This window comes from Isoptericola sp. Y541, assembly GCF_059445465.1.
This window is the reverse complement of record NZ_JCAIUJ010000005.1, coordinates 55,216-110,474: the sequence shown is the minus strand read 5'-3', so window position 1 is coordinate 110,474 and position 55,259 is coordinate 55,216. Positions and strand designations below refer to the sequence as shown.

The following is a 55,259-nucleotide window of genomic DNA, read 5'->3' as shown; positions in this document are numbered from 1 at the left end:
CTGGTCGGCGTACGCGGCGAGCTGGAGCAGCGCCGTCACCTTGGCCCGGCGCGCGAGCTTCGTGTCGAGGACGGCGTAGCGCGGCATCGCCGCCGCGGCGTGCCCGCCCGGGCGTCCCGGCCCGACCTCGGGGTCGCCCAGCGGGTCGCGCAGCAGGAAGTCGGCGCGACCGTGGAAGTCGCCGTCGAAGAACGTCGCCTGCGAGACGACGTCGGCCCCCGCCTCGATCGCCGCGAGCGTGGCGCCGTGCGCGGCCTCGAGCTGGTCGCGCGTCGGGCGCCCGACCGGCGGCACCTCGACGACTCCCCCGCCACCGCCCGGAGCGGCACGCCCGTACCGGGCCACGTAGTCGTCGAGCACCCGGCGCTCGTGCGCGGCGCCGAGCGCCGCCGTCCGGGCGAGCATCGCGTCGTCCTCGTGCTCGCCCCGCGGGACGCGTCCGAGCAGCTCGTCGAGGCGGTGCAGCAGCCGGAACTCGCACTCGGCGGCCACGACGAGGTCGCTCGCGGAGTGCACCACGGTGGGCTCGGCCGTGAGCGTGGAGGTGGGCAGAGCCGCGTCCAGGAGGAACATGCCCCCGGTCTACCAGCGGCGACCGACACCGCCGCGCCACCCGCCTTCCAGCACGCGATCCCTCGCGGCATCGGGATCGGCCTCTCGTCTGCCCGGCTCGAGGTGCAGCGCATCGCTGGGGCGCGCGCGACCTGGCCGGGCCGACGGGCGTACCCCGTCGCGTACGCCGGGTTCCGGGCGCCCCCGGTGGTGGCGGCGGTCACACCGCCGTTCACGACGGCGAAGCTCTTCGGCGTCCTCGTGGTGCTCGGCGTCGTCGCGACCGGCGTCGTCGTGGCGCACTACCGCAGCACCTCCCGGGGGGCCGACACCGGGGTGCAGCCCCCGGCCTGACGAGCCGGCGGGGACCTCTCTCCGTCGTAGGGCGGTGGTCGCGCGACGGCCGACATGGACCGGAGCGCCCGGTTTCCGCCATAGTAGGGGCCGCTCGACGACGGAGGAGTGTCATGGCTGTGCGTTTCAACCCGCCCCCGGGGTGGCGGGTGCCCCCGGGGTTCCGGCCCGACGCCGGGTGGGGCCCCGACCCTGCGTGGCCGCCCGCGCCCCCCGGGTGGGACTACTGGGTCGACGACCAGGCGGCCGCACGCCCGGCCCGCCCCGAGTCGCCGGCCGAGGCGACCACGATCATGGCGCCCATCCGCGCCGCGGCCTCCGCCCCGTCCGCGACGCCGCCGCCCGCCGCGACCGTGACGTACGGCGAGCCGGTCGCGACGCTCGCGCCGCCGCCTCCCCCGCCGCCGCCGGCGGTGCCTTCCGTCGGCCCGCTCGGCGGCTCGCTGGAGGGCGGTCGCGAGTCGGCCTCGCCGGTCTCGGCGGCGCTGCGCACCGTGGGCGACAAGCTCCGCGACGCCGGCGACCGCCGCAGCGCGCAGCGCGCGCAGCGCGCGCAGGACGCCGCCGCGGCAGCCGCGGCCGCTGGCGCGCCACCCCGCGCCGGGGCGACGCGCACCGCCAGGCCCGCGCGCCCGTCGAGCATGCTCATCACCGGCGTGGCCGTGGCCTGCCTCGCCTTCGGCTGCATCCTCGGGGTCACGGTCTCGATGATGCGCAGCTCCGACGCCGCGCAGGCGCTCGTCGACGCCGACCGCAAGGTCGCCGCGGCCGAGGCGAAGGAGGCCGAGGCCACCGAGGCGAACGAGAAGCTGGTCGCCCAGCGGGCCGACGTCGAGAAGCGTGAGCAGGAGCTGAAGGAGCGGGAGAAGGCGGCCGAGGCCCAGGAGACCGAGCTCGCCTCCAAGCAGCAGCAGCTCGCCGACCAGCAGTCGCAGGCCGACCAGCAGCAACAGGAACAACAGCAGCAGGAGGAGCCTCAGGAGGGCGCCGCGTGGTTCTACTGGGACTGCAACGCCGCGCGCGAGGCCGGCGCCGCCCCCATCCAGAACGGCCAGCCCGCCTACCGCGGCGCGCTCGACGCCAACGGCAACGGCATCGCCTGCGAGGAAGGGGAATAGGCCCTCAGCGCGTCCAGGGCAGGCGCAGCTGCCCGGCGACCAGCTCCACCAGGCGCACCGAGTCCGCGTCGGCGGGTTCGAGCCCGATGACGTCGCGCTCGGCGGCCGAGAGGTCGCCCGGGCAGTAGGCGCGTTTGACGTGCACCGCGACGTCGTCCTTCGCCGGGTCCGCGCACGCGAGCTCGATGGGCTCCCCCACCGGTTCCCAGTAGCTCAGTGCGACGTCGGCCTTCTCGCCCTCGCAGGTCGCGGTAGCGGCGGCCTCGTGCGCACTGCCCTCGGCGTAGAACACGTACGTGCCAGGGTCAAGGGGGCCCGGGATCTCCCCGGCCCACTCCGGGACCTGGGTCGCGGCGACCCCGCGCCACGCCGCCTCGAGCCCTTCCAGGAAGTGCGACCACTCCGTGCCGGTGCCCGGGGACGCGAAGTACGCCCCCGTGGTCGGCGGGTTCCTCGCGTCCTCCCGCGCCCGGGCCACGACCCCGTCCGCCATCTCGGAGGTGATCCCCTGCCCGTCGACGGACGGGTCGGCGGCACGAGGGTCGAAGGCGATCGTGCGTTCCGCCGCGAAGGAGACGTCGGGCTCCTCCGGCACGACCACCCGGTCGGCCCACATCACGATCGGCGTGACGGTCTCCCTGCGCCAGGTCACGTCGACGAGCCGCGGGACGCACGCGCTCACGGGCTCGGGCTCGGGCGCGGCCGACGTGATCGCCGTCGCGGGCCCGACGGCGCCGCGGTCGTCGCGCAGCGCCGGAAGCTGCTGCGCCCCCACGCCCACGACCGCGAGCGCGGCCACGCACCCGGCGGTCGCGGCGGCGCGGTGGCGCACCGTCTTGCGGCGGCTCGAGCGCAGGGCGACCTCCAGGTCGAGGGTGGACGGCGGGACGTCGGCGGTGGCACGCCGCAGCCGCGCGACCAGCTCGTCGTCGGACGGCCGGTCGTCGGACGTCGGGTCCGGCATCGGGGAACGGCTCATCGCGTGCCTCCCAGGGCATCGAGGTCGAGGATCGCGCGCAGGTGGGCGAGGGCGCGGGAGGAGGTGGACTTCACGGTGCCGCGGGGGATGCCGAGCTCCCGCGCCACCTCCTCCTCGGACAGGCCGATCAAGTGCCGCAGCACCACGACCCGGCGCTGCCGCAACGGCAGCAGGAGGAGCGCCCGGACCACGGCGTCGCGCTCCTCGACCACCCGCGTCCCGGGCGTGCCGGACGCAGGCAGGCCCGAGCGGTTCGCCGCGTCGGGGAGGAGGTCGGGGCCGGTGAGCACCTCGCGGCGGGTGCGACGCCAGTTGTCGATCCGCAGGTTCGCGAGCACCCGGCGGGCGTAGGCGAGCGGGTCGCCCGCCCGCGCTCGGGACCACGACCGGTAGGTGCGTTCGAACGTCTGCTGCACCAGCTCCTCGGCACGGTGCCGGTCGCCGCACAGCAGGTAGGCGGTGCGGTGCAGCGGGTCTGCCGCCGCGGCCATGAACGCCGTGAACTCCGCGTTGCGGCTCGCGTGCGTCACGCGCACGTCGACGAACGGCACGTCGTGCCGCCGGTCAGGCAGGGTGCCGGCGGCAGCGGCGGCGTCGCTCGTGGTGGTCACGACCGGTACACGCAGCAACCGCCGCGAAGGTTCCACCGGGTTGCGACGACGTCGGGCAGGGTCGCGGCCGACCTCAGCCGATCGTGACCCTCGCCGTCGCGCCGTCGGTGAACGTCACCTCGGCGGTGTCGCCGAGCGACGCCTCGCCCGGCGCCCAGGCCGCCCACCAGCCGTCCTGCACGGTCGCACGGACTCGTTCGCCGGACTCGTCCACGAGCTCGACGGCGACGACGTCGGCGCCGGCCTGTCCGTAAGCGGAGCTGAGCGCGCCGTCGCCCGTGTCGCCCTCGGACCACGAGGCCGTGCCGGACTGCAGGGAGGTCACCTCGCGCGCGCCGGGCTCCGCCGGCGCGGACTCCAGCACCGCGTCGCCCGTCACGACATCGCTCGCACCCGACGCCTGGGTCGTGACCAGGCACTCCCCGACCGCCGTGTCGCCGGTGAGCAGCACGTAGGTGTAGTCGCCACGCTCCTCGGCGAGCACCGGGCTGATCGGTACGTCCGCGACCTGCGGCCCGTCCGCGCCCTCGGAGATCTGGTGCGCACTCGTGTCGCACGCGGAGGCCCGCTCGGTGGCGTCGGCGGCGGACAGCACGGTGGGGGTCGCCGTCCAGCTCGCGTACGCGGCGGGCGCGCCCAGGTCGGTCACGGTCGCCACGACCGCGACCACCACGACGGCCGCCGCAGCGGCCCCCGCGAGGACGGCCGGGCGCGGGGTGCGCCGGATCGGCGTCGCCGACCGCGGCGAGCCGAGGATGGCCAGCAGGGCCTCGTCGTCGGCCCGGCCGGGGGCCTCGATGTCGTGTGCGGGGTCGAGGCCGGCGAGCTCGACCATCATCGGGGACTTCATCGCGCCTCCTGGAGCTTCTGCAGCACGCTGGCCGTGTCGGCCGGCAGGCCGGAGAAGGCCAGCAGCCGCTTGCGGGCCCTGGTCAGACGGACGGAGAAGGTGGAAGGCCGGCACCCGAGGACGCGCGCGCCCTCCACGGTGGTGAGCCCGTCCCACGCGACCAGCGCGATGACCTCTCGGTCGGCGTCGGAGAGCATCCCCCACGCGCGCCGCAGGTCGGCCCGGTCGGCCGCGAGATCGGCGGTGCCTTGCTTGGCCGGCTCGGGCTCGCGCTCGAGCCGGACGCCGAGCGCCCGCCAGCGCCCGTGGGTGCGCAGGTGGGTGGCCAGCACGTTCCGGGCGACGCCGAACAACCACGGCTTCGGGTCGTCGGGAACGTCGGCGAGCCGGCGCCACGCGACCAGGAAAGTCTCGGAGACGACGTCGTCCACGAGGGCGGGATCCACCCGGCGCGCCACGAATCTCGTGACCGCCTCGTGCTGATCCACCCACATCTGCGTCAGCAGCTCGCGGGCACGTGCGTCGTCCACCTCAGACCCTTCCGTCCTACCACTGGAGTTGCCGGCAACCCCCCGAGTGCTACACGGTAGTCATCGCGAGGGGTCGACGACGGTGCCGCCACAGCGCGCCGGAGCCCAACCAAGGAGTGACATGAGCCGAGGCAGAACCGTCCACAGAAACATCGCCGCAGGTCTGGGCGTCACCGTGCTGGCGTTGGGGCTGTCGCTCGGTGCCGCGACAACGTCACAGGCCACAGCCGGTGCGTCCGAGCAGGTGGAGAACCTCCCCGGGGTGCCCGCGCCCGGCAGCGCCGCGAGCGACTGGGAGGCCTGGGCCGCGCAGGAGCGGGCCGACGCCGAGGCCACCGACTGGGAGGCCGACGCTGCCGCCCGCGGGTGCACGCTGAAGGACGTCACGATCTCCGACGAGGTCGACGCCGACTACAACGCCGCGATGGGCGCCCCCGCCGACCTGGCCACGCACCGCGTGGACCTCCTGGAGAGCTGCGACGACACGGCGACGAAGGCCGCCGGGGCAGCCGGCGCCTCGCCCCTCAGCCTCCCCGCGGGCGACCAGTGCGAGACGACGTCGGGCCCCGGCACCATGTGCCTCACCAAGAGCAGCGGGCGCATCTACGCGTCGTGGAAGTACCGCGGGTCCGGCTCGGTGCGCGGCTTCGTGCGCATCTACCGCGTCTCCTCGAGCGCGAACGGCTGCCCCACCGGCACCACCTGGCTCACGGGCGGCAGCGCCACCTGGGACAGCGGCGACACCCGCACCATCTCCAAGACCCGCACGTCGGCCGGCGGCTACTCCGCGCACATCTGGAAGAAGGTCACCATCGGCCACAAGGACTGGGGTGGCGCCTGCGCCACGCTCTGAGGCTGATCGGTGACCAGCGACCAGCTCGGGGTGGCGATCTTCTGCCTGTGGACGGCGGTACTCCTCGCCGTCCCTGCGGCCACGGTCGTCCTCGCCCTGCGTCGGTACGGGCGCCTGACCCCCACTCAGCTGGCCGTGACCGGGGCGGCCACCGCCGTGCTGGCGGTCGGGTGGTGGCTCAGCCTGTCGCCCGTCGTCGTGGACGGGACCACGTGCATGTCGGGGTCGGCCGCTGCCGGGCTCCTGGACGACAGCCTCGACATGACCGACCAGGCGATCCCCGAGGCCGCGCGGCTCGCGTGCCGTGGCCTGGCGCGACAGATCGTCGGCGGGTGGGCCGCCGCCGGGGCAGCCGCCTTCGCCCTGTGGTTCGTCACCCTGGTCCGCAAGCCGCGGCGGACACCCGCGTCCCCGGCCGTGGGGGCCGCCTCCTGACGACGGCCTCAGAGCACGTGTGCGAGGAAGTCCTGCAGCCGCGGCTCGTTGGGGTTGTCCAGCACGTCGGCGGGTGAGCCCTCCTCGACGATCGCGCCGTCGTCCATGAAGACGACGTGGTCGGCGACCTCGCGGGCGAAGCCGATCTCGTGCGTCACGACGATCATCGTCATGCCGGACCGCGCCAGGTCCTGCATGACCGCGAGCACCTCGCCCACCAGCTCCGGGTCGAGCGCGGAGGTGGGCTCGTCGAAGAGCATGAGCTCCGGGTCCATCGCGAGCGCCCGCGCGATGGCGACGCGCTGCTGCTGGCCGCCGGACAGCTGCGCCGGGTAGAACTGCGCCCGGTCGCCGAGGCCCACCCGGTCCAGCAGCTCGAGGGCTCTGCGCCGGGCCTCCGCCCGGGACAGCCCGCGCACCTGCACGGGCGCCTCCATGACGTTCTCCAGCGCCGTCTTGTGCGGGAACAGGTGGAAGCGCTGGAAGACCATCCCGATCCGGGAGCGCTGCTTGGCGATCACCTTGGGGTGCAGGCGGTGCAGCACGCCCTTGGCGTCGCGGCGGTAGCCCATGAGATCGCCGTCCACCTGGACGGAGCCGGCGGTGATCTCCTCGAGCTCGTTGACGCAGCGCAGCAGCGTGGACTTGCCGGAGCCGGACGGCCCGAGGACGACGGTGACGGAGCCGCGCGCGACGTCGAGGTCGATGCCCTTGAGCACGTGGACGGCGTCGTGGCCGCGGCCGAACACCTTGTGCACGTCGCGCACCTCGACCATCGGTTCCTGAGCCTGTCGAAGGGCGACAGGCTCGACCGGCGAAGATCCGGTCACGGGGTCACCTCCAGGAAGGGGTCGTCCTTGGTGGTGCCGGACGCGCCGATGAGAGCCTGCTTGCTGGGCCTGCCCCCGCCGCGCGGGCCGCGACCGCCGCGGCGACGGGTCGCGCCGCCGTCGAACCCGCGGCCGTAGTACCGCTCCAGGTAGTGCTGGCCGATCATGAGGACCGACGTGATGAGCAGGTACCAGAGCGCGGCGACGATGAGCAGCGGGATGGGCTGGAAGATGCGGTTGCCGATCGCGTTGGTGGCGTAGGTGAGCTCCAGCGTGAACGGCACGGCCAGCACCAGCGACGTCGTCTTGAGCATGGAGATCGTCTCGTTGCCGGTGGGCGGCACGATGACGCGCATCGCCTGCGGCAGCACGATACGGCGCAGGATCTTGCCGTCCTTCATGCCCAGCGCCTTGGCGGCCTCCGTCTGGCCCGGGTCCACCGACGAGAGGCCGGCGCGCACGATCTCCGCGAGGTAGGCCGACTCGTTGAGCGCGAGGCCGAGCAGCGCCGCCCAGAACGCCGTGATGACGTCCTGCGTGGTGAACGTGAGGAACTCCGGGCCGAACGGCACGCCCAGGCTCAGGCGCGGGTACAGCACCGACAGCAGGCCCCAGAACACCAGCTGGGTGTAGATCGGGGTGCCGCGGAAGAACCAGATCCAGAACCAGGACACCCCGCGCATCACGGGGTTGTCGCTGCGCCGCATCACGGCGAGCATCACCGCCAGCACGATGGCGAGCACCATCGAGCCGAACGTCAGGACGAGCGTCCAGCCCACGCCGCGCACGACGACGACGTCGCGCAGGTAGAGCCAGACGGTGTCCCAGCGGAATTTTGGGTTGGTGACGAGCGCGTTGACCGCCATCGCCACGAGGACGAGGACGATCGCGGCCGACACCCACCGGCCCGGCCGGGGGACCGGCCGGGCGTGGAGGGGTTCGGGCATCTGGTCGGGCACAGACTCAGCCTGCCGGGTTCAGCTCGGCCGTGTCGAGCACGGCCGCGCCGGAGCCCCAGGTGTCGGCCACCTGGGCGAGCACGCCGTCATCCATGAGCTTCTGCAGCCCGGCCTGCACGGCCCGGGCGAGCTCGGTGTCGCCCTTCGCGACGACGGCGCCGTACGGGGCGGCGTCCGTGACCTCGCCGAGCTCCTCGACGGTGCCGCCCGTCTGCTCGACGGCGTAGGCGATGATCGGCGAGTCGGCGTACATCGCCTGCAGCTTGCCGCCCGTGAGGTTGGTGGTGACATCGGCCTGCGAGTCGTAGGGCAGCACGTCCACGGCGTCCTCGCCCTTGTCGGTGCACTCCTGGCTGATGGCCGCGAGCTCGTCCTGCTGGATGGTGCCGGTCTGCACGCCCACGGTGACGCCGCAGAGCTCGTCGGGCGATACGCCCTCGGGGTTCCCCTTCGCCACTGCGAACTGCGAGCCGGCGGTGAAGTAGCTGACCATGTCGACCGTCTTCAGCCGCTCGGGGGTGACGGTGAAGGCGGAGAAGCCGACCTCGTACTTGGAGCCGATCGCCGGGATGATCGAGTCGAAGCCGGCGTTCTGCACCTCGAGCTCCAGCCCCATCGTCTTCGCGAGCGCCGTCGCGATGTCGATGTCGAGGCCGACCGGCGTCGTGCCGTCGGCGTCGACGAACTCCACCGGCGCGTACTCGAGGTTGGAGCCGACGCTGAGCTTGCCGTCCTCGGCCACGGCCTCGGGGACCAGCGCGGCGATCCCGTCGTCCTTCTCGATGGCGTCGAGGTCGACCGCGGCGGCCGACGCGCTGTCGGAGGCGGCCGGGTCAGATCCGAGGTCCTGCGAGGCCGTGGTGCAGCCGGTGAGGGCGAGGGCGGCGACGGCCGAGGTGACGACGGTCGCCACGAGGGCGGGGCGGGTGCGCATGATGGGCTCCGGGGGTGGTGCGACTGGTCAATGCATGATTATTCCGCCGATTGCATGATTCTCCAAACCGGCTGGTGACGGGTGCGGGTACCGTCGGCGCGATGTCCACCACCTCGCTCGCCCTCGTCCTGGCCGCCGCGGTCCTCCACGCGGTGTGGAACGTGGCCGCCAAGCGCGTGGTCGGGGACTCGCGCGTCTTCGTGTGGCTGTACGGCACTGCGTCGGCGGTGCTGTGGCTGCCCGTCGGGCTGGTCATCCTCGCGCGCGAGGGCTGGCCGGACATGGGGGCACTGGTCGGCGCCGCCGCGGTCTCGGGCGTGCTGCACAACCTCTACGGCGTCGTGCTGAACACCGGCTACAGCCGTGCCGACCTCGGGATCGTCTACCCGACGGCGCGCGGGACGGGGCCCTTGCTCACGATGGCGGTCGCGCTCGTCTTCCTCGGCGAGCACGTCGACACGATCCACGTGGTCGGCGGCCTGGTCGTCATCGCCGGCGTGGCGGTGGTCGCGAGCTCCGGCGCCTCCGGGGTGGACGCGGCCCGCGGCCTCGTCGGCGTGCGCTGGGGGCTCGCCACCGGCACCGCCATCGCCGCCTACACGCTGTGGGACGGCCACGCCGTCACCTCCCTGGGCCTTGATCCCGTGGCCTACTTCGCGTTCAACGCGGTCTGGCAGTCGCTCACGCTCGCCCCGATCCTGCGGGACCGGGGACGGCGGGCCGAGGTGGTCCGCATGAGCCGGCGGCACGTCAAGGAGATCGTCCTCGTCGCCGTCCTGTCGCCACTGGCCTACATCCTGGTGCTCGTCGCGATGCAGACGACCCCCGTCGCCCTCGTCGCCCCGGCCCGCGAGTCGAGCATCGTCATCGGCACGCTGCTGGCGTGGTGGCTCTTCCGCGAGCAGCGCCCGGCGGTCAAGATCGTGGGGTCGCTCGTCGTGCTGGGCGGGATCGTGCTCCTGTCGCTCCCGGCGTGACATCTCACCCTCCGTCCGACATGCCGGGCACCGAGGGCGTCCCTATGCTCCGAGCATGATCAGATTCCTCGCCCGGATGGCGGCCTTCCTGCTCGCGGCCGCGGTGGGCATCCTGCTGACCGCGTGGATCTTCGTGTCGTTCGACCTGGAGACCTTCTCCATCAACTGGTCCGAGCCCCTGGGCTTCGTCCTCGCGGTCGTCATCTTCGCGCTGGCGCAGGCGATCATCGCGCCGTTCCTCGCGAGCGTCGCACGCAACAGCGCGCCCGCGTTCCTCGGCGGCGTCGGCCTGGTCTCGACGTTCGTCGCGCTGATCGTCGCCGTCCTCATCACCGACGGCCTCGAGATCTCCGGCGTCGCCGGCTGGATCATCGGCCCGGTCATCGTGTGGGTGTTGGGCATGATCGCGGCGTTCCTGCTGCCGTTCGTGCTGCTCAAGAAGGGCACGGAGAAGGTCCGCGAGAACCGCGCGGACTGACCGCCTTCGGTGGCCTGCGGCATCTGTCAGGTGTCGCGCTCGGGGATGGCCTCGTCCTCGCGGTGGTCGTCGTCGCCGCCGGGCGGGAAGTCCCCCCGCTCCGGACGTGCGCGCAGGGCGACGATGCTGACGACCAGCCCGCCCCAGATGATCACGAGGGACAGGACCATGAGAGCGATCGCGGGGCCGGTCATCGCGAGGCCTCCTTCGTCGCGGCGGCCACCGGCGGGTACGGCGGCCACGGGGTGAACACGTCCGGGCTGCGCTTCCACCGCGTCGCGGTCAGGACGACGGCGCCGGCCACGATCACCACGATCGTGCCCCACCCCGCGTACAGCAGGTAGCCCTCGTCGTAGTCCTCGTAGGGGTTCTGGACGAGGTCCACGATGCGCGAGACCAGCATGTACGCCAGCACGGCGGGTACGACCGCCCCCACGCACACGTACCACCAGCGGCCCACCTGGAACGTCGAGATCGCGTTCATGTGGTACCTCAGCTCGGGGCCGGTACGCAGCACCCAGACGAGGAAGATGCACATGAGCACGGCGGACGCGACGATGCCGACGTTGTTGGACCAGTTGTCGATGGTGTCCAGCGCGATGAGGCCGGTCGTCGTGGAGAACCCGACGATCGACAGCACGGCCGCCACGATCCCGATGCCGACGACGGCGCCGCGGCGGGTCAGGCCGAACTTCTCCTGGAACGACGCGGAGACCACCTGCAGGATCGAGATCAGCGACGTGAACCCGGCCATCGCCAGCGACCCGAAGAACAGGGCGCCGAACAGGGCGCCGGCCGGCATCTGGGAGACCACGGCGGGGAAGGTGATGAAGGACAGCGTGGGCCCCGAGATGCCCTCGATATCGGCCACGGCCACGCCCTGCTCGTGCGCCAGGAAGCCGAGGGCGGCGAACACGCCGATGCCGGCGAGCATCTCGAACCCGGAGTTGGAGAACGCCACCACGAGCCCCGGGGACGTCAGGTTGGCCCGGCGCTTCCGGTAGGAGGCGTAGGTGATCATGATGCCGAAGGCGACGGAGAGGGAGAAGAAGATCTGCCCGTAGGCGGCGATCCACACGTTCGGGTCGCTCAGCGCGCCCCAGTCCGGCGTGAACAGCGCGTTCAGCCCGTCGGTCGCGCCGTCGAGGAAGACGGCCCGTACGACCAGCACCGCGAATGCGATCACCAGCAGCGGCAGGAACACCACGTTCGCCTTCTCGATGCCCTTGGCCACACCGCCCGCGAGGACGGCGATCGTGGCGACCCAGACCAGCACCAGCGGGATCAGCACGGCCGGGACGAAGTCGAGGGAGAACCAGGCCCCGCCGTTCGCGGTGTCCGACAGCTGGAGGTACTCGCCGGTGAAGAAGCCCGCCGTGTCGTCGCCCCACCGCAGGTCGAACGAGTAGACGAAGAAGCTGAGCGCCCACGCGATGATCGCCGCGTAGTAGATGGAGATGACGAAGCAGATCATCACCTGGAACCAGCCGAGGCCCTCCAGCCACCGCCGCACCCGGCGCAGCGCCGTCGGGGGGCCGCCGCGGAAGCGGTGGCCCAGCGCGTAGTCGAGGAAGAGGATCGGGATGCCCGCGGTCAGCAGCGCGATCACGTATGGCACCAGGAAGGCGCCACCGCCGTTCTCGTACGCGACGCCGGGGAACCGCCAGATGTTGCCCAGGCCCACGGCGGAGCCGATCGCGGACAGGATGAACCCCAGCTGCCCGCTGAACTGCTCACGGGGGGGCTGGGTATCTGTGGATGTTGCGCTCACGGGTGACGAACCTCCATGGTGCTCACCGTCGCGTCAGACGTGTCTCACCGCCGATGGTCCCTCAGAATCGTCGATCGAGCCTGTCGAGACCAGGGTTTCGACAGGCTCAACCAGCGGGGAGTGGTCGACAGGCTCAGGAGGGCGCAGGCTCAGCCGGCGAGCAGCCGCCCCACGAGCCCGCCGCGCAGCCGGCCCTCGGGGTCGAATCGCCCCGCGAGCTCGCGGAAGTCGTCGAACCGCGGGTACAGCGCCGCCATCTCCTGCGGGGCGAGCACGCTGACCTTGCCCCAGTGCGGACGCGCCCCGAGCGGGAGCAGCGCCGCCTCGACGGCGGGCAGCACGGCCCGCACCGCGTCCTCCTGCGGCAGCCAGGTGAAGTGAAAGCCGACGGAGGGTTCGTCGAACGGGCTGAGCCATAGGTCGTCCGCGGCGATCGTGCGGATCTCGCTCGTCTGGAGCAGCGGGGCCACCTGCGATCCGAGCCGGCGCATCGCCTCGATGGCCACGACGGCGTTGCGGCGCGGCAGCAGGTACTCGGACTGCACCTCGTCGCCCGCGGACGGCGTGAACTCCAGACGGAAGTGGCTGAGCCGCTCGTTCCACGAGCCCGGGACGCCGAGCTGCTCCGTGCACGCCGACGGGTCCACGCCCGGCAGCGGGTGCACCGCGACGTCCGACCAGCGCAGGAACTGCGGCGCCAGGCCGCGCACCTCGGGGCGCCGGCCGCCGTCGGCCCCTGCCACGGACTTGAACCACACGTGCCGCACCGCCGGCTCGTCCCAGCTGGTGAACGCGCTCACCGAGTACGCGGCGGAGGCGATGGCGTCGAAGTTCGCGAGGTAGGTGTCCCACGGCACGTCGGCCGCCACGTCCTGCCGCACGGTGAACGCCGGGACGGTGCGCAGCTCCACGCGCGTCACGATCCCCAGCGCGCCCAGCGAGACCACCGTGCCGGCGAAGACGTCCGGGTCGCTCGCGCGCGTGATGCGGCGCAGCTCGCCGCCGGGCGTCATGATCTCGAGGCCCTCGACGGCGCCCGCAAGGCTCGGATTGGCGTCGCCCGAGCCGTGCGTCGCCGTGGCGACGGCGCCGGCCACCGAGATGTGCGGCAGGGAGGCCAGGTTGCCCAGCGCCCGCCCCGTCGCGTGCAGCGCGCGGGACACCTCGCCGTAGCGCAGGCCCGCGTTCACCGACACGACCTCGTTCTCCGGCCCGCCGTCCACCGGCACCGGGTCCACCGCCGGGCGGCCGTCGTCGAGCGCATCCACCTGCACGTGGACGCCGTCGGTGTCCGCCACGTCGTTGAACGAGTGGCGCGACCCGAGGGCGCGCACCTGCCCGGCGCCCTCGAGGACGTCGGCCAGCTCCTCGAGCGACGTCGGTCGGACGACGGAGGATGCGGCGTACATGAAGTTCCCGGCCCAGTTGCGATGCACGGCCCTACCCTGCCATCCCCCCGGCCGCGCCGAGGTACGCCTCGAGGTCGGCGACGGCGGCGTCCAGCGCGGCCCGCTCGGCCACAGTCGGGTCGCGCAGCCACTGCACGTCGACGGCGGCACCGCGGCCCGAGGGCGCCGGCCAGCGCCAGCGCCCGGCGACGACGCCGTCCACTGCCACGCAGTGCACGTACGCGCCGGCGCGGTCCTGGGGCGGCAGGGCCGGGTCGAACACCACGTGCCGGGTCTCGCGGTACGACATGAGCAGCTCGTCATAGGCCTGCAGCAGGTCGACGACGGGCTCGTCGTCGCCGGCGTCCTCGTCCCCCTCGCCGAAGCCAGGGTCGGGCCGCTCCGCGACGGTGCCGGCCGTGCCGACGAGCGTCAGCCCTTCGAGGTCCCCGGCGCCCGGCACCTGCACCACCTCCCCCGCGTCGACCAGGGCGGCGAGGGCGGGCGTGAGGTCACGGACGGTCACGTCGCTCCACAGCCGCAGGTCGTTCACCGTGGCGAAGGCGCGGCCGGGCAGGTAGCGGCGCCACAGCTCGACGGTGGCGGCCTCCGCGTCGAAGCGCTCGCCCAGCGGCCCGTACCCGGCGGGCACCCGGTCGTCGAACGTCGCGTACGACTGGTGCTGATACGGCTTCCCGGCCGGCGGCGGGCCGCTGATCACGAGCTGTTGCAGCTCGGCGTGCATGAGCATCTGGGTGAACGCCAGGCCGGGAGCGTCTGGCGCAAGGACGCCGCGCGCGAGCAGCTCGTCCTTGATCTCCGCGCGGGTCCGCGGGCCGTCCGACACCGAGGCGGCGACGGCGTCGGTGCCCGGACCGAGGTCGCCCAGGTCCCACGACCGCTCCGTGGACGCCATCAGACGCGCAATGCGCGGCGCGGTCAACTCGAGCAGCCAGCGCGCGTCGGCGGGCCGCACCAGGTGCCAGGTGGGGCGCAGCGCGTGCGTACGCAGCACCAGCCCGTCGGTGAGGGCCGCGTTGGCGGCAGCACGGTCGGGGCGCGACGACGGCGCCACCCGACGCGACAGCCCCCACAGGGCCGGCTGGAGCTCCTGGCCCTGCACGGCCAGCTGGGCGCCGACCACGGCGGGAAGGTCGGGCAGGTGCCCGCCCCGCAGCCCCGTCGCACGGAGGCGCGCCGCACGGACGGCCTCCGGGTGGAGCTCCACCCGGGTCAGCCGAGCCGGCCGGCGGACTCGGACTCGGTCAGGGGAATGCGGCCGCCCATGCCCACCATCTCCAGCACCTCGGCCACCGCGTCCGAAGGCTGGAACAGGCTCACGGGTGTCCCCGACTCCTGGCCGAGCATGTACACCTGCAGGATGAACGCGACTCCGGAGGAGTCGATGAACGAGACGTCCCGGGTGTCCAGGACGATGGGGTGGGTCGTACCCCGGGCGGCGAGCGCCGCCATCGCGTCGCTCGCGGCCTCCCGCAGCGCGGCGTCGACCTCGCCCCACAGGGTGAGGACGGTGGCCTCGTCGGTGGTGCGCGACGCGATGCCGGAGTTCGGCCCGGGGTCGTTGCTGGTGTCGATGTCCATGTGCTTGTGCTGCTCCCCGTGGCGTGGTGCCGGTCGGCGCGCGGACGCCGTCTGTGTCCTCTCGGTACAGCGGGCGGCCCGCGTCGAGTGTTCCCCCGTCAGGCGGATTCGTCCAGCATCCGGTCACTCTGACGGGTCGATGTGCTCGTCGGTCCAGGGTCGTCCAGGTCGGTGACGTCCGCGACCCGGGCGTCGAGCACGCGCACCAGCTCGGCGCCGTCGACCGTCGCGGACACCCCGTGCCCGCCGGCCCCGATCGACACCTGGCCGGCCTCCGGGATCCGCGAGTCGGCGACCACCGGCCAGGCGGTGAGCGAGCCGAACGGCGTGATCGTGCCCCGCTCGTAGCCCGTGACGTCGCGCGCCACGTTCCGGTCCGGCATCGACAGCCGGGACACGCCGAGCAGAGCGCGCAGCCGCGGCCACGAGATCGTGCGGTCACCGGGCACGAGGACGAACAGGTAGTCGCCCTCGCCGCGGCGCACCACCAGCGTCTTGATCACCTGGGACGGCGAGATGCCGCGAGCGCTCGCCGCCTCCTGCAGCGAACCCACCGGGCCGTGCCGTGCGATCTCGAACGCGATCCCCGACTGCTCCAACGCCTCGCGCGTGCGCCGCTCGCCCGGCGTCTCCGCCGCGGAAGAGGTGGTCGTCACTCGTCGCCCGGGCCGGTCGACACGACGAGGGTCACGGTGGAACCCGCGTCCACGCTCTCCTCGGTGCCGGGCTCGATCCGCACGACGACGCCCTTCGGCTCCTCGTCGCTGGTCGCCTTGACCACGTTCCATGTGAGCCCGGCGTCCTCCAGGATCTGCTGCGCGGTCTCCAGGTCCTCGCCTACGAGGCTATCCGGCACCTCAACCTGCTCCGGCGGCGGCGGCCCGGTCGAGACGGCGACGGTCACGGTAGAACCGACGTCCACGCTCGTCCCGGCGGCGGGATCCGTCGAGACGACGTCGCCTGCCTCCTGCTCGCTGCTGGCGTCCTCGACCACCGTCACCTCGAGGCCGGCGTCCTTCAGCGCCTGCGTCGCGGACGCCTTCTCCTTGCCGACGACGTCCGGCACGGTGACCTGCTCCGGCTGCGGCGGGCCGGTCGAGACGGTGACCGTCACGGTGGAACCCTGCTTCACCCTCGTCCCGGCGGCGGGATCCGTCGAGACGACGTCGCCTGCTTCCTGCTTGGTGCTGGGCTCCTCGACCACCGTGACATCGAGCCCGGCGTTCTTCAGGTCCTGCGTCGCGGACGTCTCGCCCTTGCCGACGACATTCGGCACCGCGACCTTCTCCGGCACCTGCTCCGGGCCGCTCGAGACGACGAGGGTGACGGTCGTCCCCTTCGACACCTTCGTACCGGCGCCCTGGGTCGTCAGGACCTGGCCCTTGCGCTCGTCACTGGCCACCGTCCTCGTCGTCACCTTGAGCCCAAGCTTCCCGAGCTGCTGCTTCGCCGTGGCAAGGCTCTTGCCGGCGACGTCCGGCACGGTGACCTTCTGCTTCCCGGTCTCCCCCGGCTTGGTGTCGCCGCCCTTGTCCGGCGTCGTGCCGCCCTTGCTCGGATTCGACCCCTTGTCCTTGCCCGAGCCCTTCTGGACCGACGTCGAGTTCCCGACGGCCTTACTCGGCGCCTTGCTGTCCTTGGCCCGGTCCTTCTCCTTGGTGCGCTCGGCGACCGTGTCCGGCGTGTCCCCGCTGCCGCCACCGGCGCCCCAGGAGTCGACGTCGTCCGCGTTCCAGGCACGGTCGGGGATCGGCCCGGCGGCGAAGAACTCGAAGTGCCACGGCTCGGGCTTCGAGCCGGTGAACCGTGCCCAGGACGGGTTGTCCCACCCGTAGTCCGGCGCGTGCACGCGCATCCACGTGTACTCGGCCGACGTGCCGGTCGAGATCGGGGTCGAGAGGTCGACGGCGAGACCCCAGCCGTGGTTCGAGGTACCGGGCGTCGCCGCGAGGTAGCCCTTCGTGGCCTTGAGGCGAACCTGCGAGTCGTAGGTGCGGTACGAGTCCGTCATCGGGATCGGGACGCCGAACTCCTTCTCGTACTCGGCGCTGAGGGCCGTGAGCTGCTCGGCCGCGTCGCAGCGCAGCATGTGGCCCGGGGCGAAGTCGAGGGGGCACAGCGCCGACGTGGGGATCTGCCCGTTGGCGTAGCCCGCCGTGCTGTTCCCGTACTTGTCGACCACCTGGAGCAGGCCCGCCGTCAGCGTCGCCCGAGCCGCGGTCGTCCCGTCCGCGCCGGCCGGCAGGATGCCGGCCTCGAGGGTCGTCATCGCCGGGTCGAGCAGCGTGGCCAGCCGGGTCGCGGCGACCAGGACGTCGTCGAACGTCACGGCCTCCCCGTCGTGCGTCACGAGGTCCCCGGCGTCGACGGCGGCCTCGGCGTCCACCGCGCCCGGCCCCGTGGGGACGTCGCGCGCGACGCTCGTGACCTCGACGTCCTCGGCGACCTCGGCGACCGACGACGGCTCGGCCGGCTCGGCCGGCTCGGGAACCGTCTTCAGGGCGACGGGCGTCGGCACCGTGTGGTCCGCCGCGGCGAAGGGCTGCTCGGCGGTCTTCTCGGCCTCCTGCGCCAGGTAGGTGCTCAGGAGCATGCCGAGCTCGGCGGCCGCCTGCTCCACCTGCGGGGTCACCTTGCGGCCCGCGTCCTTCGCGGCGATCTCCGCCCGCTCGAGGACGCCCAGCACCTCCGCGATCGTCGTCGGGCCGCCCGAGGTGGAGGTGCCGACGACCCCGACCGAGACGCCCTCGCCCACCTGGCTGCCCGCGCCGAACTCCGGCGAGCCCTGGTCCGCGGAGATCGCGTCGTCGCCGATCTCGCTCCCCGGCAGGCCCGCGACCGGGGCGGCGAGGAAGCCGGCGGCGAGCACGCACGAGGCGGTCACCGTGGCGAGCTGCCTCCCGAACCGGCGGCGCCGGGCTCCCGTTTCCGCTGTGTCGGCGCGCGCGCCCAGGCCGGTGCCCATCGAAGACCTCACGACGACGAACCTCCCCCATCGGCACTGCTCAGGCGCTCGGATCTTGTCACACCCTGGTGCCGTCGTGTGACACAGGCGACAGGATCGTCCCTCCACTGTGCGCCGAGCGCCGAGGACATGCCACCCCTGGCGGCAAGAGTTCACATGGCGCTCGTCCACGCATCATCGAGGGAGCCCGCGGCAACCGCCCTGATACCCGGGCACCGCGCCGCCGTACGCGAGGGCAGACTGGCAGACATGACCACCGTCGACCTCAACAGCGACCTCGGCGAGGGCTTCGGCCGGTGGACCCTCGGCGACGACGAGGCGATGCTCGGCATCGTGTCGTCGGCCAACGTGGCCTGCGGCTTCCACGCCGGCGACCCGGCGTCGATCCGCCGCACCGTGCGCCTGGCCGCCGCGCGCGGCGTCGCGGTCGGGGCCCACGTCGGCTACCGCGACCTGGCGGGCTTCGGCCGCCGCGCCATCGACGTCCCGTCCGAGGAGCTGCGCGCGGACGTGATCTACCAGATCGGCGCACTACAGGCCCTCGCCGTCACCGAGGGCACGCGCGTCACGTACGTCAAGCCGCACGGCGCCCTCTACACCGCGTCCGCGGTGGACGCGCGGGTGGCGGCCGACGTCGCCGCGGCGGCCGCGGCCGTCGACCCGTCGCTGGTGCTGCTCGGGCTGCCCGGCACCCGCTCGCTCGAGGCGGCCGAGGCCGCCGGGCTGCGCGTCGCCGCCGAGGCGTTCGCCGACCGCGCGTACACGCCGTCCGGCACGCTCCTCCCCCGGGGCGAGCCGGGCGCAGTCCTGCACGACCCCGACGTCGTGGCCCGCCGCATGCTGCGGCTCGTCGCCGAGGGTGTGGTCGAGGCGGCCGACGGGACGACGGTCACCGTGCGCGCCGAGTCCGTGTGCGTGCACGGCGACTCCCCCGGCGCCGTCGCGATGGCGCGGCGCATCCGCGAGGTCTTCGACGCCGAGGGCGTGCGGCTCGCCCCGTTCGCGCCCGCCGCGCCGCTCGCGGAGGCCTGACGGTGCGCGTGCTGCCCGCGCGCGACGACGCCGTGCTCGTCGAGCTGGACGACCTCGCCCAGGCGCTCGCGCTGCACGCTTCGCTCGCCGCACGGCCGGTGCCCGGCGTCGGGCAGACCGTGCCGGGCGCGCGCACCCTGCTCGTGCCGTTCGACCCGTGGCACCTCCCGGGGCGCGAGCTCGCCGCCGTCCTCCGCGACCGGATCCTGGTCGAGCCCGGCGAGACCCCGCGGCACGGTCCCGACCCGTCGACAGGCTCAGGACGGCGCACGCTCGACCGGCGCGGAACCACCCTCGTCGAGATCCCCACCGTGTACGACGGCGAGGACCTCGCCGACGTCGCCGACCTGCTCGGCTGGGGCACGGAGGAGGTGGTGCGCCGCCACGCCGCCGCGTCGTGGGTGGTGGGGTTCGTCGGCTTCGCGCCGGGGTTCGCCTACCTCACGGGGGACGACGAGGGGCTGGTCGTGCCCCGGCGGGACAGCCCGCGCACCCGGGTGCCCGCCGGCTCCGTGGCGCTCGCCGGGCCCTACTCCGGCGTCTACCCGCGCGCGAGCCCCGGCGGCTGGCAGCTCGTGGGGCGCACGGACGTCGTGACCTGGGACCCCGACCGCGACCCACCCACGCCCTGGGCGCCCGGCGACCGCGTCCGCTTCATCGCCGTGCGGGAGTCTGTCCGCGCGGCCGCCCGCACGGCGGCCGAGCCTGTCGGAACCACCCGACGGGCCGGTGCCGCCCCTTCGACCGACTCAGGCCGGCGCGGGCTCGATCACCGAGGCGGCGGGCTCGAGGTCCTGGCGCCGGGCCTCCAGGCGCTGGTGCAGGACCTCGGCCGCCCGGGCCTCGCCCACCTCGGCGTGTCCGCGTCCGGGGCAGCGGACCCGCGCAGCCTGCGCGCGGCGAACCGCGCCGTGGGGAACCCGGCGGGCGCGGCGGCGATCGAGGCGGCCGGCGGAGGGCTGCGGCTGCGCGCCCGTGGTTCGGTGGTGGTGGCGCTCGCCGGCGCGGACGCGGGCGCGGTCGTGCGCCCCGCCGGCGACGACGCCCGGCCGACGCCCGTCGCGCGGCCGTTCCGCCTGGACGACGGCGCCGAGCTCGAGCTCGGCGCGCCCGCCCGCGGCTGGCGGACCTACGTCGCGGTGCGCGGCGAGATCGACGTCCCGCCCGTGCTCGGGTCCCGCGCCACGGACGTCCTCGCCCACCTCGGCCCGGACCCCCTCTCCCCGGGCACCCTCCTCCGCTGTGGGCCCGGAGATGGCCCACCCTGTGCGGGAGGAAGGGGCCATCTCGATGCTCACAGCGGACCGGTGGGTGCCGTCGCGGTGGGCGACGTCGGTGCCCCCGACGCCGCCGCGCTCCCCGCGCCCGGCGAGGTCACGACGCTCCCGCTCGTGCTCGGCCCGCACGACGACTGGTTCGACGCCGCCGCCGTGGAGCTGCTGCGCCGCCAGGAGTGGGAGGTCACCGCGCGCTCCGACCGGGTGGGGCTGAGGCTTGGTCCGTCGGCAGGATCGGCGGGCGCCCGCCCGCTCGAGCGCGCGGCCTCGGCCCGGGAACGCGAGCTGCCCAGCGAGGGCTGCGTGACCGGCGCGCTGCAGGTGCCGCCCGACGGGTGGCCCGTGCTGTTCGGCGCCGACCACCCGCTCACCGGCGGCTACCCCGTGGTCGGGGCCGTGCCGTCCACGCACCTGTGGCTGCTCGGCCAGCTCCCCGGCGGGGCGCTGGTGCGCTTCGCCTAGGCCCGCTCGTCCGCGAGCGCCCCGACGCCGGCGAGCACGCGCCCGATGCCGAACTGCAGGGCGTCGTCTCGGGTGGTCGCGGACGTCTCCGCGAACGCGGCCACCGTCAGCGGGTAGGTGTCGGCGCGTTCGGCCAGGATCGGCGCGAGCCGCGCGGCCAGGTCCGCCTCCGGCGCCGGCCCGCTCACCTGCTGCCGCACAGTCGACATGACGTGCCCGACGAGCAGGGCGAGCGTGTCGAGCTTCTCCGCTCCGGTGAGCGGCAGGCCGGCGATCGCGGCCAGCCCGGCCTCGTACCAGGAGAGCTCCGCCGGGCCGGGGGCGTGCGGCCGCTGCGCGAGCTCCACGCACCAGGGGTGGGCGAGGGCGCGCGCGTGCACGCTGTCGGCCCAGTCCGTCAGAGCGGCACGCCAGTCCGTGCCGCCGACCTCGGGCGCCTCACCGAGCGCCAGGTCGAGCATCAGCGAGTCCAGCTCAACCCGCCCGGGCACGTAGCGGTAGAGCGCCATCTTGGTGGTGCCGAGGCGCTCGGCGACGCTCTGCATCGTGACGGCGTCGAGGCCGCGGGCGTCGGCGATCTCCACCCCGGCCGCGGCGACGCCCTCCACGGTGAAGCGAGGCTTCGGCCCCCGCCGCACGGGCGCTGAGCGTCGCCACAGGAGCGCGACGACGTCGTCCTCTGTGGTCGTCGGGGAGTTCGGTGCGCTCATCGGTTCCCTCCAAAAAGATTATTGCGTCCATCGTACGCGGTGCCCTACTGTGTCTACAGGACGCGATTAATGGAGGGGCATCATGGCCACCACGAAGATCCTCATCTCGGGCGCGAGCATCGCCGGCCCGGCGCTCGCGCGCTGGCTGGGCCGCAACGGCTTCGACGTCACGGTCGTCGAGAAGGCGCCCGCACCCCGGCCCGGCGGGCAGGCCGTCGACTTCAAGGGCCGCACGCACCACGACGTGCTGACCCGCATGGGGATCCTCGACGACGTCCGTGCGCGCCAGACCGCCAAGACGGACTGGCGCATGGTCGACGCGCACGACCGGGTCCGCGCAGTGATCCCCGGCGAGTTCATCGGCGGCGACGTCGAGATCCTGCGCGGCGACCTCGCCGGCATCCTGCTGGAGCACAGCGCCGCCGACGCGGAGTACGTGTACGGCGACGAGATCGTCGCGATGGGCGAGGCGACGGCCGGGGTGCAGGTCTCCTTCGCGCACCGGCAGAGCGAGCGCTTCGACCTCGTGATCGGGGCGGACGGCATGCACTCCGCCGTGCGGCGGCTCGCGTTCGGCCCCGAGGAGGAGTTCGTGCAGAACCTCGGGTACTACTACGCGGTCGCGGGGGCGAACGCGCCGCTCGACGACCTTGAGACCCGGCTGCCGGACGGCCGCGGCGTCGCCTACGGGTACAACACACCCGGGCGGCTGGCGCTGCTGGGCGGCCAGAAGGCGCCGAGCCTGTTCGTCTTCAGCGCGCCGGGTGCCCGAGGTCAGGGCCCTGCCTATGACCGCCACGACGTCGCCTCCCAGCGCGCGTTCCTCGAGGCTGCCTTCGACGGCGTCGGGTGGCGCGTCCCCGCCGCGCTCGCCGCCGCCCGCGAGGCGCCCGATTTCTACCTCGACGCGCTGGCCCGCACCCGCATGACGTCGTCGACGCGCGGGCGGGTGGCCCTCGTCGGCGACGCCGGGCACGCGAACACGCTCGGCGGCTTCGGCACCGGGCTCTCCCTCGTCGGCGCCTACGTGCTCGCGGGCGAGCTGGTCGCCGCGCATGGCGACCACGCGGTGGCGTTCGCGGCCTACGACCGCCGCATGCGGAAGCCGACCAAGGTCGCGCGGTCGGGAAACGCCGGCCCGTTCCTGGCGCCGCAGTCGCCCGCGCGCCTCCGGATGCGGGACTGGAGCTTCACCACCCGGTGGGCGTACCGCTCGATGCTGTGGATGACCGACACCTTCGCCACCGACGACACGATCCCGGTGTACGGCCTGCGCTGACGCCGCCGTCCCGCCTGCGAGGAGGGTCACGGCGCACCACACTCATGGGGTGGCGCAGCACATCGAGGACTACGGGATCATCGGGGACCTACACACCACAGCCCTCGTCGGCAGGGACGGCTCGATCGGCTGGCTGTGCCTACCCCGCCTGGACTCGCCCGCCTGCTTCGCGGCGCTGCTCGGCGGGCCGGAGCACGGGTTCTGGCGGTTGTCACCGGCGAGCGGCGGGCCGTGCACCACCCGGCGCTACCGCGGGGACACCCTCGTCCTGGAGAGCGAGTGGACCACGCCTGACGGGACGGTCCGCGTCATCGACCTCATGCCGCCCCGCGACGGCGTGCCCGACGTCGTGCGCATCGTCGAGGGCGTGAGCGGGCGCGTGAGCATGGCGACCGAGCTACGGCCGCGGTTCGACTACGGGTCGGTCGCGCCGTGGACCACGATCGACGGCACCGACATCTCGACGGTCGCCGGCCCCGACGCCCTGCAGCTCGACACCCCGGTCGAGGTCGTGCACGAGGAGCGCTCCGTCCGGGCCCGGTTCGAGGTGTCCGCGGGCCAGCGGGTCCCGTTCGTCCTCACGTACCACCCGTCGTACCGGCCCCGTCCGCGCACCGAGAACGCCGACCGTGCCCAGCGCGAGACCGAAGGCTTCTGGACCGAGTGGGTGTCCCGGGCCCGCTACCGCGGACGCTGGGAGGACGCGGTACGGCGCTCGCTCGTGACGCTCAAGGCCCTGACGTACGCACCCAGCGGAGGTATCTTCGCCGCGGCGACGACGTCGCTGCCCGAGCAGCTCGGCGGCACCCGCAACTGGGACTACCGCTTCTGCTGGCTGCGCGACGCCACGTTCACGCTGCAGGCGCTGCTCGGCACCGGCTACGTGGCCGAGGCGCGCGCGTGGCGCGAGTGGCTGCTGCGGGCGATCGCCGGCGACCCGGCCGACCTGCAGATCATGTACGGCATCGACGGCCGGCGTCGTATCCCCGAGCTCACCATCGACTGGCTGCCGGGCTACGAGGGCTCGGCGCCCGTGCGCGTCGGCAACGCGGCGGCCGAGCAGTTCCAGCTCGACGTGTGGGGCGAGGTGCTCGACAGCCTGCACGTCGGCCGCGAGGCGGGGCTCGCGCCCACCGACGACGCGTGGGCGCTGCAGCGCACGCTGCTCGACTTCCTCGAGGGGCACTGGGACGACCTCGACAACGGCCTGTGGGAGGTGCGGGGCCCGCGGCGCGCCTTCGTGCACTCGAGGGTCATGGCCTGGGCCGGCGTCGACCGGGCCGCCCGAGCCGTGGAGGCGTACGGGCTCGACGGGCCGGCGCCCCGCTGGCGCGGCCTCGCCGAGACCATCCACGCCGACGTGTGCCGTCGCGGTTACGACCGGGACCGCAACACCTTCACCCAGTTCTACGGCTCCGACGGGCTCGACGCCGCACTCCTGCTGATCCCGAAGGTCGGGTTCCTGCCGTGGGACGACCCGCGTGTCCTCGGTACGGTCGACGCCGTGCAGCGCGAGCTGACCGAGGACGGGCTGCTCCTGCGCTACCAGACCCACCTCGACGACCGCGTCGACGGCCTCCCGGGGCGCGAGGGCACGTTCGTGGCCTGCAGCTTCTGGCTGGTCGACGCGCTGCACGGCATCGGCCGGGAGGACGAGGCGGTCGCGCTCTTCGAGCGCCTGCTGACGCTGCGCAACGACCTGGGCCTGCTCAGCGAGGAGTACGACCCGCGCACCTCGCGCCAGCTGGGCAACGTGCCGCAGGCGTTCAGCCACGTGGGGCTCGTCAACGCCGCGCGCACGCTGCGCGGCTCCGGAGGGGACTCCACCACACAGGAGGACGACCGATGAGAGCACTGACCGTCGTGCCGGAGCAGGCCGGCTCGCTCGCCGTGACGGACGTACCGGACCCCCGGCCGGAGGCCGGGGAGCTCCTCGTCGACGGGATCGCCGTCGGCGTGTGCGCCACCGACCGCGAGATCGCCGCCGGGGAGTACGGGACGCCACCGCCGGGGCGCGACCGGCTGGTCCTCGGGCACGAGTCCCTCGGCCGAGTGCGCGACGCGCCGGCGGGCAGCGGCTTCTCGCCGGGCGACCTCGTGGTCGGCGTCGTGCGACGCCCCGACCCGGAACCGTGCGGCGCGTGCGCGAGGGGCCAGTTCGACATGTGCCGCAACGGTCGGTACACCGAACGGGGCATCAAGGGCCTCGACGGGTACGCGAGCCAGACCTGGACGGTCGAGGCCGACTACGCCGTCCGCCTCGACCCCGCGCTCGAGGAGGTCGGCATGCTGCTGGAACCCACGACCGTCGTGGTCAAGGCATGGGAACAGGTGTGGGCCGTGGGCGAACGCGCGTGGTTCGAGCCACGGACCGCCCTGGTGACCGGGGCCGGGCCGATCGGCTTGCTGGCCGCGCTGATCGGCGTCCAGCAGGGCCTCGAGGTGCACGTGCTGGACCGCGTCACCACCGGCCCCAAGCCGGACCTGGTGCGCGATCTCGGCGCCGTCTACCACAGCGCGTCCGTCGACGAGATCGCGGACGACGTGCAGCCCGACGTCGTGATCGAGGCGACCGGCGCGAGCTCCGTCGTGCTCGAGGCCCTGTCCGCGACCGGGACCTACGGGGTCACGTGCCTGACGAGCGTCACGCCCACCGGACGTCACCTGCGGTTCGACGCGGGGGCGGCCAACCGGGAGATCGTGCTCGAGAACGACGCCGTCGTCGGGTCGGTCAACGCCAACCTCGGGCACTACCGCGAGGGGGCGGAGGTGCTCGCCCGCACCGACCCGGACTGGCTGCGGCGCCTCGTCACCCGCCGGCTGCCCCTCGAGCGGGCCGCGGAGGCGTTCACCCCGAGCGACGACGTGAAGGTCGTCGTCGACCTCGGGTGAGGGCGGGTGAGGGCGGGTGAGGGGCGGGTGAGAGCCCGGCGGGTTCGACCGCCGGGCCCTCACCGGCGGCGTCAGGCGCGCGTCCCGGCCTCCGCCAGCTCGCGTCCGTCCTGCCCACCGGACTCCCCTGGGCCGGTCGAAGGGTCGTCCTGCGCGGCGTCGGTCGCCTCGGCGCCCTCGGCGTCGTCGTCCTCGAAGAGGTTCTCCGCCGACGCGGCGCGGAACTGCTCGAGGTCGAGGATGCCCTCACGCTTGGCGACGATGGCCGGCACCAGCGTCTGGCCCGCGACGTTCACCGCGGTGCGGCCCATGTCGAGGATCGGGTCGACGGCGAGCAGCAGGCCCACGCCCGCGAGCGGCAGCCCGAGGGTGGACAGCGTCAGGGTCAGCATGACCATGGCGCCGGTGAGGCCCGCCGTCGCGGCGGAGCCCACGACCGACACGAACGCGATGAGCAGGTAGTCGCCGACCGACAGGTCGACGCCGAAGATCTGCGCGACGAAGATCGCGGAGATCGCCGGGTAGATCGAGGCGCAGCCGTCCATCTTGGTGGTGGCACCCAGCGGCACCGCGAACGACGCGTATTCGCTCGGCACGCCGAGGTTGCGCTCCGTGACGCGCTGCGTCACCGGCATCGTGCCCACCGAGGATCGGGAGACGAACCCGAGCTGGATCGCGGGCCACGCGCCCTTGAACCAGGCGATGACGCCGAGGCCGTTGACCTTGAGCAGCACCGGGTAGACGACGAACAGCACGAGCGCGAGGCCCACGTAGATCGCCACCGCGAACGACCCGAGCGAACGCAGCGACTCCCAGCCGTACGCGGCGACCGCGTTGCCGATGAGGCCCATCGTGCCCAGCGGGGCGAGGCGGATGATCCACCACAGCACCTTCTGCACGATGGAGAGCGCCGAGCGGTTGAACGCGAGGAACGGGTCGGCCTTGGCGCCGGACTTCAGCGCGGCGATGCCGATGACGAGCGCGACCACGAGGATCTGCAGCACGTTGAAGCTGATGCCGGTCTCGGCGCTCAGCGCGCCGTCCGCGCCGGCCTCGACCGAGGTCGAGGCGCCCAGGCCCAGCACGTTGGTCGGGATGAGGCCGTTGAGGAAGTCCAGCCAGGTGCCGGTGCTGGACGGCGCGGCGCCGTCAGCGGTGGACAGGGACGTGTTGTGGCCGGGCTGGAAGATCAGGCCCAGGCCGATGCCGATCGCCACGGAGATCGCGGCGGTGATCGCGAACCAGAGCAGCGTCTGGCCGGCCAGGCGGGCGGCGTTGGTGACGGTGCGCAGGTTGGCGATCGACGCGACGATCGCGGTGAAGATCAGCGGCGGCACCACGGCCTTGAGCAGCGTGACGAACGACGAGCCGATGGTGTCGAGCGTCGTGGTGAGCCCGTTCGGCGTCTCACCATCCGCCTGCGGGCCCATGGACAGCGCGAGCCAGCCGAGCAGCACGCCCAGGCCGAGGCCCAGCAAGATCTGGACCGAGAACGACGGGAAGCGCAGACCCTTGCGGGCGCGGGGTTCCGCGCCGGGGATCTTGGCGGTTGCGGAGGACACGAGGAAACCTTTCGCCTGGGCGCCGCCGTACGGCGCCAGTGGGTGGGCGGACGTCGCCCACGAGGGGTGTGGATCGGGGGGCAGGAGGTGCCCGGCGCAGCAGTGCCCGACGGGCCAGCGCAGGCGCGACCGCCGACGACGGCGTCGGCGGGTCAGCGAAGGGTCAGCGACACAGCGCGCTGGCGACGCGACCGAAGTCGACGTCGAGGCGCGCGATGAGGAGGTGCCTCACGGGGACGCTGCAGGCCACGGGTGCTCCCAGAACGATCGAGAATCGGGGTGATCAGGCGACCGGATTGATCGACATGATCGAAGGGACGTATCGAATCCACGAATTCCGCACCCTAGCAGGGACACGACGCGCCGCCCAGAGGGTGTGAGCCGCCTCATGTCCGCCGTACGGTCGCCACGTGACCGACGCCTCCCTGCCCCACGACCCCCTCTGGCCTCGAGCGGGCGGGTGGCCTGCGACGACGCCTGACAAGTCGCCCGCCGACCTCGCCCTGCTCGGCGTCCCCACCTGGCGCACGTCGTTGTCGCCGACGGGCGCGCACGCCACGCCCGCCGCCGTGCGCGACGCCCTGCGCCGCTACAGCCCCGCGCTGATGTCTCGTCGGTCGAGCCTGTCGAGACCACACCCGCCGGTCGAGCAGGAGCACGTCGACCCGGACGAGCTCGCCGTCGTCGACCACGGCGACGTCAGCGAGCCCGACGGCCCGGACGGCGAGGCCCGCGCCCGGGCCGCCGTCGCCGACGCGCTGGCGGGTGCGCGCGCCGTCGTCGCGCTCGGCGGCGACAACGCCCTGACCGTCCCGGTCGCACTCGGTGCGTGGGGCGAGGACCTCTCGACCGCCGGGCTGATCACCCTCGACGCACACTTCGACCTGCGCGACGGCGTGTCCAACGGCTCCCCCGTGCGGCGGCTGATCGAGGCGGGCCTGGACCCGGCGCGGATCGTCCAGATCGGCATCGCAGACTTCGCGAACTCGGCGGCCTACGCGCGCCGGGCGCGGGACCTCGGCATCACCGTCGTGACGCTCGACGACCTGCGACGGCTGCTCCACCGCAACGGCCCGGGCCGGCTCGACGCCGTCGTCCGCAAGGCCCTCACCGTCGCCGGGGCCGCGGGCGGGCCGATCCACCTGGACGTCGACGTCGACGTCTGCGACCGCTCCGTCGCCCCCGGCTGCCCCGCGAGCGTGCCCGGCGGCCTCGCGGCCTGGGAGCTGCGCGCACTCGTCCGCGAGATCGTCAGCGACCCGCGCGTCCGGTCCGTCGACATCGCCGAGGTGGACGCCACCGCCGACGCCCCCGACGGCCGCACCGTCCGCCTCGCCGCCCTCTGCGTCCTGGAGGTCCTCGCCGGCCTCGCCCACCGCCGAGGTAGTCCAGAACTCGGCGAGGTAGTCCAAGACCCGGCGAGGTAGTCCAAGACCCGGCGAGGTAGTTCCGTTCTCCGCGAGGTAGTCCGAAAATCGGCGAGGTAGTTCCGCGGCGGCGAGACGACGACGGTGGGGGCCAAGCTGAACTACCTCGCGGAGCACGGAACTACCTCGACGGGTGCCCGTCCTTCCAGACGGCGTGCACCAGCGGGACGCCGGGGCGGTAGGCGAGGTGGGTGCGCGACGGCGCGTCGAGGACGACGACGTCGGCGCGGGCGCCGGGCGCGAGGTGCCCGACGTCGTCGCGGCGCAGCGCACGGGCCCCGCCGGCGGTCGCGGCCCAGACGGCCTCGGCGACAGTCATGCCCATCTCGCGAACCGCGAGCACCACCATGAGCGGCATCGAGCTCGTGTACGACGAACCGGGGTTGCAGTCGCTGGCCAGCGCGACGACGGCGCCCGCGTCGAGCAGCCGCCGGGCGTCGGGGTACGGCTGCCGGGTGGAGAACTCGACGCCGGGCAGCAGCGTGGCGACAGTCCCCTGCCCGGCCCCGTCCGAGCCTGCCCATGACCCCGCGAGCGCCGCGACGTCGTCGTCGGACAGGTACGTGCAGTGGTCGACGGCGGCCGCGCCGAGGTCGACGGCGAGCCGCACGCCCTCGCCGGGGCCGAGCTGGTTGGCGTGCACCCGCACGCCGAGCCCGGCGGCCGCGCCGGCCTCCAGCACGCGGCGGGCCTGCTCGGGGGTGAAGGCGCCCTTCTCGCAGAAGACGTCGACCCACCGAGCGTGCGGGGCGCACGCGGCGAGCATGTCGCCGCAGACCAGGTCGACGTACGCGTCGGCGCGCCCGTCGAACTCGGCGGGCACCACGTGCGCGCCGAGGAACGTCACCTCCTCGGTGACCTCCCCCGCGATGCGTACCGCGCGCTCCTCGTCGGCCACGGTGAGGCCGTAGCCGCTCTTCACCTCGAGCGTGGTCGTGCCCTGGGCCAGCGCCTCCGCGACGTGCCGCGCCAGGCCGGCCCGCAGCTCGTCGTCGGACGCCGCCCGCGTGGCGGCGACGGTGGTGCGGATGCCACCCGCCGCGTACGGGCGGCCGGCCATGCGGGCCTCGAACTCGGCCGACCGGTCGCCCGCGAAGACGAGGTGGGTGTGGCTGTCCACGAACCCGGGCACGACGGCGCGCCCCTCCACCCCGACGACGCGGTCGGGTGCGCGGCCGAGCGCCTCCTCGACGCCCTCCGCGCACGAGCGCTCCGGGCCGGCCCACGCGACGCGGCCGCCGTCGAGCAGGAGTGCGGCGTCGCGCACGACGCCTGCCGGTTCGCCGTCGACCCCGAGCGACGGGGAGTTGGCGGTCAGCTCGCCGATCCCGAGGATCAGGGTCGCCGGGTGCGATCCTCCCGGGTGCTCCACCTCGCGCACGGTCACGCCTCCCGCTCGGGGTCCACGCCCTCCAGCATGGGCACGCGCAACCCGCCACGCTCGGCGGCGCGGGCGGCGTCGTCGTACCCGGCGTCGACGTGCCGCAGGACGCCGAGCCCCGGGTCGTTGGACAGCACCCGCGCGAGCTTCTGCGCCGCGAGCGGCGTGCCGTCCGCGACGGACACCTGCCCGGCGTGGATCGACCGCCCCATCCCGACACCGCCGCCCTGGTGCAGCGACACCCACGTGGCGCCCGACGACGCGGCGGTGAGCGCGTTGAGCAGCGGCCAGTCGGCGATGGCGTCGGAGCCGTCGGCCATGCCCTCCGTCTCCCGGTACGGCGAAGCGACGGACCCGGAGTCGAGGTGGTCACGACCGATGACGAGCGGCGCGCGCACCTCCCCCGAGGCCACGAGGTCGTTGAACGCCAGGCCGGCGCGGTCGCGCTCGCCGTGCCCGAGCCAGCAGATCCGCGCCGGCAGCCCCTGGAACGCGACGCGCTCCTGGGCGGCGCGGATCCAGCGGTGCAGGTGGTCGTCGTCGAACAGGTCCAGCACCGCGCGGTCCGTGGCGGCGATGTCGCGCGGGTCGCCGGAGAGCGCGGCCCACCGGAACGGCCCCTTGCCCTCCGCGAACAGGGGCCGGATGTACGCGGGGACGAAGCCGGGGAAGTCGAAGGCTCGGTCGAAGCCTCCGCGGCGCGCCTCGTCGCGGATCGAGTTGCCGTAGTCGAACACCTCCGCGCCCGCGTCAAGGAAGCCGACCATGCCCTCCACGTGCCGCGCCATCGACTCGCGCGCCCGGTCGGTGAACTCCTCGGGCTTGGCGGCGGCGTAGTCGGCCCACTCCTCGACGGAGACGCCGAGCGGCAGGTACGAGAGCGGGTCGTGCGCCGACGTCTGGTCGGTGACGACGTCGACCTCGACGCCGCGCTTGAGCAGCTCCGGCACCACGTGCGCGCTGTTGCCGACCACGCCGACGGACAACGCGCGCCTCTGCGTGCGCGCCGCCTCGACCCGGCGGACGGCGTCGTCCAGGTCGTCGGCCACCTCGTCGAGGTAGCGCTCGCGCACGCGGCGCTCCAGGCGCGAGCGGTCGACGTCGACCACCAGGCACACGCCACCGTTGAGCGTGACGGCGAGCGGTTGGGCGCCGCCCATGCCGCCGCAGCCGCCGGTGAGGGTGAGCGTGCCGGCGAGCGTCCCGCCGAACTTCTTCACCGCCACCGCGGCGAGGGTCTCGTACGTGCCCTGGAGGATGCCCTGCGCGCCGATGTAGATCCACGAGCCGGCCGTCATCTGCCCGTACATCGTCAGGCCCTGCGCCTCGAGCCGACGGAACTCGGGCCACGTCGCCCAGTCCCCCACGAGGTTGCTGTTGGCGATCAGCACCCGCGGCGCCCACTCGTGGGTGCGCAGCACGCCGACGGGCTTGCCGGACTGGACGAGCAGCGTCTCGTCGTCGGCGAGCGTCGTGAGGGTGCGGACGATGGCGTGGTAGCTCGGCCAGTCGCGCGCGGCGCGGCCGGTGCCGCCGTAGACGACGAGGTCGTCGGGGCGCTCCGCCACCTCCGGGTCCAGGTTGTTCATGAGCATCCGCAGCGGGGCCTCGGTCTGCCAGCTGCGGGCGGTGAGCGTCGTGCCGCGCGGCGCGCGCACGGGGACGGGGGTCCCCCGGTCGTAGGACATGGCGTGGGACATCGTCGTCTCCTTCAGCGAGGGGTCAGTGGAGCGGGCCGACGGCGGCGCTCGCGGCCCCGACGACCTCGCCGTCGGCGACGAGCCGCGTCACCGCGTCGATCTCGGGGGCGAGGAATCGGTCCGGGCCCGGCCCGGGGACGGCGCGGCGCAGCAGGTCGTGCACGGCCCTCGTTCCTCGCAGCGACCTGTCAGGACCAGGCCCAGGAATACCTACGCGTGGCCCTGACAACTCTGAGGCCTGAGAGTTGTCAGGATCACGCGCGGAAATACCCTCATGTGGCCCTGACAACTGGGCGAGGCGGAGGTCGAGGGCGCGCGCGGCGGTCATGAGCTCGATGGCGAGCACGCGGCCGAGCCCGTCGACCGACCGGCGCAGCTTGCGCGCCGCGGCCCAGCCCATGGAGACGTGGTCCTCCTGCATCGCCGACGACGGGATGGAGTCGACGCTCGCCGGCGCGGCGAGGCGCTTGAGCTCCGAGACGATCCCGGCCGCCGTGTACTGGGCGATCATCAGCCCGGAGTCGACGCCCGGGTCGTCGGCGAGGAAGGCGGGCAGCCCCTCGTTGCGCGCGACGTCGAGGAACCGGTCGGTGCGCCGCTCGCTCATGGACGCGACGTCGGCCGCCGCGATGGCGAGGAAGTCCAGCACGTACGCGACGGGCGCCCCGTGGAAGTTGCCGTTGGACTCGACCCGCCCGTCCACCGTGACGACGGGGTTGTCGATGGCCGATGCCAGCTCGCGGCCGGCGACGGTCGATGCGTGGTCGACGGTGTCCCGCGCCGCGCCGTGCACCTGCGGGGCGCAGCGCAGCGAGTACGCGTCCTGCACCCGCGTGCACTCGGGCCGCCCGTCGGCGTCGAGGGTGCGATGGCTCGCCACGACCGGCGAGCCCGCGAGCAGCGCGCGCAGGTTCGCGGCCGACGCCGCCTGGCCGGGGTGCGGGCGCATGCCGACCAGGTCCGCGGCGAACGGCGCGTCAGAGCCGAGCAGCGCCTCCACGCTGGACGCGGCCGCGACGTCCGCCGTCGCGAGCAGGCGCCGTAGGTCGTCGAGGGCGAGGCACAGCATCCCGAGCATGCCGTCGGTGCCGTTGATGAGGGCGAGGCCTTCCTTCTCGCGCAGCTCCAGCGGCGCGATGCCCGCGGCCGCGAGCGCCTCCCCGCCGTCCCGCAGCTCCCCGTCGGCGTCGCGCGCCCGACCCTCGCCGAGCGCGGCGAGCGCGACGTGCGCCAGCGGCGCCAGGTCTCCCGAGCATCCGAGCGAACCGTACTCGTGCACGACGGGCGTGACCTGCGCGTTCAGCATCGCCGCGTACGTCTCCGCCACGACGGGCCGCGCGCCCGTGCGACCGGTGGCGAGGGTGGCGAGCCGCAGCAGCTGCAGGGCCCGCACCACCTCGCGCTCCACCTCGGGGCCGGCGCCGGCGGCGTGCGAGCGCACCAGGCTCAGCTGTAGCTGAGCCCGCTTCTCGGTGGGGATGTGCCGGCGGGCGAGCGCGCCGAACCCGGTGGACACGCCGTAGTGCGGGCGGTCGTCGTCGGCCAGGGACTCGACGACGGCGCGGCTTGCAGCCATCGCGGCCAGCGCTCGGTCGGTGAGGCGCACGGGCGCGCCGCGGCGAGCGACGTCGACCACGTCCTCGATCGTCAGCGGCCCTTCGCCCACCTCGACCACCCGGAGCGCGCGGTCGGGCGTGGGGGAAGGACCCGCCGTCGGGCCCGGAGCAGGGCGGCCGGGGACGGCCGCGGGGTGTGTCGACGCTGTCATCTCGCCAGCACACACCGCGGCACGGCGCCCCCGACAGGGCGGCGACGGAGGTTCCGTCTGGGATCCCAGACGGGCCCCCCGACGTCACCGGCGCGAACCCACCTCGCTGACGTTCCCAGCCCTGTCGATCGCCCGGTACTGGAGGGTGATGCTGCGACCCGGCAGGTCGAAGACGGGCCGACCGCCCGTGTCGGACCACGGGGTCGTGATGTCCCGCCGACCCGCCTCGATCCGGTAGCGGAACTGGACCCTCGCGACTCCGGAGACCTCGTCGGTCGCCTCGATCCGGACGAGGAACCGCGAGCGCGTGCGCTCGGCGGTGACCTCCGGCGGGGTTTGATCGATCTTGATCCTGATCCTCGTCCGTTCCGAGACGTTGCCGGCCGCGTCGGTCGCACGCGCGACCACCCGGTAGACCCCGTCGTCCTCGAGCACCAGCGGGCCGTCCTGCTCGGCGAAGTCCCCGCCGTTGACCCTGACCTCCACCAGGGGGTCCGGGTCCTGGTCGTCGGTCGCCGAGAACTCCAGGCTCACCGGCGTCGTGTACCAGCCCCGCCTGCCGTCCGGGTCCTCCGGGTCGGCCGTGATCTCGACGCTCGGTGCCGTCGTGTCCGCGGGCACGACCAGCTCGCCGGTCGCCCGGATGTCGGCGGACGAGCTACCGACGAGCAGGGGCACCGTCCCGGTGGGCGTCACCCACTCGCCGGCGTCGACGTCCCAGTACTGCAGGGACCTGCGGTCGATCGGGACCTCCACCTCGGCGCTCTCGCCGGGCTCGAGGCTGACGCGCTCGAAGCCCGCCAGCGCGAGGTCGGGTGTCTCCACGGCGTCGGTGGGCAGATTCCCCACGTAGGCCTGGACGACCTCGGTGGCGGCGGCGGCACCCGTGTTGGTCACGGTCGCCGTCGCGGTGGTCGCGACGGGATCCGTGCCCTGCGGATCCACGGGCGGCGCGGACACGGCGTCCTCGTACCCGAACGAGGTGTACGACAGCCCGTGGCCGAACGGGAACAGGGGCGTGGCCCCGTGCTCGATGTAGGCCTTGTACCCCACGTAGATGCCGTCGGTGTACTCGGTGGTCGGATCCACCTCGTCGATCTGCAGGAACGGATCCTTGATGCCGACCTCCTCGAGCTGGTCCTGGTCGACCGGGAACGTGACGGGCAGCTTCCCGGAGGGTGCGACGTCGCCGAAGAGCACGGCGGCGACGGACTCGCCCTGCGTCTGGCCCGGATACCAGGCCTCGAGCACGGCCTCGACGTCGTCGAGCCATGGCATCGTGACCGGGCCGCTGGTGGCCAGCACGACGATCGTGTTGTCGTTGACCTCGGAGACCGCCTCGATCAGCGCGTCCTGGTCCTCCGGCAGGGTCAGCGTGCCGCGATCGGCAGCCTCGCCGGTGTAGTCGCGAGCGACGACGACCGCCGTGTCGGCCTCCGCCGCGGCCTCGACCGCCTCGTCGATCGTGGGGTTCGCGATCTCACCTTCCGGCGGGGTCCAGCCGAACCGGATCATCGCACCGGGCTGGTCGTTCAGGCCGCCGTTGAACTGGTTGGGAGCGTTCGTCTCGTAGCTCACCTCGACGAAGTACTCCTCGCCCTCCTCGAGGTCGACGGACACCGACTGGGTGCCGTAGGTCGTCCCCGGGTCGTCGAGGAGCTGCTCCCGGTCCACCAGCAGCTTCGCCCTGCCGAGGTGGCTGAGCGACAGCTCGTAGGTGCCCGTCGCCGGGGCGGTCAGGGTGCCGCTCCAGACCACCGAGATCGGCTGCACGGCGAACTGCGTGCCGGGGCTGGGCACCTGGGAGGTGTTGATCGTGTCCTGGGAGATGCCGCTCCGCCAGTCCACCTGCTCGTCGGTGCGGATGAGCTCCGGCTGCCCGGGGAACCCGGTGCCCAGGAAGTAGAAGCCGCTCAGGCCCTGCTCGTCCGCGCCGCTCGAGGGAGTGAGGACCGACGACGGCACCGGCACAGGTCCGGGCAGCGTGCCGGACAACGACACGGGGTCGGTGCCCTGCGCATAGGTGACGTCGGTCTCGGCCCGCTCGGTGATCCCGTCGAGGATCGTGGTCAGCTGCGCGGGGTACTGGATCGCGCCGCTGCCACCGCCGTCGATGTAGTGGTCCGCGTCGGCGCCGATCACGGCGATCGACCCGTCGCTCTCGTCCAGCGGGAGGGCGTCGTCGTTCGCCAGCAGCACCGCCGACTCGTCGCCGACGCTGCGAGCGACCGCGGAGTGCTCGTCGATCGCCTCCTGGTCCAGCGGTGTGGACTCCGGCTGGGGGTACTCGAAGGAACCCGGGGGCGGGTTGTCGATGATGCCGAACGCGAAGAACGTGCGCAGCACGCGCCGCGCGGCGTCGGTCACCCGTTCCTCGGAGACGAGGCCGTCCTGCACCGCCTGCACGAGGTTCTCACCGGAGTACTGCACGTCCGGCCCCGCCACGTCCAGGCCCGCCTCGTAGTCCTCGAACGAGTGCACGGCGTTGAAGTCCGACGACACGTAGCCCTTGAACCCGAGCTGGTCCTTGAGGATCCCGTTGAGCAGCTCGTCGTTGCCGCACGAGTACTCCCCGTTGACCTTGTTGAAGGCGCACATCACGGACCCGGCATCGGCATCCTGCACCACCTTCTCCCAGGGCCTGGTGTACACCTCCTGCAGGGGTCTCTCGTCGATGACCGCGTCGACGTGGCCGCGTCGGGTCTCCTGGTTGTTCAGGTTGTAGTGCTTGACGATGGTGTAGACCTCCTCGCTCTGCGTGCCGCTGGTCTGGGCTGCGGCGATGGACCCACTGACCAGCGGGTCCTCACCGAAGGCCTCCCACATGCGGCCGTTGAGCGGGGTCGTGAGCAGGTCCATCGTCGGCCCTGCCAGCCCGTTGAAGCCGAAGTACCGGGTCTCGTTGCCCGCGACTGCCCCGTAGGCGTCCGCCGCGTCGGTGTTGAACGTGGAGGCGAGCGCGATGCCGACGGGCAGCGCAGTCGACTCCGTGTCGGTCGTCGCGACGCCGCAGCAGCCGTCCTTGCCCCGGATGCCGGGGACTCCGTACTCCGGCAGCCCCGGCCCTCCGGACTGGATGAGGACCGTCGCCTTCTCCTCCAGGGTCAGCTCGGCCACCAGGAGGTCGGCGCGTTCGTCCGGCGACAGGGAGGTGTCCATCCAGGGTTCGTCATCGACGGCGGCGATCGCTGGTGCTGTCAGCCCGAAGCTCATCACCCCCGCCACCGTCAGTGCGGCCATCGTCTTTGAGGTCAGGCTTCGTGTCTTCATGTCCGTCCAGATCGTCTGGAGGCGGCGGCATCGTTGTCGGTGTCGTCAACCCGAGGCGGTGCCCGGCCCGCTCGTTCAGCGGCGTGCCGCGCGTGGGGAGACTTCACCTCGACGATACAAAGGGGGTGCTGGCCTCACAAGCCAACTGAGGGAAGCTCTTGATATCCTCAGGACACCGTTCTCTGCTCGAACCGCACGAGGTCCACGGCGGCGTAGGAGTCGGTCGGTTCGCCGGTGCCGTCGCGGGGCCAGGTCTCGAGATCGACCGGCCCGGACAGGTCGGAGCCCACCGTCATGACGAGGGTGACGAAGAACGGCTGGTCGAAGGGCCAACCGCCCGCCGCCCGTGGGTCGGAGGCCTCGGCCACCTGGTACTCCTGCCCGTCGATCGCCCACGCGATACGCGACGGCTCCCAGTCCAGCGTGTGCTCCGCCCACCGGTCCACGAGCGACGGGACGTTCCCGGTGGCGGAGATGGGGGAGCCGCCCGAGTAGCCGGGGCCGTGGATCGAGGCGAAGGGCGAGTCCGGTCGGGCCAGCGCGACCTCGGTGGCGTCGATCTCGCCGCACGCCGGCCAGCCGACCTCGTCGATGTCCTCGCCGTACAGGGCGACGGCGAACCCGATCCCGGTGCCGGGCCCCAGCAGCTGGCGCGTGGTGAGGCGCCCGTAGGGGCCGACGGTCAGCTTGCCCTTCGACGAGACGCTCCCTGCGACGAAGCCGTAGCCGTCGCGGCCCGACGCCCGAGCGCGCAGGACGAGGTTCCCGTCCTCGACCGACACCAGCGCGGGGTCGTTGTACTGCAGCTCGCCGAGGTCGCGGTTGCCGCCGTAGTCCGCGGGGGTCCACACCGCCGTGTCCAGGCCCTCGGTGAAGTCGTCCTGCCACACGACCGTCCACTCGCCCGCGGAGGCCTCCGCCTGCGACGACGCCGATGCGGAGGGCGACTCGCGCCCGCCGCCCGGTGAGCAGCCCGCAGCGCCGGCCACGAGGCCGAGTGCGCCGAACCTGAGAAAGGCCCGGCGGGACGGCGCGGCGTGCGGTGACGACTCCACGAGCACCCCCAGGGCTGCACGGCCATCAGAGCTGCAAGCACTGTAGCTCCGGCATCGGCGGCCCACCCGAGCGGCTGCGCCGATCTCGCCCCGGGCCCTACCGTGACGTCCATGGCAGAGCCGCTCCGACCCGCCGCTCGACCGCACCCGGCGTGCCCCTCGCGCTCCGACGTGCCGCGATGAGCGACGTGCCCGCCGCGCGCCAGGCCGTGCGCGTGCTCGCCTACCTCGCCGCGCAGGCCGGGCCGTCTCCCGCGGCGGCGGTCGCACAGCACCTGGGTCTGCCGCGCTCCACCGTCTACCACCTGCTGTCGGTGCTGGTCGACGAGGGGTTCGTGACGCACCTGCCGGAGGAGCACCGGTACGGCCTCGGCACGGCGTCGCTGTCCCTCGGCTCGGCGTACGCGCGGCAGGCTCCGCTCGCCCGGCTGGCGCGGCCGGTGGTCGCACGGCTGGTGGAGACGACGGGCGAGAGCGCGCACCTCGCCGTCCTCCACGGGCGCGAGGTGCTGTACCTGGTGGAGCAGCGGGCGCCGCACCGGCCGTCGCTCGTGACCGACGTCGACGTCCGGCTCCCCAGCCATCTCACCGCCAGCGGCCGGGCGGTGCTCGCGTTGCTGCCCGTCGCGCAGGTGCGGGCCCTGTTCCCGACGCCGGCCACGCTCGCGGACCGCACCGGCGTCGGGCCGCGCACGTTGCGCGACCTACGGGAGGTGCTGCGCGACGTGCGCCGGCGCGGCCACGCCACGGAGGACGGCGAGGTCACGACCGGCCTCGCGTCGGTCGCGCACGCCGCGCTCGACCACATGGGCTACCCGGTGGCGGGCGTGGCGCTGACCTTCTGGTCCGACGACGTCGACGACGGGCGCCGCGGCGAGCTCGCGCGGTCCGCAGGCCGGGCGGCTGCCGAGATCAGCCGCCGCCTGGGCGCCCGCTGACCCTGCTTCGCCAACCTCGGCAGGGCATGTCGTGGCCGGGCCTACCGGAACGCGGTCACGTGCTGCCGGGCCCACTCGGCGAACGATCGGGCCGGGCGGCCGAGCACCCGCGCCACGTCCGGGCTCACCTGCTGCTCGTCGGGCGTCGGCTCGCCGAGGATCGCCAGGGTGGTCTCGACGACCGGCGCGGGCATGAACGCGAGCAGCTGCTCCCGGGCTTCCTCGCGGGTCTGCTCGACGAACGCCACGGGCTCCCCGAGCGCCGCACCGATCGCCTCGGCACGCTGCCGCGGCGTCGTCGTCTCCGGGCCGGTCAGCTCGTACTCCCGGCCGGCGTGGCCGGGCTCGCGCAGCGCGGCCGCGGCGACCTCCGCGATGTCCGCCGGGTCGACGGTCGGCAGCCCGACGTCCGCGAACGGGGCGGCGACCGTGCGGGAGCGGCGCACCGGCTCCGCCCAGGCGAAGGCGTTCGAGTCGAAGCCACCGGGCCGCAGGACGGTCCAGTCCATGCCCGAGCCGCGGACCGCGTCCTCGAAGGCCCGGCCGGTGCCGCCGTGGGACGCCGAGCCCGGCCGCGTGCGGACCCCCTGGGACGACAGCAGCACGACCTGGGTCACGCCGCCGGCCTTGGCCGCGTCGAGCACCTGCTGCGGGTCCACCGCGGAGGCGCTGGGCCCGCCGTCCTGCAGGAAGAGCGCGCGGGCGCCGTCGAGCACGGGCCGCAGGCTCTCCGCGACCGTGAGGTCGGCCCGACGGTGCGCGACGCCGAGCGGGACGAGGTTGGGCGAGATCCCGCGCGAGGTCGCGACGACCTCCTCGTCCCCCGGGGCGAGCAGCCGCACGAGCTCCGCGCCGACGTTCCCGGTCGCTCCTGTCACGACGATCATGGTGATCTCCCTGTGCTGGTCGGTCGAAGGCCCGTGATCGGGCGACTCGTGGGACGCTAACAACGTGGAGATAGTAGGTACCTACAGGAAAGTATCGGCGGGCTCGGCGACGGGCGGGCGCGCGGCGCCCGCGGGCACCGACCCCGGGCAGGCATGCCCGATCTCGCCAGTCGTGGACATCGTCTTCAGCCGGTGGACCACGCCGATCCTGTGGTCCCTCCATACCTACGGCCGGCACCGGTTCGTCGAGCTGGAGCGCCGGATCGACCGGATCACGCCCAAGGTCCTCACCCAGCGGCTGCGGCAGCTGGAGCGCGACGGGCTCGTCGTGCGCACCTACTACGCGGAGGTTCCCCCGCGCGTGGAGTACGAGATCAGCGACCTCGGGCGCAGCCTCGCCCCCCTCTTCGCCGGGCTCGCCGACTGGGCGGGGGAAAACCTGCCGACCGTCGATCGTGCACGGACGGAGTATGACGAGGCGGGCCGGCCCTCCCCGTGACCGGCCCGGACACGCGCCGGCGACCCCCACTGTGTGCAAGATCTCCACAGCATCTGTGGAGAACGGCCTGTGGGAGCGTGACCGCGCAGGGCAGAATCGGCCCATGACGTCAGCGACGACATCGACGAAGGGTAAGACGACGACCCGTCTTGCCGCAGCGAGCCTGCTCGCACTCGCCCTGATGCTCGGCGCCTGTTCCGCCCCCGCCGACGTCGAACGGTTCATCGCCGACGCGCAGAGCCAGGCCGAAGCCATCGAGGACGACCTGCAGCGACTGGAGGAGCAGGTGTCCGGGCTCCCCGCCGCACTGAGCGGAGACGTCACGGACGCCGTCGCCTCCGCGACCGCCGCCACCGATGAGGCCCGCGCGGCGCTCCAGAAGGCCAAGGACTCGAAGGACGGCGCGGTCGTCGCCCTGGAGGACGCCCAGGTGGCGCTCGAGGCGGCTTCCGCCGAGGTCAAGCACGTGACCGGCGAGGCCGCCGACGCCGGCGCCGGGGACGTGTCGCGGCTGCTCGGCAACCTGCAGGAGCAGATCGACGCCCTGCGCGGCGAGACGGAGAACGCCGCGACCTGACCACACCGATCGCGGGCTCAGTCCGGGTCGCTCGGGTCCAGCGGCAGGTGGTGGTCGAGGTTGGTGACGCCGCGGCGCCAGTAGCCCGAGATCGAGACCTGCTCCGCCGGCAGGCCCAGCTCCCGCCGCAGGTAGCGGCGCACGGGCACGAGGTCGCCGGCCTCGCCGAGCCCGACGACGAGCTCGTCGTCCTCCAGTCCGCCGAGCGAGCGCACGGCCTCCTCCACCTGTCCCGGGCCGTCGGTGCGGTAAAGGATCTCGACGGTGGCGCGGCCCAGCTCGTCCTCGACGTGCGCGTCGTCGACGTCGTCGCCGATCTCGACGATCGCCGTCACGGGCACGTCCGGCCCGACGGCCGCGACCCAACGTGCCAGGGCGGGCAGGCCGGTCTCATCACCGACGAGGGTGAGCCGCCCGACCCCCTCCGGCACGCCGACGCTGCCGCGCGGCCCGGCGAGCACCAGCTCGTCGCCCTCGGCGGCCCGCGCCGCCCACACGGACGCCGGCCCGTCGTCGCCGTGCAGCACCCAGTCGACGTCGGCCTCGGCGACTCCGTCGGTGCCGTCGGCCGTCCGCGTGGCGCGCACCGTGTAGTCGCGCGAGATCGAGACGCCGCCCGTGGGCCGCTGCAGCCCGCCGTCGGCCGCCAGGGTCGGGGCGTGTAGCTCGCCCGTGGCGGGGTCGGGCAGGAAGACCTTGGCGTGGTCCTCCGGGCCGGGCGCCTGCAGCGCCGCGAGCGACGTCGGCGCGGCGGGGTCGGCGCCCTCGACGTCGCGGAACGTGGTGCGGCGCAGCGAGCCGCTCAGCTCACGGACGGCGTGCACGCGCACGCGGCGGGGGACCAGGTCGAAGCGGGTGCGGGGTCGGGTGAGCACCCGTCGATTCCATCACGCCCGCGCCGGCCTCGACGGGGCCGGGTGCCGGACGACGACCAGCCGTGCCCTGTGGGCGGCGCCGCCTAGCCTCGCGACCATGACCGATACGACTCCGGTGCTCGCGGGTCCCGACATCACCGGCCGAGGCCGCTCCCTCAACCCCTTCGTCATCGTCGACGGCGCTGCCGACCTCATCGCGTTCTGCGAGGACGTCTTCGGTGCCCAGGAGAACATCGAAGCCCGGGCCGCCACCCCCGCGGGGTCGCTCATCCATGCCGAGGTCCGGGTCGGGGACTCGCTGCTGCTCCTGGCCGACGTCCAGGAGGGCTGGCCCGTCCGGCCGGCTTCTTTCAGCTCTGGGTCTCCGACCTCGACGTCGTGCTCAACCCGGCCGGGGAGCGGGGAGCTCGGGTGGTCACGCCACCCAGTCCGTTCTACGGCGAGCTCACCCTCGCCCGGATGGCGGACCCCTGGGGGAACCTGTGGTGGCTCTACGCTCCGACGCCGGGCCAGGCGGACCCCGTGCCACACTGGGACGGAGGGTCGGACGTCGTCTTCCGGACCCTGGACGAGCACCTGCGCTCGACCTCGCGCTGACGCCGCGCGCGCGGCTCAGCCGAAGAAGACCCGCAGGTCGGCGACGACGTCGTCCGGCACCTCCATCGCCGCGAAGTGGCCGCCGCGCGGGAACTCCGACCAGTGCTCGATGCGCGCGTTGTCGCGCTCGGCGAGGCTGCGGATCGTCTGGAAGTCGTCCTTGAAGACGGCGACGCCGAGGCGGCCGGTGCTCACGACGGGCTCCGCCCCGGAGCGCTGCTCCGCGTAGTGGTACCGCGCTGCCGTGGCGTAGGTGTTGGTGAGCCAGTACAGCGTGGCCTGCGCCAGCACCTGCTCCGGCGTCACCAGCGAGGTGCCGTTGCCGAAATTCTCGAACAGCTCGGAGTAGGCCAGCGTGGCGACCGGCGAGTCCGCCAGGCCCGCCGCGACGGTCTGCGGCCGCGACGCGTTCATGGCGTTGTACCCGCCCACCGACTGGAACCACTGCGCGTGCCCCAGCGCCGCGTACTCCTTCGGGCCGAAGTCGTCCATCTCCCCCGGCGCGCCGGTCGGGAAGGAGAAGAGGTGCAGCACGTGCGCCCCGAGGAAGCCCTCCGGGTCGAGGATCGCCAGCTCGCGGGAGATCATCGCGCCGCCGTCGCTGCCGTGGATGCCGTAGGAGTCGTAACCGAGGCCGCGCATCAGGGCGTCGTAGGTGCGGGCCACCCGGGCCATGGTCCAGTCCGCGCCGACCAACGGCGTCGAGAAGCCGAAGCCGGGCATCGAGGGGATGACCAGGTGGAACGCGTCCTCGGCGCGACCGCCGTGGGCGACGGGGTCGACGAGCGGGTCGATCATGTCGAGGAAGTCGAGCACGGAGCCCGGGTAGGTGTGCGCCAGCAGCAGCGGCGTCGCGTCGGCGTGCGGGGAGCGCACGTGCAGGAAGTGCAGGGGCTGCCCGTCGATCTCGGTGGTGAAGGCCGGGGAGTCGTTCAGCCGGGCCTCGATCGCGCGCCAGTCGAAGCCCTTCCAGCGCTCGACCATGTCGCGCAGATAGGACTCCGGCGTGCCGTACTCCCACGAGTCGCCGGGGGCGGCGGGGGCGAAGCGGGTGTGCTCGAGGCGCCGGGCCAGGTCGTCCAGGTCGGCCTGGGGAACGTGGACGGTGAAGGGGCTGAGCTCGAGGCCGGTCGTGGTGTTCATGGCGTCTCTCCCGGGTCCGTTGCGGGGCGGCTGCCTCGCTGATATGTCCGACACTACGAGCGGTTCAGGAACGGTTCTTTCCGCTATTCTCGACCTCTTCGGACGAGTTTCGGGAGGACATCGATGGGCTCCACGTCGGCGCGGATGCTCGCCCTCCTCGGGCTGCTCCAGTCCCGGCCGGACTGGTCGGGCGCGGAGCTCGCGAGCCGCCTCGACGTCACCGGCCGCACGGTGCGCAACGACGTCGCGCGGCTGCGCGAGCTGGGCTACCCGGTCGACGCCGTGCGCGGCCCGGGCGGGCGCTACCGGCTCGGCGCCGGCGCGCGGCTGCCCCCGCTGCTGCTCGACGACGCCGAGGCGGTCGCGGTAGCGGTCGCCCTGCGCGCCGCGACGGCGACGGCGGGGTTCGAGGAGTCCGGGCAGTCGGCGCTGACCAAGCTCGAGCAGGTGATGCCCGATCGGCTGCGCCGGCGGCTGTCCGCCATCCGCGACGCGAGCACCACCGGTCCGGAGAACACCGGGTCCAACGTCGAGGACCCGGCGGTCGACTCGGCCACCCTGGCCGGCGTCGCCGACGCGATCCGCGACCACCGGGGCCTTCGCTGCCTCTACCGCGACGAGCCCGTGGAGCTCGAGCCCTACCACCTGGTGTCCTGGCAGCGCCGCTGGTTCCTGGTGGCCCGGACGGTCGGGGGCGACGCCGCCACCGGCACCTGGGCCCCGTACCGCGTCGACTGGCTCCGGCTACGCACGCCCGGCGGGCGCCGCTTCAGCCCGGCCGAGTTCCCGGGCGACTACTCGGAGTTCGTGGTGCAGGAGGTCGCGCGCACGGGCTGGGCGGTGCACGCCCGCATCACGGTGGACGCGTCGGCTGCGGACGTGCTGGCGCGCATCAACCCCGCCGTCGGCACGGTCGAGGCGCTGCCGGACGGGCGCAGCGTGCTCGTGACCGGCGGCGACAGCGTCGAGGTCGTCGCGGTCTGGATCGGCATGCTGGGGCTCGACTTCCACGTCGCCGAGCCGCCAGCCCTCGTGGAGCACCTGCGGGCGCTGTCCGCGCGCTACGCCGGCGCGGTCGCCGGTCGAGCCGTCGTTCGTCGGTCGAGCATGCGTACGTCGGTCGGGCCAACGCCGTCCTGAGCCCGTCGAAGGGTCGAGACCACGAACCAGGTTTCGGCAAACTCAACCGGCGAGTGGCGGGGCGATGGTGGCGCTGCGGCCCCGGCTCCGCGACACTGGCCTGGTGACCGATCCGTACCAGCCCGGCGAGCCGTATCAGCAGCCGGGCCAGCAGCCGCAGCAGCAGCCCCAGCCCGGATACGCCCAGCCGGGATACACCCAGCCCGGCCCGCCGCAGCAGGGTTACCCGCAGCAGGGCTATCCGCAGCAGGGGCAGCCCCCGCCACCGCCCGGCTATCCCTACCCCGGGTACGCGCCCGAGCCCCCCGGCCGGACGATGGGCATCGTGGGCTTCGTCCTGGCCTTCGTGATCGCGCCCGCCGGGATCGTCGTGTCCGCGATGGCGCTGTCGGAGTCGAAGCGGGCCGGCGTCGACAACCCCCTGGGCAAGTGGGGCCTGTGGCTGTCCATCATCTTCACGTCGATCGCGGTGCTGTACTTCCTGTTCATCATGCTGTTCATGGTGGGCGGGTTCCTCAGCGTGTTCTCCAACGTCCCGCCGTACTCGGACTACTCGGCCGGCCTCAGCACGGTCTGACCTTCGCTACGTCAGCACCCGCAGCGGCGCCCCCGCCGCCCAGGCGGCGACGTCCTCGACGGCCTGGGCGTAGAACGTCTCGTAGGTGGCCTCGGTGACGTAGCCGAGGTGCGGGGTCAGCACCGTACGCGGCGCGGACCGCAGCGGATGGTCGGCGGGCAGCGGCTCGACGTCGTACACGTCGAGGCCGGCGCCGGCGATCCGGCCGTCGTGCAGGGCGGCGAGCAGGGCGTCCGTGTCCACGAGCGGCCCGCGCGAGGTGTTGACGAGGTAGGCGGCCGGCTTCATCCGCGCGAGGTCGCCCCACCCGACGATGCCGACGCTGCGCGGGCTCAGCTTGTAGTGCACGGTCACGACGTCCGACGTCGCGAAGAGCTCGTCCTTCGGCACCGCGCGCACGCCGGCCTCGGCCGCGCGGGCGGCGTCGAGGTGCGTGCTCCACGCGACCACGTCCATGTCGAACGCGAGGCCGATCCGCGCGACCTTCGACCCGAGGCGGCCGAGCCCGACGACGCCCAGCCGGCGACCCGCCAGGTCGGCGCCCACCGTGTGCTGCCAGCCGCCGTCGCGGACGGCCCGGTCCTCGGCCGGCACGTGCCGCAGCAGGGCGAGGATCAGCGCCCACGCGAGCTCGGGCGTGGCGTTCGAGGGCGAGTCGGTGCCGCACACGACGACGCCGCGCTCGCGGGCGGCCGCCAGGTCGATCGAGGCGTTCGCGCGCCCGGTCGTGACGAGCAGCCGCAGGTCGGGCAGGCGCGCGAGCCGGTCGGCGGTGAACGGCGTCCGCTCCCGCATCGCGACCACGACGGCGTAGCCCGCGAGCGCCGCGACCACCGCGTCGTCGTCGGGCAGGGGTCGGTCGAGGAAGTCGACCTCGGCCCCCAGGCTCGCCCAGTCGGCGAACCGGTGGGCGACCTGCTGATAGTCGTCCAGGACGGCGACGCGCACGATGCTCCTCCTTGTCGTGGGTGGGGTGATGTTCGGTGGTGGGGTGCTCGGACGACCTCCGCGTCACGCCTGGTGGGCGACCTCGAGGTTCGCCTCGGCGACGAGCTCGAGCAACCGGGCCGCGGTCGGTTCCGCCGTCGCCGACGAGACGGCACCGACCACCCACTCCGGCGTCTCGTCCACGGGAAGCTCCAGCACGGCCAGGCCCGCGGCCTGCGGCTTCGCCGCGACGTGCTGCGGCACGATGGCGATGCCCAGGCCTCGCTGCACGAAGTCGAGCAGCGTGTGGACGTCGTCCACGCTCATCCCCACCCGGCGCTCGAGGCGGCGCTCGGCGAACGCGGCGTCGACGAGCTGCCGCACGGCCCACGGCTCCCGGAAGTCGACGAAGTCGCGGTCGGCGAGGTCCCGCCAGGCCACCACGGACGCCGCGGCGAGCGGGTCCGTCGGGTGCGTCAGCACGACGACCGGCCGGCGGCCGAGCTCGAGGCACCGCAGCGGGCCGAGGCGCTCGGTCGTGGCCACGAACGCGACGTCGAGCTCGCCGCCCCGCACCTGCGCGGTGAGCTCGCGCGACCCGGCCTGGGTGAACTGCACGTCCACGAGCGGGTAGCGCAGCCGGAACCGCTCGAGCAGCGGCGCGACGTCGACCACCCCGAGGCACTGCTCGGCGCCGAGCCGGAGCCGTCCCGAGAGCTGGTGGCTGGCGCGGACCACCGCGTCGCGGCCCGCCGCGGCCTGCGTGAGCATCCGCCGCGCGAAGGGCAGCAGGGCGCGGCCCGCGTCCGTGAGGCCGACCTGACGGGTGGTGCGGAGGAACAGGGGCGCGCCGAGCTCACGCTCGAGGTTCCGGATCGCCGCCGAGAGCCCGGACTGCGTGACCCCGCACAGCGCGGCGGCCCGGGTGAAGTGGCCCTCCTCCGCGACCGCGACGAGGTACTCCATCTGGCGAAGCTCCATTGATCACTCCCACTGCTGGAACGCATGACTTCTAGTTGTTGGACTCATCAACCCAGGCCTTCCTATCGTCGGAGGCACCGTCGCGGCAAGGGGGCGTGGAACCTCGGGCATCCGGGAGCCGCGCCCTCGCACCACCGACCGCCGCGCCCACATCGAGGAGAACCATGAGAACCGTCCCCCTGGGCCCCGCCGGCCGCCAGGTCCCGAACGTCGTGCTCGGCCTCATGCGCATCGCGCAGCTGGACGACGACGCCGTCCGCGAGCTCGTGCGCACCGCGCGCGACGCCGGCATCGACTTCATCGACCACGCCGACGTCTACGGCGACGAGCTGCACGGCTGCGAGCGCCGGTTCGCCGAGGCCATGCAGCTCACGCCGGCCGAGCGCGACCAGCTCACCATCCAGTCCAAGGCCGGCATCGTGCGCGAGGGGCCGTACTTCGACTACTCGTACGAGCACCTGGTCTCCTCGGTCGAGGGCTCGCTGCAGGCCCTGGGCACCGACCGCCTCGACGTGCTGCTGCTGCACCGCCCCGACGCCCTCGTGGAGCCGGACGAGGTGGCCCGCGCGTTCGACGAGCTGGAGGCCTCCGGCAAGGTGCGTGCGTTCGGCGTCTCCAACCACACACCGGGCCAGATCGAGCTGCTCAAGAAGTCCGTCCGCCAGCCGCTCGTCGCGAACCAGCTCCAGCTGTCGATCACGCACGCGCCGATCGTCGCGCAGGGCGTGGCGGCCAACATGGCCGGCGAGGACCAGTCGCTCACCCTCGACGGCGGCGGGATCCTCGACTACTGCCGCCTGCACGACATCACCGTGCAGGCCTGGTCGCCGTTCCAGGCCGGGTTCTTCACCGGGGTGTTCCTCGGCTCGGCGGACTACCCGGAGCTCAACGCCGTGATCGACCGCCTCGCGGCGAAGTACGACGTGCCCGCGATCGCGATCGCCGTTGCCTGGATCACGCGCCACCCGGCCGGCATGCAGGTGGTGCTCGGCACGACGACGCCGGAGCGCGTCGCGGGCGCGGCGCAGGGATCGGACCTCCCGCTCACCCGCGCTGAGTGGTACGAGCTGTTCCGCGCGGCGGGCTACCGCGTGCCCTGACGCCGGGGCGCCCCGCTCAGCGCTCCGGCACGGGCACGCCGGCGGTGCGGAGCCGTGCCTCCGTGAGCGCGGTCAGCCGGGCCGCGATCGGGGCCTGGTGCTCGCGATGGTTGTTGATCACCTGGTACCGGGCGGAGGCGCGGGACCACGCCTGCATCGGCTGGGCCCGCGGATCCCCCAGCAGAGCGGGGTGGGCGAGGAAATGGTCGGCCATCGCGGCCGCGAGCTCCTCGATCCTCGGGTCGTCCGGCGCCCAGGCCTCGGCCTCCATGCTGCGCCGGGTCAGCTCGACGAACCGGGCATCGTCGAGCCGGAGCTCGAGCTGGGTGAGGAAGCCGTCGAAGCCCTCGGGGATCAGGGCACGGGTGAGCACCAGGGCTTCCCGCTGGGCGGCGACGTACTCGGGGCCGAAGCCGAGCCCCGGCAGCCGGTCGAGGACCGCGCACGCCCGGTCGGGGAGCAGTGCCCGATCGTCGACCAGCCGGTGCAGGTTGTCGCGACGCACGACCAGGTCGTCGATCCGGTCGGAGAGGCGCTGCTCGACGTCGTCGAGGGCGGCAGCGAACCGCTCGGGGTCGGCGTCGAGCATGGGCGCGATCTCGGCCAGCGGCACGCCGGCGGTCGCCAGTGTCCGGACCTGGACCAGGCGTAGCAGGTCGTCCGACCCGTATCGCCGGTAACCGGAGCCGTCGCGGCCCGGTTCGTCGACGAGCCCGTGCCGGTGGTAGTGCCGCACGGTCTTCACCGTGACGCCGACGAAGGCCGCGGCCAGGCCGATCGTGAGCCCGCGGGTGGTGTGGGTCATGTGTTCACTGTGCCGGTCGACGTGCCGGTCGACGTGCCGGTCGACGTGCCGGTCAACCGAGAGGCGACCTCGCGGACGGCCTCGGCGACGGCCGGCGAGTCCTTGCGCAGGATCGAGCCGTGGTTGCTCGCGACCTTGGCGCTCACGGCGAGGTTCGCGTTGCGGGCCAGCAGCGGGTCGAGGGTCGCGCGCATCTGCTCCTGCAGGTCGTCGCGGCTGCCCACCGCCTCCCCGGAGGCGACGACGTAGCGCACCGGCACGGTCAGCCCCACGAGGAGCGGCTCGAGCGCGGCGTGGAGCAGGTGGGACTCGATGGCGAGCTCCGCGTGCATCTCGGCGGAGAACCGGGCGGCCAGGCCGAGCGGGCGGGCCACCGGCATCATCGGCTTCATCCGCGTGAACACCTTCCGGATCTCGTCGTGGCCGGCCTCGTCGGTCCAGCCGACCGGGTACGGGCCGTCGACGCCGATCACACCCGCGGCGCGGTCCGGGTTCCGGCTGGCCCAGTGCACCCCCAGGAGTGCCCCGTACGACCAGCCCACCAGCAGCGGCCGCTCCACGCCCCGCGCCGCGAGCACCGCGTCGATGTCGCGGACGCACGCCTCGAACGAGTAGTCGGCCGCTCCCTTCGACCGGCCTCGGGCCCGCTCGTCGAAGGTGATGTGGCGGAAGCCGGGGCCGAGGTCGGCGACGACCCGCCGCCAGTGCCGCTGCGAGGCGTACGAGCCGTTGAGGTAGACCACGGGGATGCCGGGGCCGCCGGAGTCCGTGACGGCCAGGGCCGTGTCGTCGATCGGGACCATGCCGGTCCACGCGGAACGGGACGGGCCCATGGAGTTCCGGCCCTCATCTGTCAGGTTCTGGGTGCTCATGCGATCACCGTTCACCCTGACCTTGGGTCAAGGTCAACACCATTGCCACAACCGCCCGCGGGGGCCGGGTCTACAGGGGCCGCGCCCGGCAACCCGACGATGACTGGATCGATCTCCCCAAGCCTCGGCGCGGCCGCCCAGCGGCGCTCAGAGTCCGGCGGATCAAGCAGGGCGCCGATCGGCATCGATCTGTGTCAATATAGAAGCATGTCGATACAGCAGGTTCATGAGGTCGTCATCGTCGGTTCGGGTCCCGCCGGCTATACCGCCCTCGACGCCCAGTCGTACCGCAGTGCCTTCATCGACGTCGAGAGCCCGGCCGCTCTCGAGGGCGCGCCCACCGCGCCCAACCCTGACGGTCTCCCCGTGGCGCTGGAGGAGGTCCGATGAGCGAGTCCTCGACCGCGCAGGCCACCTCGCGGCGGCTGTCCACGCTCGACCGCTGGCTGCCGGTGTGGATCGGGCTGGCGATGGTCGCCGGACTCGTCCTGGGACGCTTCGTCCCCGCACTGTCGGAGGTGTTGGCGTCGATGGAGGTCGGCGGCATCTCGGTGCCGATCGCGCTCGGCCTGCTGGTGATGATGTACCCGGTACTGGCAAAGGTCCGCTACGACAAGGTTGCTGCCGTCACCGGGGACAAGAAGTTGTTGGTCAGCTCGCTGCTGCTGAACTGGTTCGTCGGGCCGGCCCTGATGTTCGCCCTGGCCTGGACGTTCCTGCCGGACCTGCCCGAGTACCGCACCGGCCTGATCATCGTCGGCCTGGCGCGCTGCATCGCGATGGTCGTGATCTGGAACGACCTGGCGTGCGGGGACCGGGAGGCCGCCACCGTCCTGGTGGCGATCAACTCCGTGTTCCAGGTCGTCGCCTTCTCGCTGCTGGGCTACTTCTACCTGACCGTGCTGCCCGGCTGGCTCGGCCTCGACACCCAGGGCCTGGACATCTCGATCGGGCAGATCGCGCTCAACGTGCTCGTCTTCCTCGGCATCCCGCTCGTCGCGGGCTTCGCCTCCCGCTGGGTCGGGGAGCGCGCCAGGGGCCGCGACTGGTACGAGGAGAAGTTCGTCCCCCGGATCGGGCCGTGGGCGCTGTACGGGCTGCTGTTCACGATCGTGCTGCTCTTCGCCCTGCAGGGCGAGGCCGTGACCTCGAACCCGCTCGACGTCGCCCGCATCGCGCTGCCGCTGCTGGTCTACTTCGCCGTCATGTGGGGCCTCGGGATGGTCGCGGGGCGGGCGTTGCGCCTGGGGTACGCCCGCACGACGACGCTGGCCTTCACCGCGGCGGGCAACAACTTCGAGCTCGCCATTGCCGTAGCCATCGGCACCTTCGGCGCCACGTCCGGGCAGGCGCTTGCGGGCGTGGTCGGGCCGCTCATCGAGGTCCCCGTGCTGGTGGGCCTGGTCTACGTGTCCCTGTGGGTCGCACGGCGCTGGTTCGCCGTCGACCCCTACGCCACCGGCTCGGCCGGCGGCGTCCCTCGCGAGCTGGACGAGGTGAGGTCATGACCACCACCGAGACGACCGGCGCGGCCCTGCCGCTGGCGGTGCGCGACCCCGACTGCGGGCCGCGGATCGAGGCGCACGCGATCGGCACCGAGGCTGCGAGCATGGTCGCGACCACGCTCAAGGCACTGGCCGAGCCGCTGCGGCTACGCATGCTGTCGTTCATCGCCACCGCCCCGGCCGGTGAGGCGTGCGTGTGCGACCTGGCCGAGCTGACCGACGTCTCCCAGCCGACCGTCTCCCATCACCTCAAGGTGCTGCGCGATGTCGGCGTGCTCGCCTCCGAGCGGCGCGGCACCTGGGTCTGGTACCGCATCACCCCCGGCTTCAAGGCTGCGATCAGCACCCTGCTCGAGTCGTTCGCCCCGGCATCCCTGAATGCCCTGGGCGAGCACCCGCAGCTGTCCGGGCTCGAGGACGCCGACGCCGCGCTCGACCACCTCGCCGCCGACCTCGCCGCCACGCATCCGGACCTGGCTCCCGACACGGTGCTGCGCACCGTGCGCGAGTCGTACACCGCCCTGGCCCGGTCGGCCAAGGTCTCCGCCCACCTGCTCACCCTCGCCGAACGGTTCGCCCGCCAGCGCCTCGCCGACCTGGCCCGCGAGGCGACCCGGAGTGCCGGCACCGGTCCCGTGACCGCACCCCAGGTGCTGTTCGTGTGCGTCGGCAACGCGGGCCGCTCCCAGCTCGCCGCCGCGCTCGTGCGCCACTACGCCGGCGACCGGGTGACGGTCCGCTCCGCCGGGTCCACCCCGGCCGGCGACGTCCACCCCGCCGTGCGCCCCGAGCTGGTCGCACTCGGAGCCGTCGAGCCGTTCCCCAAGCCGCTGACGGACGACGCCGTCCGCGCCGCCGACGTCGTGATCACCATGGGCTGCGGCGACGTGTGCCCGATCCTGCCCGGCAAGCGGTACGAGGACTGGCTCGTCGGTGACCCCGCCCTCGCCTCGCCCGCCGGGGTCGCCGCCATCCGCGCCGAGCTCGACACCCGAGTACGCGCCCTGCTCACCGGCCTGCTGCCCGACCTCGACCTGCCCACGCCCTGACGACGGAGATTCTCATGACCGACACCACCGCGCCGTCCGCGCTGTTCGTCTGCGTCCACAACGCCGGCCGCTCCCAGATGGCCGCGGGCTTCCTGCACGCGCTGTCCGGCGGCGCCGTCGAGGTCCGGTCCGCCGGCTCGATGCCCGCCGACCGCATCAACCCCGTCGCCGTCGAGGCGATGGCCGAGGCAGGCATCGACATCACCGCCGAGCAGCCCAAGGTCCTCACCACGGACGCCGTGCAGGCCTCGGACGTCGTCATCACCATGGGCTGCGGCGACGCCTGCCCGATCTTCCCCGGCAAGCGCTACGAGGACTGGCAGCTCGACGACCCCGCCGGCCAGGGACTCGACGCCGTGCGCCCCATCCGCGACGACATCGAGCGGCGCGTGCGCGAGCTGCTCGCGTCCCTCGGCGTCGATCCCGTCACCGCAGGTTGAGCTTGTCGTAACCGAACCTGCTGGTTGAGCCTGTCGAAACCCGGTTCGGGTCTCGACAGGCTCGACCGACGAACCGGCTCAGCCCTCGTCGCCGTCGCCCGAGCGTCCGTGCACGACGCCGGAGGCGAACCCGATCCCGGCGGGGGCGCCGACCCCGAGGGTGACGAGCTGCGGTTCTGCGGGGGCGCTCCCGCAGCACGACCCGGCCGCGGCCTCGCCGTCCGCCTCCAGGGCGAGGTCGCTGGAGCACACCCCGGTGGCCGGCAGGTTGAGCTCGACCGCGTCGGCACCCACCCTGTCTCCCGCCAGCGCAGCGGCGACAGACCGCACCTGCTCATAGCCGGTCGCGAGCAGGAACGTCGGCGCCCGACCGTAGGACTTCATGCCCGCCAGGTAGAAGCCGTCGTCCGGGTGGGCGAGCACGGCCTCGCCGTGCGGCGGCACGGTGCCGCAGGAGTGCTGGTTCGGGTCGATCAGCGGCGCCAGCGCGCTCGGCGCCTCGACCACGGGGTCGAGGTCGAGCCGCACCTCCCGCAGCATGCCCAGGTCGGGGCGGAAGCCGGTGGCGTTCACGATCGCGTGCACGTCCAGCGTCAGCGGCTCGTCCTTGGCCGTGCCGAGCACCTGCACCGAGCCCTCACCCGGCACCAGCTGCTCGATCGACACCCGGGTCAGCAGGCGCAGCCGCCCGGCATCGACGGCCTCCTTGAGGCGCGTGCCCAGCAGCCCGCGGGCGGGCAGCTCGTCGTCGGTGCCGCCGCCGAACAGCCGCCGTGCGGACCCGCCGCGGATCGCCCAGGTGACGGTCGTACCCGGCGTGGTCTCCGCGAGCGCGACCAGGCTCAGCAGGGTGTTCGCCGCGGAGTGCCCCATGCCCACCACCAGCGTGTGCTTCCCGGCGAACCGGTCGCGGGCGGCGCCCAGCACGTCCGGCAGCGGGCCGGTCACGAACGGCGCCGCCTCGGCCTCGCCCGCGGCCGGTAGGCCGGAGACCCCGAGCGGGTTGGAGGTGTCGTACGTCCCGGAGGCGTCGATCACGGCGCGGGCGAGGATGTCGGCGACCCGGCCTTCGTCGTCCAGGGTGCGGACCCGGAAGCCGCGCCGCTCACGGCCGAGCGAGCGCGTCTTGTCCGCCCCGTCTCGCGCCACGGCGAGGACGCGCGTCCCCGTACGCAGCCGCGACGAGATCTCCCCGGTCGCGGCCAGCGGTGCGAGGTAGTCGCGCACGAGCTCGTGGCCGGTCGGCAACGCGTCCAGGTCAGGCTCGGTCCAGCCCGTGGGCTCGAGCAGGCGCCGCGCCGCCGCATCGACGTCGTACCGCCACGGCGAGAAGAGGCGCACGTGCCCCCACGACGCGATCGCCGCACCGGCGTCCGTCCCGGCCTCCAGCACCAGCGGTTCCAGCCCACGCTCCAGCAGGTGCGCCGCTGCCGCCAGACCCACCGGGCCCGCGCCGATCACGACCACCGGCATCTCGTCCCGAGCAACCTCGCTCATCACCACTCCTCACATCGAGAATCATCGATACGCCGATACTGGGGCACCCATCGACAGTTGTCAATATATGCGAGAATGAGGCCATGACCACGACCGTGCCCCTGCCTCTCGCCGCCCCCGTCGCGGACGGCGGCTGCTGCGCGCCCGCGCTCACCCAGGCGGTCGAGCCCGAGGTCGCGCGGGAGCTGGCCCGGTCGTTCAAGGCCCTCGCCGACCCGAACCGCGTCCAGCTGCTGGCGATCGTCGCCACCCAGCCCGGCACCGAGGCCTGCGTCTGCGACCTCACCGAGCCCGTCGGCCTGTCCCAGCCGACCGTCAGCCACCACCTCAAGATCCTCGTCGAGGCGGGCCTGCTCGAGCGCGAGCAGCGCGGCCGCTGGGCCTACTACTCCCTCGCACCCGGCGCCCTCGCCGGCCTGATCGGGTCGCTGTCGGCAGCGACGCGGTTCGGCGCCTAGTCCGAACCGCGTCGAGGCTGTCCGGTTCCGGCCTGACACGTCCTGGTTGATCGTGTCCTCGCCGCTCCCGCGCGGCCGGTAGCCCCGGGCCGAACCAATCACCTTGCGGTGCTTGAGAGAATAGGACGTCGTGAGCACCGAGCCCAGCCCCGCCCCGCAGCCGTCGTCGGACGACGGCGGTGCGCGCCGACCCCGCCGACGGGGTCGTGGGCGCGGCAATGCCTCCGGTTCGGGCCAGTCGAGCGGCCGGTCGAGCGGCCGTCCCTCCGCCCGGCAGCAGGGCCCGCGCCGCGTCAGCCGCGAGCAGCTCGCGAAGGCGGCCGCGCGCCGCGCCGCCGTCGAGGTGCCGCCCATCGTCTACCCCGAGCAGCTGCCGGTCTCGGCGCGCCGG

At 73.5% G+C, this 55,259-nt stretch carries 55 protein-coding genes (2 of these 55 only partly in view); 25 read left to right on the top strand and 30 right to left on the bottom strand.

Features of this window, described 5'->3' with window-relative positions:
• The coding region annotated (locus AC1C2V_RS12465; protein ID WP_495389938.1) for a TM0106 family RecB-like putative nuclease crosses the window boundary (this coding region is incomplete at its 3' end): on the bottom strand, positions 1-573 show 573 of its 1,955 nt. The annotated region extends 1,382 nt beyond the left edge of the window.
• A gap of 102 nt (positions 574-675) precedes the next feature.
• Between AC1C2V_RS12465 and AC1C2V_RS12460 the strand changes: the two genes are divergently transcribed.
• Together AC1C2V_RS12460 and AC1C2V_RS12455 are read left to right on the top strand one after the other, a co-directional pair.
• Positions 676-906 (top strand): hypothetical protein, encoded by a 231-nt coding sequence (locus AC1C2V_RS12460; RefSeq protein ID WP_495389937.1) that lies wholly within the window; start codon positions 676-678, stop codon positions 904-906.
• Between the two features lie 113 nt (positions 907-1,019).
• Positions 1,020-2,024, top strand: a complete 1,005-nt coding sequence (locus AC1C2V_RS12455; protein ID WP_495389936.1) for an excalibur calcium-binding domain-containing protein — start codon at positions 1,020-1,022, stop codon at positions 2,022-2,024.
• Positions 2,025-2,028: 4 nt separating this feature from the next.
• Here the strand turns inward: AC1C2V_RS12455 and AC1C2V_RS12450 are convergent, their stop codons facing one another.
• The 4 genes from AC1C2V_RS12450 to AC1C2V_RS12435 form a co-directional block, all read right to left on the bottom strand.
• On the bottom strand, positions 2,029-3,003 hold the full coding sequence (locus AC1C2V_RS12450) for a serine/threonine-protein kinase (RefSeq protein ID WP_495389935.1): 975 nt from the start codon (positions 3,001-3,003) through the stop codon (positions 2,029-2,031).
• Positions 3,000-3,614 (bottom strand): SigE family RNA polymerase sigma factor, encoded by a 615-nt coding sequence (locus AC1C2V_RS12445; protein ID WP_495389934.1) that lies wholly within the window; start codon positions 3,612-3,614, stop codon positions 3,000-3,002. Before AC1C2V_RS12445 ends, AC1C2V_RS12450 begins: the two co-directional genes overlap by 4 nt.
• A gap of 73 nt (positions 3,615-3,687) precedes the next feature.
• Positions 3,688-4,464 (bottom strand): hypothetical protein, encoded by a 777-nt coding sequence (locus AC1C2V_RS12440; RefSeq protein ID WP_495389933.1) that lies wholly within the window; start codon positions 4,462-4,464, stop codon positions 3,688-3,690.
• Positions 4,461-4,994 (bottom strand): RNA polymerase sigma factor, encoded by a 534-nt coding sequence (locus AC1C2V_RS12435; RefSeq protein ID WP_495389932.1) that lies wholly within the window; start codon positions 4,992-4,994, stop codon positions 4,461-4,463. The genes AC1C2V_RS12440 and AC1C2V_RS12435 overlap by 4 nt, the downstream gene beginning before the upstream one ends.
• 121 nt (positions 4,995-5,115) lie before the next feature.
• On the opposite strand from AC1C2V_RS12435, the gene AC1C2V_RS12430 reads away from it, so the two are divergent.
• Both AC1C2V_RS12430 and AC1C2V_RS12425 read left to right on the top strand, forming a co-directional pair.
• On the top strand, positions 5,116-5,847 hold the full coding sequence (locus AC1C2V_RS12430) for a hypothetical protein (RefSeq protein WP_495389931.1): 732 nt from the start codon (positions 5,116-5,118) through the stop codon (positions 5,845-5,847).
• A gap of 9 nt (positions 5,848-5,856) precedes the next feature.
• Positions 5,857-6,282, top strand: coding sequence for a hypothetical protein (locus tag AC1C2V_RS12425; protein WP_495389930.1), 426 nt, complete (start codon positions 5,857-5,859; stop codon positions 6,280-6,282).
• A gap of 8 nt (positions 6,283-6,290) precedes the next feature.
• Here AC1C2V_RS12425 and AC1C2V_RS12420 read toward each other — a convergent pair whose 3' ends face one another.
• The 3 genes from AC1C2V_RS12420 to AC1C2V_RS12410 are packed head-to-tail and all read right to left on the bottom strand — an operon-like array spanning position 6,291 to position 9,005.
• The gene (locus AC1C2V_RS12420; protein ID WP_495390155.1) at positions 6,291-7,058 is read right to left on the bottom strand and encodes an amino acid ABC transporter ATP-binding protein; all 768 of its coding nucleotides are present in this window, start codon (positions 7,056-7,058) and stop codon (positions 6,291-6,293) included.
• Between the two features lie 50 nt (positions 7,059-7,108).
• The gene (locus tag AC1C2V_RS12415) at positions 7,109-8,059 is read right to left on the bottom strand and encodes an amino acid ABC transporter permease (RefSeq protein ID WP_495390154.1); all 951 of its coding nucleotides are present in this window, start codon (positions 8,057-8,059) and stop codon (positions 7,109-7,111) included.
• Positions 8,060-8,075: 16 nt separating this feature from the next.
• Positions 8,076-9,005: an ABC transporter substrate-binding protein gene (locus AC1C2V_RS12410; protein WP_495389929.1), complete on the bottom strand. Its 930-nt coding sequence runs from the start codon at positions 9,003-9,005 to the stop codon at positions 8,076-8,078.
• Between the two features lie 101 nt (positions 9,006-9,106).
• Here AC1C2V_RS12410 and AC1C2V_RS12405 point away from each other — a divergent pair, with 101 nt between their 5' ends.
• Positions 9,107-9,982, top strand: a complete 876-nt coding sequence (locus AC1C2V_RS12405) for an EamA family transporter (protein ID WP_495389928.1) — start codon at positions 9,107-9,109, stop codon at positions 9,980-9,982.
• A gap of 55 nt (positions 9,983-10,037) precedes the next feature.
• A complete protein-coding gene (locus tag AC1C2V_RS12400; protein WP_495389927.1) occupies positions 10,038-10,460 on the top strand; it encodes a hypothetical protein in 423 nt (140 codons plus the stop codon).
• 26 nt (positions 10,461-10,486) lie between these two features.
• On the opposite strand, the gene AC1C2V_RS12395 is transcribed toward AC1C2V_RS12400, so the two are convergent.
• The 7 genes from AC1C2V_RS12395 to AC1C2V_RS12365 form a co-directional block, all read right to left on the bottom strand.
• A complete protein-coding gene (locus AC1C2V_RS12395) occupies positions 10,487-10,654 on the bottom strand; it encodes a methionine/alanine import family NSS transporter small subunit (RefSeq protein WP_495389926.1) in 168 nt (55 codons plus the stop codon).
• Positions 10,651-12,231 carry a sodium-dependent transporter gene (locus tag AC1C2V_RS12390; RefSeq protein WP_495389925.1) on the bottom strand — a complete coding sequence of 527 codons (1,581 nt, stop codon included), beginning with the start codon at positions 12,229-12,231 and terminating at the stop codon, positions 10,651-10,653. The genes AC1C2V_RS12395 and AC1C2V_RS12390 overlap by 4 nt, the downstream gene beginning before the upstream one ends.
• 149 nt (positions 12,232-12,380) lie before the next feature.
• Positions 12,381-13,667: an FAD-binding protein gene (locus AC1C2V_RS12385; RefSeq protein WP_495389924.1), complete on the bottom strand. Its 1,287-nt coding sequence runs from the start codon at positions 13,665-13,667 to the stop codon at positions 12,381-12,383.
• Between the two features lie 4 nt (positions 13,668-13,671).
• Complete coding sequence (locus AC1C2V_RS12380; protein ID WP_495389923.1) at positions 13,672-14,847, bottom strand: winged helix DNA-binding domain-containing protein; 1,176 nt, start codon at positions 14,845-14,847, stop codon at positions 13,672-13,674.
• A 5-nt stretch (positions 14,848-14,852) separates the two neighbouring features.
• Positions 14,853-15,221 carry an STAS domain-containing protein gene (locus tag AC1C2V_RS12375; protein ID WP_495389922.1) on the bottom strand — a complete coding sequence of 123 codons (369 nt, stop codon included), beginning with the start codon at positions 15,219-15,221 and terminating at the stop codon, positions 14,853-14,855.
• Between the two features lie 98 nt (positions 15,222-15,319).
• Entirely contained in the window at positions 15,320-15,877 is a 558-nt protein-coding gene (locus tag AC1C2V_RS12370; RefSeq protein WP_495389921.1) for an aminoacyl-tRNA deacylase, read from the bottom strand.
• Positions 15,874-18,198 (bottom strand): PASTA domain-containing protein, encoded by a 2,325-nt coding sequence (locus tag AC1C2V_RS12365; protein ID WP_495389920.1) that lies wholly within the window; start codon positions 18,196-18,198, stop codon positions 15,874-15,876. Before AC1C2V_RS12365 ends, AC1C2V_RS12370 begins: the two co-directional genes overlap by 4 nt.
• 237 nt (positions 18,199-18,435) lie before the next feature.
• On the opposite strand from AC1C2V_RS12365, the gene AC1C2V_RS12360 reads away from it, so the two are divergent.
• Positions 18,436-19,218, top strand: a complete 783-nt coding sequence (locus AC1C2V_RS12360; protein ID WP_495389919.1) for a LamB/YcsF family protein — start codon at positions 18,436-18,438, stop codon at positions 19,216-19,218.
• A gap of 2 nt (positions 19,219-19,220) precedes the next feature.
• Positions 19,221-20,957, top strand: coding sequence for a 5-oxoprolinase subunit B/C family protein (locus AC1C2V_RS12355; RefSeq protein ID WP_495389918.1), 1,737 nt, complete (start codon positions 19,221-19,223; stop codon positions 20,955-20,957).
• Here the strand turns inward: AC1C2V_RS12355 and AC1C2V_RS12350 are convergent.
• Positions 20,954-21,667: a TetR/AcrR family transcriptional regulator gene (locus tag AC1C2V_RS12350; RefSeq protein ID WP_495389917.1), complete on the bottom strand. Its 714-nt coding sequence runs from the start codon at positions 21,665-21,667 to the stop codon at positions 20,954-20,956. The two genes, AC1C2V_RS12355 and AC1C2V_RS12350, sit on opposite strands and share 4 nt — an antisense overlap.
• 82 nt (positions 21,668-21,749) lie before the next feature.
• On the opposite strand from AC1C2V_RS12350, the gene AC1C2V_RS12345 reads away from it, so the two are divergent.
• Genes AC1C2V_RS12345 through AC1C2V_RS12335 form a run of 3 tightly spaced genes read left to right on the top strand, consistent with a single transcriptional unit; the run spans position 21,750 to position 25,838 of the window.
• A complete protein-coding gene (locus AC1C2V_RS12345; RefSeq protein ID WP_495389916.1) occupies positions 21,750-22,946 on the top strand; it encodes an FAD-dependent monooxygenase in 1,197 nt (398 codons plus the stop codon).
• A gap of 49 nt (positions 22,947-22,995) precedes the next feature.
• A complete protein-coding gene (locus tag AC1C2V_RS12340) occupies positions 22,996-24,795 on the top strand; it encodes a glycoside hydrolase family 15 protein (RefSeq protein ID WP_495389915.1) in 1,800 nt (599 codons plus the stop codon).
• The gene (locus AC1C2V_RS12335) at positions 24,792-25,838 is read left to right on the top strand and encodes a glucose 1-dehydrogenase (RefSeq protein ID WP_495389914.1); all 1,047 of its coding nucleotides are present in this window, start codon (positions 24,792-24,794) and stop codon (positions 25,836-25,838) included. The genes AC1C2V_RS12340 and AC1C2V_RS12335 overlap by 4 nt, the downstream gene beginning before the upstream one ends.
• A gap of 71 nt (positions 25,839-25,909) precedes the next feature.
• Here the strand turns inward: AC1C2V_RS12335 and AC1C2V_RS12330 are convergent, their stop codons facing one another.
• Entirely contained in the window at positions 25,910-27,400 is a 1,491-nt protein-coding gene (locus tag AC1C2V_RS12330) for a dicarboxylate/amino acid:cation symporter (RefSeq protein WP_495389913.1), read from the bottom strand.
• A 410-nt stretch (positions 27,401-27,810) separates the two neighbouring features.
• Between AC1C2V_RS12330 and AC1C2V_RS12325 the strand changes: the two genes are divergently transcribed.
• The gene (locus tag AC1C2V_RS12325) at positions 27,811-28,827 is read left to right on the top strand and encodes an arginase family protein (RefSeq protein ID WP_495389912.1); all 1,017 of its coding nucleotides are present in this window, start codon (positions 27,811-27,813) and stop codon (positions 28,825-28,827) included.
• A gap of 121 nt (positions 28,828-28,948) precedes the next feature.
• On the opposite strand, the gene hutI is transcribed toward AC1C2V_RS12325, so the two are convergent.
• The 5 genes from hutI to AC1C2V_RS12300 form a co-directional block, all read right to left on the bottom strand.
• Positions 28,949-30,214, bottom strand: a complete 1,266-nt coding sequence (hutI, locus tag AC1C2V_RS12320) for an imidazolonepropionase (protein WP_495389911.1) — start codon at positions 30,212-30,214, stop codon at positions 28,949-28,951.
• A complete protein-coding gene (gene hutU / locus AC1C2V_RS12315; RefSeq protein ID WP_495389910.1) occupies positions 30,211-31,908 on the bottom strand; it encodes a urocanate hydratase in 1,698 nt (565 codons plus the stop codon). The genes hutI and hutU overlap by 4 nt, the downstream gene beginning before the upstream one ends.
• 22 nt (positions 31,909-31,930) lie before the next feature.
• Positions 31,931-33,676 carry a histidine ammonia-lyase gene (hutH, locus tag AC1C2V_RS12310; protein WP_495389909.1) on the bottom strand — a complete coding sequence of 582 codons (1,746 nt, stop codon included), beginning with the start codon at positions 33,674-33,676 and terminating at the stop codon, positions 31,931-31,933.
• An 84-nt stretch (positions 33,677-33,760) separates the two neighbouring features.
• The gene (locus tag AC1C2V_RS12305; protein WP_495389908.1) at positions 33,761-36,946 is read right to left on the bottom strand and encodes a glycoside hydrolase family 3 protein; all 3,186 of its coding nucleotides are present in this window, start codon (positions 36,944-36,946) and stop codon (positions 33,761-33,763) included.
• A gap of 167 nt (positions 36,947-37,113) precedes the next feature.
• On the bottom strand, positions 37,114-38,001 hold the full coding sequence (locus AC1C2V_RS12300; protein WP_495389907.1) for a glycoside hydrolase family 16 protein: 888 nt from the start codon (positions 37,999-38,001) through the stop codon (positions 37,114-37,116).
• Between the two features lie 179 nt (positions 38,002-38,180).
• Here AC1C2V_RS12300 and AC1C2V_RS12295 point away from each other — a divergent pair, with 179 nt between their 5' ends.
• Positions 38,181-38,939: an IclR family transcriptional regulator gene (locus AC1C2V_RS12295; RefSeq protein ID WP_495389906.1), complete on the top strand. Its 759-nt coding sequence runs from the start codon at positions 38,181-38,183 to the stop codon at positions 38,937-38,939.
• Positions 38,940-38,980: 41 nt separating this feature from the next.
• Here AC1C2V_RS12295 and AC1C2V_RS12290 read toward each other — a convergent pair whose 3' ends face one another.
• Positions 38,981-39,826 carry an NAD(P)H-binding protein gene (locus AC1C2V_RS12290; protein ID WP_495389905.1) on the bottom strand — a complete coding sequence of 282 codons (846 nt, stop codon included), beginning with the start codon at positions 39,824-39,826 and terminating at the stop codon, positions 38,981-38,983.
• A 64-nt stretch (positions 39,827-39,890) separates the two neighbouring features.
• Here AC1C2V_RS12290 and AC1C2V_RS12285 point away from each other — a divergent pair, with 64 nt between their 5' ends.
• Positions 39,891-40,325 (top strand): winged helix-turn-helix transcriptional regulator, encoded by a 435-nt coding sequence (locus AC1C2V_RS12285; RefSeq protein WP_495389904.1) that lies wholly within the window; start codon positions 39,891-39,893, stop codon positions 40,323-40,325.
• A gap of 103 nt (positions 40,326-40,428) precedes the next feature.
• Positions 40,429-40,902, top strand: a complete 474-nt coding sequence (locus AC1C2V_RS12280; RefSeq protein ID WP_495389903.1) for a hypothetical protein — start codon at positions 40,429-40,431, stop codon at positions 40,900-40,902.
• Between the two features lie 17 nt (positions 40,903-40,919).
• Here the strand turns inward: AC1C2V_RS12280 and AC1C2V_RS12275 are convergent, their stop codons facing one another.
• The gene (locus tag AC1C2V_RS12275) at positions 40,920-41,777 is read right to left on the bottom strand and encodes a siderophore-interacting protein (RefSeq protein ID WP_495389902.1); all 858 of its coding nucleotides are present in this window, start codon (positions 41,775-41,777) and stop codon (positions 40,920-40,922) included.
• A 411-nt stretch (positions 41,778-42,188) separates the two neighbouring features.
• Here AC1C2V_RS12275 and AC1C2V_RS12270 point away from each other — a divergent pair, with 411 nt between their 5' ends.
• Complete coding sequence (locus AC1C2V_RS12270; RefSeq protein WP_495389901.1) at positions 42,189-42,374, top strand: hypothetical protein; 186 nt, start codon at positions 42,189-42,191, stop codon at positions 42,372-42,374.
• 15 nt (positions 42,375-42,389) lie between these two features.
• On the opposite strand, the gene AC1C2V_RS12265 is transcribed toward AC1C2V_RS12270, so the two are convergent.
• Positions 42,390-43,517, bottom strand: a complete 1,128-nt coding sequence (locus AC1C2V_RS12265; protein WP_495389900.1) for an epoxide hydrolase family protein — start codon at positions 43,515-43,517, stop codon at positions 42,390-42,392.
• 123 nt (positions 43,518-43,640) lie between these two features.
• Here AC1C2V_RS12265 and AC1C2V_RS12260 point away from each other — a divergent pair, with 123 nt between their 5' ends.
• Complete coding sequence (locus tag AC1C2V_RS12260; protein ID WP_495389899.1) at positions 43,641-44,657, top strand: helix-turn-helix transcriptional regulator; 1,017 nt, start codon at positions 43,641-43,643, stop codon at positions 44,655-44,657.
• A gap of 103 nt (positions 44,658-44,760) precedes the next feature.
• Positions 44,761-45,234: a hypothetical protein gene (locus tag AC1C2V_RS12255; protein ID WP_495389898.1), complete on the top strand. Its 474-nt coding sequence runs from the start codon at positions 44,761-44,763 to the stop codon at positions 45,232-45,234.
• Between the two features lie 6 nt (positions 45,235-45,240).
• On the opposite strand, the gene AC1C2V_RS12250 is transcribed toward AC1C2V_RS12255, so the two are convergent.
• Both AC1C2V_RS12250 and AC1C2V_RS12245 read right to left on the bottom strand, forming a co-directional pair.
• A complete protein-coding gene (locus AC1C2V_RS12250; RefSeq protein ID WP_495389897.1) occupies positions 45,241-46,182 on the bottom strand; it encodes a D-2-hydroxyacid dehydrogenase family protein in 942 nt (313 codons plus the stop codon).
• Between the two features lie 63 nt (positions 46,183-46,245).
• Positions 46,246-47,142, bottom strand: coding sequence for a LysR family transcriptional regulator (locus AC1C2V_RS12245; protein ID WP_495389896.1), 897 nt, complete (start codon positions 47,140-47,142; stop codon positions 46,246-46,248).
• Positions 47,143-47,306: 164 nt separating this feature from the next.
• On the opposite strand from AC1C2V_RS12245, the gene AC1C2V_RS12240 reads away from it, so the two are divergent.
• Positions 47,307-48,242: an aldo/keto reductase gene (locus tag AC1C2V_RS12240; protein WP_495389895.1), complete on the top strand. Its 936-nt coding sequence runs from the start codon at positions 47,307-47,309 to the stop codon at positions 48,240-48,242.
• A 16-nt stretch (positions 48,243-48,258) separates the two neighbouring features.
• Here AC1C2V_RS12240 and AC1C2V_RS12235 read toward each other — a convergent pair whose 3' ends face one another.
• Positions 48,259-49,047: a MerR family transcriptional regulator gene (locus AC1C2V_RS12235; protein ID WP_495389894.1), complete on the bottom strand. Its 789-nt coding sequence runs from the start codon at positions 49,045-49,047 to the stop codon at positions 48,259-48,261.
• Positions 49,044-49,919: an alpha/beta fold hydrolase gene (locus AC1C2V_RS12230; RefSeq protein ID WP_495389893.1), complete on the bottom strand. Its 876-nt coding sequence runs from the start codon at positions 49,917-49,919 to the stop codon at positions 49,044-49,046. Before AC1C2V_RS12230 ends, AC1C2V_RS12235 begins: the two co-directional genes overlap by 4 nt.
• Before the next feature lie 207 nt (positions 49,920-50,126).
• Here AC1C2V_RS12230 and AC1C2V_RS12225 point away from each other — a divergent pair, with 207 nt between their 5' ends.
• From AC1C2V_RS12225 to AC1C2V_RS12210, 4 genes are read left to right on the top strand one after another with little or no spacing between them, the layout of a single operon-like run.
• On the top strand, positions 50,127-50,309 hold the full coding sequence (locus AC1C2V_RS12225) for a hypothetical protein (protein ID WP_495389892.1): 183 nt from the start codon (positions 50,127-50,129) through the stop codon (positions 50,307-50,309).
• Positions 50,306-51,427 (top strand): ACR3 family arsenite efflux transporter, encoded by a 1,122-nt coding sequence (gene arsB / locus AC1C2V_RS12220; protein ID WP_495389891.1) that lies wholly within the window; start codon positions 50,306-50,308, stop codon positions 51,425-51,427. Before AC1C2V_RS12225 ends, arsB begins: the two co-directional genes overlap by 4 nt.
• A complete protein-coding gene (locus AC1C2V_RS12215) occupies positions 51,424-52,473 on the top strand; it encodes a metalloregulator ArsR/SmtB family transcription factor (protein WP_495389890.1) in 1,050 nt (349 codons plus the stop codon). The genes arsB and AC1C2V_RS12215 overlap by 4 nt, the downstream gene beginning before the upstream one ends.
• 14 nt (positions 52,474-52,487) lie before the next feature.
• Positions 52,488-52,913 carry an arsenate reductase ArsC gene (locus AC1C2V_RS12210; RefSeq protein ID WP_495389889.1) on the top strand — a complete coding sequence of 142 codons (426 nt, stop codon included), beginning with the start codon at positions 52,488-52,490 and terminating at the stop codon, positions 52,911-52,913.
• A 78-nt stretch (positions 52,914-52,991) separates the two neighbouring features.
• On the opposite strand, the gene AC1C2V_RS12205 is transcribed toward AC1C2V_RS12210, so the two are convergent.
• Positions 52,992-54,410, bottom strand: a complete 1,419-nt coding sequence (locus tag AC1C2V_RS12205; protein ID WP_495389888.1) for an FAD-dependent oxidoreductase — start codon at positions 54,408-54,410, stop codon at positions 52,992-52,994.
• An 83-nt stretch (positions 54,411-54,493) separates the two neighbouring features.
• Here AC1C2V_RS12205 and AC1C2V_RS12200 point away from each other — a divergent pair, with 83 nt between their 5' ends.
• Together AC1C2V_RS12200 and hrpA are read left to right on the top strand one after the other, a co-directional pair.
• The gene (locus AC1C2V_RS12200) at positions 54,494-54,868 is read left to right on the top strand and encodes an ArsR/SmtB family transcription factor (protein WP_495389887.1); all 375 of its coding nucleotides are present in this window, start codon (positions 54,494-54,496) and stop codon (positions 54,866-54,868) included.
• A 130-nt stretch (positions 54,869-54,998) separates the two neighbouring features.
• Positions 54,999-55,259 carry the 5' portion of an ATP-dependent RNA helicase HrpA gene (hrpA, locus tag AC1C2V_RS12195; RefSeq protein WP_495389886.1) on the top strand. 4,386 nt of this gene lie beyond the right edge of the window, so 261 of the gene's 4,647 nt are visible here — the first part of the coding sequence; its start codon is at positions 54,999-55,001; the stop codon falls past the right edge of the window.

Excerpts from the sequence above, each read along its gene's own strand:
- arsB (WP_495389891.1), top strand. The coding sequence starts at position 50,306 with ATGAGCGAGTCCTCGACCGCGCAGGCCACCTCGCGGCGGCTGTCCACG.
- AC1C2V_RS12420 (WP_495390155.1), bottom strand. The coding sequence starts at position 7,058 with ATGGTCGAGGTGCGCGACGTGCACAAGGTGTTCGGCCGCGGCCACGAC.
- AC1C2V_RS12245 (WP_495389896.1), bottom strand. The coding sequence starts at position 47,142 with ATGGAGCTTCGCCAGATGGAGTACCTCGTCGCGGTCGCGGAGGAGGGC.
- AC1C2V_RS12410 (WP_495389929.1), bottom strand. The coding sequence starts at position 9,005 with ATGCGCACCCGCCCCGCCCTCGTGGCGACCGTCGTCACCTCGGCCGTC.
- AC1C2V_RS12240 (WP_495389895.1), top strand. The coding sequence starts at position 47,307 with ATGAGAACCGTCCCCCTGGGCCCCGCCGGCCGCCAGGTCCCGAACGTC.
- AC1C2V_RS12350 (WP_495389917.1), bottom strand. The coding sequence starts at position 21,667 with ATGAGCGCACCGAACTCCCCGACGACCACAGAGGACGACGTCGTCGCG.
- AC1C2V_RS12260 (WP_495389899.1), top strand. The coding sequence starts at position 43,641 with ATGGGCTCCACGTCGGCGCGGATGCTCGCCCTCCTCGGGCTGCTCCAG.
- AC1C2V_RS12265 (WP_495389900.1), bottom strand. The coding sequence starts at position 43,517 with ATGAACACCACGACCGGCCTCGAGCTCAGCCCCTTCACCGTCCACGTT.
- AC1C2V_RS12215 (WP_495389890.1), top strand. The coding sequence starts at position 51,424 with ATGACCACCACCGAGACGACCGGCGCGGCCCTGCCGCTGGCGGTGCGC.
- AC1C2V_RS12205 (WP_495389888.1), bottom strand. The coding sequence starts at position 54,410 with ATGAGCGAGGTTGCTCGGGACGAGATGCCGGTGGTCGTGATCGGCGCG.
- AC1C2V_RS12210 (WP_495389889.1), top strand. The coding sequence starts at position 52,488 with ATGACCGACACCACCGCGCCGTCCGCGCTGTTCGTCTGCGTCCACAAC.
- AC1C2V_RS12405 (WP_495389928.1), top strand. The coding sequence starts at position 9,107 with ATGTCCACCACCTCGCTCGCCCTCGTCCTGGCCGCCGCGGTCCTCCAC.
- AC1C2V_RS12200 (WP_495389887.1), top strand. The coding sequence starts at position 54,494 with ATGACCACGACCGTGCCCCTGCCTCTCGCCGCCCCCGTCGCGGACGGC.
- AC1C2V_RS12305 (WP_495389908.1), bottom strand. The coding sequence starts at position 36,946 with ATGAAGACACGAAGCCTGACCTCAAAGACGATGGCCGCACTGACGGTG.
- AC1C2V_RS12360 (WP_495389919.1), top strand. The coding sequence starts at position 18,436 with ATGACCACCGTCGACCTCAACAGCGACCTCGGCGAGGGCTTCGGCCGG.
- AC1C2V_RS12440 (WP_495389933.1), bottom strand. The coding sequence starts at position 4,464 with ATGAAGTCCCCGATGATGGTCGAGCTCGCCGGCCTCGACCCCGCACAC.
- AC1C2V_RS12235 (WP_495389894.1), bottom strand. The coding sequence starts at position 49,047 with ATGACCCACACCACCCGCGGGCTCACGATCGGCCTGGCCGCGGCCTTC.
- hutH (WP_495389909.1), bottom strand. The coding sequence starts at position 33,676 with ATGACAGCGTCGACACACCCCGCGGCCGTCCCCGGCCGCCCTGCTCCG.
- AC1C2V_RS12335 (WP_495389914.1), top strand. The coding sequence starts at position 24,792 with ATGAGAGCACTGACCGTCGTGCCGGAGCAGGCCGGCTCGCTCGCCGTG.
- AC1C2V_RS12430 (WP_495389931.1), top strand. The coding sequence starts at position 5,116 with ATGAGCCGAGGCAGAACCGTCCACAGAAACATCGCCGCAGGTCTGGGC.
- AC1C2V_RS12225 (WP_495389892.1), top strand. The coding sequence starts at position 50,127 with ATGTCGATACAGCAGGTTCATGAGGTCGTCATCGTCGGTTCGGGTCCC.
- AC1C2V_RS12230 (WP_495389893.1), bottom strand. The coding sequence starts at position 49,919 with ATGAGCACCCAGAACCTGACAGATGAGGGCCGGAACTCCATGGGCCCG.
- AC1C2V_RS12415 (WP_495390154.1), bottom strand. The coding sequence starts at position 8,059 with ATGCCCGAACCCCTCCACGCCCGGCCGGTCCCCCGGCCGGGCCGGTGG.
- AC1C2V_RS12455 (WP_495389936.1), top strand. The coding sequence starts at position 1,020 with ATGGCTGTGCGTTTCAACCCGCCCCCGGGGTGGCGGGTGCCCCCGGGG.
- AC1C2V_RS12280 (WP_495389903.1), top strand. The coding sequence starts at position 40,429 with ATGACGTCAGCGACGACATCGACGAAGGGTAAGACGACGACCCGTCTT.
- AC1C2V_RS12450 (WP_495389935.1), bottom strand. The coding sequence starts at position 3,003 with ATGAGCCGTTCCCCGATGCCGGACCCGACGTCCGACGACCGGCCGTCC.
- hutU (WP_495389910.1), bottom strand. The coding sequence starts at position 31,908 with ATGTCCCACGCCATGTCCTACGACCGGGGGACCCCCGTCCCCGTGCGC.
- AC1C2V_RS12375 (WP_495389922.1), bottom strand. The coding sequence starts at position 15,221 with ATGGACATCGACACCAGCAACGACCCCGGGCCGAACTCCGGCATCGCG.
- AC1C2V_RS12345 (WP_495389916.1), top strand. The coding sequence starts at position 21,750 with ATGGCCACCACGAAGATCCTCATCTCGGGCGCGAGCATCGCCGGCCCG.
- AC1C2V_RS12295 (WP_495389906.1), top strand. The coding sequence starts at position 38,181 with ATGAGCGACGTGCCCGCCGCGCGCCAGGCCGTGCGCGTGCTCGCCTAC.
- AC1C2V_RS12400 (WP_495389927.1), top strand. The coding sequence starts at position 10,038 with ATGATCAGATTCCTCGCCCGGATGGCGGCCTTCCTGCTCGCGGCCGCG.
- AC1C2V_RS12395 (WP_495389926.1), bottom strand. The coding sequence starts at position 10,654 with ATGACCGGCCCCGCGATCGCTCTCATGGTCCTGTCCCTCGTGATCATC.
- AC1C2V_RS12290 (WP_495389905.1), bottom strand. The coding sequence starts at position 39,826 with ATGATCGTCGTGACAGGAGCGACCGGGAACGTCGGCGCGGAGCTCGTG.